Source organism: Nocardia sp. NPDC004711 (genome assembly GCF_053601595.1).
Genome location: NZ_JBSGCB010000030.1, coordinates 57,672 through 114,342 on the forward strand (window position 1 = coordinate 57,672; position 56,671 = coordinate 114,342).

General features: G+C 69.2%; 50 protein-coding genes (1 of these 50 running past the window's edge). 24 read left to right on the plus strand and 26 right to left on the minus strand.

The features are described 5' to 3' along the window. Positions 1-218: the final stretch of an NmrA family NAD(P)-binding protein gene (locus ACWEKS_RS28500; protein ID WP_452342922.1), read on the plus strand. 631 nt of this gene lie to the left of the window's left edge; only the last 218 of its 849 coding nucleotides appear in the window; its start codon lies beyond the left edge, outside the window; its stop codon occupies positions 216-218. On the opposite strand, the gene ACWEKS_RS28505 is transcribed toward ACWEKS_RS28500, so the two are convergent. From ACWEKS_RS28505 to ACWEKS_RS28530, 6 genes are all read right to left on the minus strand, one after another. After that, complete coding sequence (locus ACWEKS_RS28505) at positions 205-1,857, minus strand: sulfatase-like hydrolase/transferase (RefSeq protein WP_452342923.1); 1,653 nt, start codon at positions 1,855-1,857, stop codon at positions 205-207. The two genes, ACWEKS_RS28500 and ACWEKS_RS28505, sit on opposite strands and share 14 nt — an antisense overlap. A gap of 63 nt (positions 1,858-1,920) precedes the next feature. After that, positions 1,921-2,778: a class II fructose-bisphosphate aldolase gene (locus ACWEKS_RS28510; RefSeq protein ID WP_452342924.1), complete on the minus strand. Its 858-nt coding sequence runs from the start codon at positions 2,776-2,778 to the stop codon at positions 1,921-1,923. Beyond that, positions 2,775-3,716 carry a hexose kinase gene (locus ACWEKS_RS28515; protein WP_452342925.1) on the minus strand — a complete coding sequence of 314 codons (942 nt, stop codon included), beginning with the start codon at positions 3,714-3,716 and terminating at the stop codon, positions 2,775-2,777. Before ACWEKS_RS28515 ends, ACWEKS_RS28510 begins: the two co-directional genes overlap by 4 nt. Then, positions 3,713-4,870, minus strand: coding sequence for an N-acetylglucosamine-6-phosphate deacetylase (locus tag ACWEKS_RS28520; RefSeq protein WP_452342926.1), 1,158 nt, complete (start codon positions 4,868-4,870; stop codon positions 3,713-3,715). The genes ACWEKS_RS28515 and ACWEKS_RS28520 overlap by 4 nt, the downstream gene beginning before the upstream one ends. After that, the gene (locus ACWEKS_RS28525; protein ID WP_452342927.1) at positions 4,867-5,805 is read right to left on the minus strand and encodes an ROK family protein; all 939 of its coding nucleotides are present in this window, start codon (positions 5,803-5,805) and stop codon (positions 4,867-4,869) included. The genes ACWEKS_RS28520 and ACWEKS_RS28525 overlap by 4 nt, the downstream gene beginning before the upstream one ends. A gap of 13 nt (positions 5,806-5,818) precedes the next feature. Then, complete coding sequence (locus ACWEKS_RS28530; RefSeq protein WP_452342928.1) at positions 5,819-6,772, minus strand: SIS domain-containing protein; 954 nt, start codon at positions 6,770-6,772, stop codon at positions 5,819-5,821. Between the two features lie 158 nt (positions 6,773-6,930). On the opposite strand from ACWEKS_RS28530, the gene ACWEKS_RS28535 reads away from it, so the two are divergent. The 4 genes from ACWEKS_RS28535 to ACWEKS_RS28550 are packed head-to-tail and all read left to right on the plus strand — an operon-like array spanning position 6,931 to position 10,677. Further along, complete coding sequence (locus ACWEKS_RS28535; protein ID WP_452342929.1) at positions 6,931-8,172, plus strand: extracellular solute-binding protein; 1,242 nt, start codon at positions 6,931-6,933, stop codon at positions 8,170-8,172. Beyond that, the gene (locus tag ACWEKS_RS28540) at positions 8,169-9,068 is read left to right on the plus strand and encodes a carbohydrate ABC transporter permease (RefSeq protein WP_452342930.1); all 900 of its coding nucleotides are present in this window, start codon (positions 8,169-8,171) and stop codon (positions 9,066-9,068) included. Before ACWEKS_RS28535 ends, ACWEKS_RS28540 begins: the two co-directional genes overlap by 4 nt. After that, positions 9,065-9,889, plus strand: a complete 825-nt coding sequence (locus ACWEKS_RS28545) for a carbohydrate ABC transporter permease (RefSeq protein ID WP_452342931.1) — start codon at positions 9,065-9,067, stop codon at positions 9,887-9,889. Before ACWEKS_RS28540 ends, ACWEKS_RS28545 begins: the two co-directional genes overlap by 4 nt. Further along, the gene (locus ACWEKS_RS28550) at positions 9,886-10,677 is read left to right on the plus strand and encodes a DeoR/GlpR family DNA-binding transcription regulator (RefSeq protein ID WP_452342932.1); all 792 of its coding nucleotides are present in this window, start codon (positions 9,886-9,888) and stop codon (positions 10,675-10,677) included. The genes ACWEKS_RS28545 and ACWEKS_RS28550 overlap by 4 nt, the downstream gene beginning before the upstream one ends. 13 nt (positions 10,678-10,690) lie before the next feature. Here the strand turns inward: ACWEKS_RS28550 and ACWEKS_RS28555 are convergent, their stop codons facing one another. Then, a complete protein-coding gene (locus tag ACWEKS_RS28555) occupies positions 10,691-11,431 on the minus strand; it encodes a TetR/AcrR family transcriptional regulator (protein WP_452342933.1) in 741 nt (246 codons plus the stop codon). Here ACWEKS_RS28555 and ACWEKS_RS28560 point away from each other — a divergent pair. Beyond that, entirely contained in the window at positions 11,430-11,828 is a 399-nt protein-coding gene (locus ACWEKS_RS28560; protein WP_452342934.1) for an ester cyclase, read from the plus strand. The genes ACWEKS_RS28555 and ACWEKS_RS28560 overlap by 2 nt on opposite strands. Here the strand turns inward: ACWEKS_RS28560 and ACWEKS_RS28565 are convergent. After that, entirely contained in the window at positions 11,825-12,631 is an 807-nt protein-coding gene (locus tag ACWEKS_RS28565) for a DUF1460 domain-containing protein (protein ID WP_452342935.1), read from the minus strand. The genes ACWEKS_RS28560 and ACWEKS_RS28565 overlap by 4 nt on opposite strands. A gap of 101 nt (positions 12,632-12,732) precedes the next feature. On the opposite strand from ACWEKS_RS28565, the gene ACWEKS_RS28570 reads away from it, so the two are divergent. Next, positions 12,733-13,476, plus strand: a complete 744-nt coding sequence (locus ACWEKS_RS28570; RefSeq protein ID WP_452342936.1) for a class I SAM-dependent methyltransferase — start codon at positions 12,733-12,735, stop codon at positions 13,474-13,476. Positions 13,477-13,492: 16 nt separating this feature from the next. Here the strand turns inward: ACWEKS_RS28570 and ACWEKS_RS28575 are convergent, their stop codons facing one another. Beyond that, positions 13,493-14,965, minus strand: a complete 1,473-nt coding sequence (locus ACWEKS_RS28575; protein WP_452342974.1) for an AIM24 family protein — start codon at positions 14,963-14,965, stop codon at positions 13,493-13,495. 163 nt (positions 14,966-15,128) lie between these two features. Then, positions 15,129-15,725, minus strand: coding sequence for a TetR/AcrR family transcriptional regulator (locus ACWEKS_RS28580; protein ID WP_452342937.1), 597 nt, complete (start codon positions 15,723-15,725; stop codon positions 15,129-15,131). A gap of 154 nt (positions 15,726-15,879) precedes the next feature. Between ACWEKS_RS28580 and ACWEKS_RS28585 the strand changes: the two genes are divergently transcribed. Continuing rightward, entirely contained in the window at positions 15,880-17,154 is a 1,275-nt protein-coding gene (locus ACWEKS_RS28585; protein ID WP_452342938.1) for a cytochrome P450, read from the plus strand. Here ACWEKS_RS28585 and ACWEKS_RS28590 read toward each other — a convergent pair. Together ACWEKS_RS28590 and ACWEKS_RS28595 are read right to left on the minus strand one after the other, a co-directional pair. Further along, positions 17,138-17,779, minus strand: coding sequence for a cysteine hydrolase family protein (locus ACWEKS_RS28590; RefSeq protein ID WP_452342939.1), 642 nt, complete (start codon positions 17,777-17,779; stop codon positions 17,138-17,140). The genes ACWEKS_RS28585 and ACWEKS_RS28590 overlap by 17 nt on opposite strands. Before the next feature lie 7 nt (positions 17,780-17,786). Next, positions 17,787-18,113: a YciI family protein gene (locus ACWEKS_RS28595; protein WP_213557582.1), complete on the minus strand. Its 327-nt coding sequence runs from the start codon at positions 18,111-18,113 to the stop codon at positions 17,787-17,789. A 69-nt stretch (positions 18,114-18,182) separates the two neighbouring features. Here ACWEKS_RS28595 and ACWEKS_RS28600 point away from each other — a divergent pair, with 69 nt between their 5' ends. Then, entirely contained in the window at positions 18,183-18,521 is a 339-nt protein-coding gene (locus ACWEKS_RS28600) for a winged helix-turn-helix transcriptional regulator (RefSeq protein ID WP_354841679.1), read from the plus strand. Between the two features lie 21 nt (positions 18,522-18,542). Here ACWEKS_RS28600 and ACWEKS_RS28605 read toward each other — a convergent pair whose 3' ends face one another. From ACWEKS_RS28605 to ACWEKS_RS28615, 3 genes are all read right to left on the minus strand, one after another. Further along, a complete protein-coding gene (locus ACWEKS_RS28605; protein WP_452342940.1) occupies positions 18,543-18,737 on the minus strand; it encodes a hypothetical protein in 195 nt (64 codons plus the stop codon). 110 nt (positions 18,738-18,847) lie between these two features. After that, positions 18,848-20,095, minus strand: a complete 1,248-nt coding sequence (locus tag ACWEKS_RS28610) for a glycosyltransferase 87 family protein (RefSeq protein ID WP_452342941.1) — start codon at positions 20,093-20,095, stop codon at positions 18,848-18,850. Between the two features lie 168 nt (positions 20,096-20,263). After that, complete coding sequence (locus ACWEKS_RS28615; RefSeq protein WP_452342942.1) at positions 20,264-21,133, minus strand: LysR family transcriptional regulator; 870 nt, start codon at positions 21,131-21,133, stop codon at positions 20,264-20,266. Between the two features lie 83 nt (positions 21,134-21,216). Here ACWEKS_RS28615 and ACWEKS_RS28620 point away from each other — a divergent pair, with 83 nt between their 5' ends. Beyond that, positions 21,217-22,224, plus strand: a complete 1,008-nt coding sequence (locus ACWEKS_RS28620) for a bile acid:sodium symporter family protein (RefSeq protein WP_452342943.1) — start codon at positions 21,217-21,219, stop codon at positions 22,222-22,224. Positions 22,225-22,228: 4 nt separating this feature from the next. On the opposite strand, the gene ACWEKS_RS28625 is transcribed toward ACWEKS_RS28620, so the two are convergent. Beyond that, positions 22,229-23,620, minus strand: a complete 1,392-nt coding sequence (locus tag ACWEKS_RS28625; RefSeq protein WP_452342944.1) for a nucleobase:cation symporter-2 family protein — start codon at positions 23,618-23,620, stop codon at positions 22,229-22,231. 397 nt (positions 23,621-24,017) lie between these two features. Between ACWEKS_RS28625 and ACWEKS_RS28630 the strand changes: the two genes are divergently transcribed. The 3 genes from ACWEKS_RS28630 to xdhC are packed head-to-tail and all read left to right on the plus strand — an operon-like array spanning position 24,018 to position 28,655. Further along, positions 24,018-25,469: a xanthine dehydrogenase small subunit gene (locus tag ACWEKS_RS28630; protein WP_452342945.1), complete on the plus strand. Its 1,452-nt coding sequence runs from the start codon at positions 24,018-24,020 to the stop codon at positions 25,467-25,469. Continuing rightward, positions 25,466-27,835 carry a xanthine dehydrogenase molybdopterin binding subunit gene (gene xdhB, locus ACWEKS_RS28635; RefSeq protein WP_452342946.1) on the plus strand — a complete coding sequence of 790 codons (2,370 nt, stop codon included), beginning with the start codon at positions 25,466-25,468 and terminating at the stop codon, positions 27,833-27,835. Before ACWEKS_RS28630 ends, xdhB begins: the two co-directional genes overlap by 4 nt. A 1-nt stretch (position 27,836) precedes the next feature. Next, the gene (xdhC, locus tag ACWEKS_RS28640) at positions 27,837-28,655 is read left to right on the plus strand and encodes a xanthine dehydrogenase accessory protein XdhC (RefSeq protein ID WP_452342975.1); all 819 of its coding nucleotides are present in this window, start codon (positions 27,837-27,839) and stop codon (positions 28,653-28,655) included. Positions 28,656-28,676: 21 nt separating this feature from the next. Here xdhC and ACWEKS_RS28645 read toward each other — a convergent pair whose 3' ends face one another. Next, a complete protein-coding gene (locus ACWEKS_RS28645) occupies positions 28,677-30,293 on the minus strand; it encodes an FAD-binding protein (RefSeq protein ID WP_452342947.1) in 1,617 nt (538 codons plus the stop codon). Between the two features lie 111 nt (positions 30,294-30,404). Here ACWEKS_RS28645 and ligD point away from each other — a divergent pair, with 111 nt between their 5' ends. Beyond that, the gene (gene ligD, locus ACWEKS_RS28650) at positions 30,405-31,370 is read left to right on the plus strand and encodes a non-homologous end-joining DNA ligase (protein ID WP_452342948.1); all 966 of its coding nucleotides are present in this window, start codon (positions 30,405-30,407) and stop codon (positions 31,368-31,370) included. On the opposite strand, the gene ACWEKS_RS28655 is transcribed toward ligD, so the two are convergent. After that, entirely contained in the window at positions 31,367-32,014 is a 648-nt protein-coding gene (locus ACWEKS_RS28655; RefSeq protein WP_452342949.1) for a response regulator, read from the minus strand. The two genes, ligD and ACWEKS_RS28655, sit on opposite strands and share 4 nt — an antisense overlap. Beyond that, on the minus strand, positions 32,011-34,299 hold the full coding sequence (locus ACWEKS_RS28660) for a hypothetical protein (RefSeq protein ID WP_452342950.1): 2,289 nt from the start codon (positions 34,297-34,299) through the stop codon (positions 32,011-32,013). Before ACWEKS_RS28660 ends, ACWEKS_RS28655 begins: the two co-directional genes overlap by 4 nt. Before the next feature lie 284 nt (positions 34,300-34,583). On the opposite strand from ACWEKS_RS28660, the gene ACWEKS_RS28665 reads away from it, so the two are divergent. Further along, positions 34,584-36,032 carry a lipase maturation factor family protein gene (locus ACWEKS_RS28665; RefSeq protein ID WP_452342951.1) on the plus strand — a complete coding sequence of 483 codons (1,449 nt, stop codon included), beginning with the start codon at positions 34,584-34,586 and terminating at the stop codon, positions 36,030-36,032. Positions 36,033-36,038: 6 nt separating this feature from the next. After that, positions 36,039-36,791 carry a hypothetical protein gene (locus ACWEKS_RS28670; protein WP_452342952.1) on the plus strand — a complete coding sequence of 251 codons (753 nt, stop codon included), beginning with the start codon at positions 36,039-36,041 and terminating at the stop codon, positions 36,789-36,791. 48 nt (positions 36,792-36,839) lie between these two features. Here the strand turns inward: ACWEKS_RS28670 and ACWEKS_RS28675 are convergent, their stop codons facing one another. Beyond that, positions 36,840-39,119, minus strand: coding sequence for a phosphocholine-specific phospholipase C (locus ACWEKS_RS28675; protein WP_452342953.1), 2,280 nt, complete (start codon positions 39,117-39,119; stop codon positions 36,840-36,842). Between the two features lie 210 nt (positions 39,120-39,329). Between ACWEKS_RS28675 and ACWEKS_RS28680 the strand changes: the two genes are divergently transcribed. From ACWEKS_RS28680 to efeB, 3 genes are all read left to right on the plus strand, one after another. Next, the gene (locus ACWEKS_RS28680; RefSeq protein ID WP_452342954.1) at positions 39,330-39,833 is read left to right on the plus strand and encodes a GtrA family protein; all 504 of its coding nucleotides are present in this window, start codon (positions 39,330-39,332) and stop codon (positions 39,831-39,833) included. 107 nt (positions 39,834-39,940) lie between these two features. After that, complete coding sequence (efeU, locus tag ACWEKS_RS28685; protein WP_452342955.1) at positions 39,941-42,031, plus strand: iron uptake transporter permease EfeU; 2,091 nt, start codon at positions 39,941-39,943, stop codon at positions 42,029-42,031. A gap of 28 nt (positions 42,032-42,059) precedes the next feature. Continuing rightward, positions 42,060-43,292: an iron uptake transporter deferrochelatase/peroxidase subunit gene (gene efeB, locus ACWEKS_RS28690; protein ID WP_452342956.1), complete on the plus strand. Its 1,233-nt coding sequence runs from the start codon at positions 42,060-42,062 to the stop codon at positions 43,290-43,292. Positions 43,293-43,313: 21 nt separating this feature from the next. Here the strand turns inward: efeB and ACWEKS_RS28695 are convergent, their stop codons facing one another. The 4 genes from ACWEKS_RS28695 to ACWEKS_RS28710 form a co-directional block, all read right to left on the minus strand. After that, positions 43,314-44,711 (minus strand): FAD-binding oxidoreductase, encoded by a 1,398-nt coding sequence (locus tag ACWEKS_RS28695; protein WP_452342957.1) that lies wholly within the window; start codon positions 44,709-44,711, stop codon positions 43,314-43,316. A gap of 363 nt (positions 44,712-45,074) precedes the next feature. Continuing rightward, on the minus strand, positions 45,075-45,407 hold the full coding sequence (locus ACWEKS_RS28700; protein ID WP_452342958.1) for a transglycosylase family protein: 333 nt from the start codon (positions 45,405-45,407) through the stop codon (positions 45,075-45,077). Positions 45,408-45,474: 67 nt separating this feature from the next. Next, on the minus strand, positions 45,475-46,968 hold the full coding sequence (locus tag ACWEKS_RS28705; RefSeq protein WP_452342959.1) for a flavin-containing monooxygenase: 1,494 nt from the start codon (positions 46,966-46,968) through the stop codon (positions 45,475-45,477). A 179-nt stretch (positions 46,969-47,147) separates the two neighbouring features. Then, on the minus strand, positions 47,148-48,620 hold the full coding sequence (locus ACWEKS_RS28710; RefSeq protein WP_452342960.1) for a glycoside hydrolase family 5 protein: 1,473 nt from the start codon (positions 48,618-48,620) through the stop codon (positions 47,148-47,150). 287 nt (positions 48,621-48,907) lie between these two features. Between ACWEKS_RS28710 and ACWEKS_RS28715 the strand changes: the two genes are divergently transcribed. Continuing rightward, positions 48,908-49,804, plus strand: coding sequence for a tyrosine-protein phosphatase (locus ACWEKS_RS28715; protein WP_452342961.1), 897 nt, complete (start codon positions 48,908-48,910; stop codon positions 49,802-49,804). A gap of 18 nt (positions 49,805-49,822) precedes the next feature. Here ACWEKS_RS28715 and ACWEKS_RS28720 read toward each other — a convergent pair whose 3' ends face one another. Next, positions 49,823-50,644: an MmyB family transcriptional regulator gene (locus ACWEKS_RS28720; RefSeq protein ID WP_452342962.1), complete on the minus strand. Its 822-nt coding sequence runs from the start codon at positions 50,642-50,644 to the stop codon at positions 49,823-49,825. A 107-nt stretch (positions 50,645-50,751) separates the two neighbouring features. Here ACWEKS_RS28720 and ACWEKS_RS28725 point away from each other — a divergent pair, with 107 nt between their 5' ends. Beyond that, on the plus strand, positions 50,752-51,990 hold the full coding sequence (locus ACWEKS_RS28725; protein ID WP_452342963.1) for a cytochrome P450 family protein: 1,239 nt from the start codon (positions 50,752-50,754) through the stop codon (positions 51,988-51,990). Positions 51,991-52,235: 245 nt separating this feature from the next. Here the strand turns inward: ACWEKS_RS28725 and ACWEKS_RS28730 are convergent, their stop codons facing one another. Continuing rightward, positions 52,236-52,442, minus strand: a complete 207-nt coding sequence (locus ACWEKS_RS28730) for a hypothetical protein (protein WP_452342964.1) — start codon at positions 52,440-52,442, stop codon at positions 52,236-52,238. Between the two features lie 770 nt (positions 52,443-53,212). Between ACWEKS_RS28730 and ACWEKS_RS28735 the strand changes: the two genes are divergently transcribed. From ACWEKS_RS28735 to ACWEKS_RS28745, 3 genes are all read left to right on the plus strand, one after another. Then, positions 53,213-54,631, plus strand: a complete 1,419-nt coding sequence (locus tag ACWEKS_RS28735) for a cytochrome P450 (RefSeq protein ID WP_452342965.1) — start codon at positions 53,213-53,215, stop codon at positions 54,629-54,631. A gap of 8 nt (positions 54,632-54,639) precedes the next feature. After that, on the plus strand, positions 54,640-55,632 hold the full coding sequence (locus tag ACWEKS_RS28740; RefSeq protein WP_452342966.1) for a GAF domain-containing protein: 993 nt from the start codon (positions 54,640-54,642) through the stop codon (positions 55,630-55,632). A 503-nt stretch (positions 55,633-56,135) separates the two neighbouring features. Continuing rightward, positions 56,136-56,534 carry a hypothetical protein gene (locus tag ACWEKS_RS28745; RefSeq protein WP_452342967.1) on the plus strand — a complete coding sequence of 133 codons (399 nt, stop codon included), beginning with the start codon at positions 56,136-56,138 and terminating at the stop codon, positions 56,532-56,534. Positions 56,535-56,671 lie beyond the last annotated feature (137 nt).

Below are 56,671 nucleotides of genomic sequence, written 5' to 3' on the forward strand. Positions count from 1 at the left end.
TGTTCGGCGTCCCCTACCGGAACGTCGATCCGGCGGAGTGGTCGGAGTGGGCCATGACCGTCTACCGCGACGCGGTGGCCGTCGAGCACCTGACCCACCTGTGGACCATGTTCGCCGCCATCGGATCCGGTCACGAGCTCTTCCGCGTGACCGAATCCATCGAGCGGTTCACCGGCCACCCGCCGATCACCCTGCGCGAGTTCGTCACTTCGGCGTGAGGAAGTCCTCCAGGAAGTTGCCCAGGCGCTCGGCGCGCGCGGCGATGCTGCGGTTGGACTGCACATAGTCGTCGATGCCCTGCTCCTGGGCGTCCTTCAGATACCCGGGCAGCGGCTGCTGGATCTCGGTGTCGAGGGCCTGCGCCAGCAGCTGTGCCATGGTGTCCCGCAGCGGATTTCCGCTCGCCGCCTGATTGTCGAGCTCCAGGCGGCCGTTCTCGGTGGAGTAGTCGTAGAGCTCGAATTCCTGCTCGGCCGACGCGTCGATCTGGATGCGGCCGTCCAGCCATTTCGAGTAGGAGGCGAACTTGGCGTCGGCCGTGCGCACCACGGCCACGTGGCCGGGCGCGTTGTGGTCGAACAGGATCGCCGCCTCCTCGATGGTGGACTCGTCGGTGGTGTGCGCGATCCACGGGCGTCCGGCGGCGGCGGCATTGCGGCACAGGGCAGCCAGGTCCAGGCGGCCGCGCAGATGCTCGTAACGGTCCACGGCCCGCCAGTCCGCGCCGCCGGTGGCGATGGTCAGCAGCAGGGGCGCGAGGTCCACGCTGGAGGTGAGTTGCGTGCGGGCGCTGGTGGAATCGGTGGGGCTGAGGTATCCGCGTGGGTCATGGACGTACAGCGGCACCCGGATCGCCTCGTCGTAGGCGCCGCCGCCCTTGCCGTGCAACCCGTGCGATCCGGCGTAATCGCCGTGATCGGAGGTGAACACGATGACCGTATTGGCGGCGACGTCCGGTCGCGAGTACAGCGTGTCGAGCACCCGGCCGATCTGCCCGTCGACCTGCTGCTGCAGCCATAGGTACAGGTTGCGCATATCGATCCAGGCCTGGGTGGCCTCGGGCGTGCCGTAGGGCGCGAGCCCGAACGCCACCACCGACGCCTGCACCAGTGCCATCTGCAGCCGTGGCTTGGCCGAAAGCTGTTCCAGCGATTCGAAATTCCCGGGCAGCTGGTCCATCCAGCGCGGCAGGTCGAGGTTGGCCTGGTCCCGGCGGGTCCAGCGCGGCCAGTACTGGATGTCGTGCGGATTCACCAGTGACACCGTGGTGCACCACGGCGACCCGCCGGAATCGTGCTCGAACCAGTCCACGAAGTCGTCGACGATCTTCGGATCGGCCTGCAACCCCTGCCCCGGCGCGCCGTTCGGCGACGGGTAGGTGCCGCCGCCGAACCCGTAAGCGTCCAGCGCGCCCGGCGTGCGGTCCGGGTAGTGGCCCAGATGCCACTTGCCCCACCAGGTCGTCTCGTAGCCCTGCTCGCGCAGCATGGAGCCCCAGGTCGGGAAGCGCGGGGAGAGTGTGGATTCCGAGACCACCATGCAGCCGGTCTGGTGGCTGTAGAGCCCGGTCACCAGCGCGCCGCGGGAGGCGGTGCAGTCGTTGGCGGCGGTGTAGTGCTGCTCGAACGAGACGCTGCCGTGCCGGATGCGGGCCAGGTTGGGCAGCAGCTGATCCAGGGTCTGCTGATCGGGGAACCAGGCGGGTGCGCGCATCTCGTCGACGATGACGACGAGGATGTTCGGTTTGCCCGGGTCCACATCGGCCCGGGCCTGAGCCGCCGGACCGGTCGCCGTGGCGGCCACTGCCGCGGTCACCGATGCCGCTGCTCCCGTCAGGAATCCGCGTCTGCCGAACAAGGGGCCTCCTACTGCCGAAGTGGCGATTCCCGGGCAGCGTAGGACAGTTCCGCGAGCCGATCGTCACGCCTGCGCGGGACCCGCCATCCCCCGTCCGGGGGACAGGACGCGCAGGTAGTGCTCGACCTCGTGCTGAATCGCGGTCCGGCCGGGGCCCAGATATCGGCGCGGGTCGGAGAGGTCCGGGTGTGTCGCGAGGGTCGACCGGACCGATTCGGCCAGTGCGATATTCAGGCGGGTCGCGATATTGATCTTCGCCATGCCGTGCCGGACGGCCGCGCCCAGGCCGGCGTCGGAGACCCCCGACGATCCGTGCAGGACCAGGGGGATCGGCAGTTTCGCGGCCAGGGCGGCGATCAGCTCGGTGTCCAGCACGGCATCGCGGGTGCACATGGCGTGGGCGGAGCCGACCGCCACGGCCAGGGCGTCCACCCCGGTCGACGAGACGAAGGCGACGGCCTCGTCGGGATCGGTGCGCACGCCGGGGGTGTGGGCACCGTCCTTGCCGCCGATCGCGCCCAGCTCGGCCTCCACGTGCACGCCCCGGTCGTGGCACCAGCCGGTGATGGCGGCGGTGGCCTCGACATTGGCGGTGTAGTCGAGGACGGAGCCGTCGTACATGACCGAGGTGATGCCGAGTTCCACCGCCTGCGTGATCAATTCGCGGGAGGTGGCGTGGTCCAGATGGACCGCGAGGGCGGCGGCGCTGTCGGCGGCCAGGTGCAGGCAGGCGTGGGCGAGCGGCTTCAGGCCCCGGTGGTAGTGGACGGTGTTCTCCGAAATCTGGAGCACCGCAGGACGATTCGCGGACTCGGCTGCGGCGGCGATGGCCTGCGCGTGCTCCAGGGTGATGACATTGAACGCGCCCAGCCCGCCGGGACGGGCGGCGGCGAGCAGTTCGGGGAGCGGCACCAGCGTCACGGGTGGGACTCCGGGATCAGAGCGGTGACCTGGACGGCCGGGGTGAGGCGGTCGCGGAGCGTCAGGTCGATCTCGCCCGCCACCGGAATCACCACGGCCGCCGCGGAGGTCGCGACGGCATCGGTGAGCAGGGCGGGCCAGTCCGGCTCGCCCGCGACGGCCAGCGCGCGGATCACCGCGGCCGCGGCGGCATCGCCCGCGCCGGTCGGATTGCCCGCCAACGGTTCCGGCAGCGTCGCGGACCAGGCCCCGGACGGCGTCACCGCGACCACGCCGGCCGGGCCGCGGGTGGCGACCACGGCTCGGACACCGGCCGCCAGCAGTGGACCGGCGGCGGCCGCCACGGCCCGCGGGGTCTCGGCGACCACGCCGGTGAGACGTTCCAGCTCATCCTGATTGGGGGTGAGCACGACGCCCGGGACGGTGGCCGCGAGCTTCAGCGCCGGACCGTCGACATCGCACACGGCCGGCACGCCCGCCGCGACGGCCGTGCGCACCAGCTCGGCGGGCACCGCGTCGTCCACCCCGCCGGGCAGCGATCCGGAGATCACCAGCCCGCGCAGCTCGGGCAGCAGGAAAGCGACGCGATCCAGCAGCCGGTCCACGGCGTGCGGCTCGTGCACGTACGCGCCCGGCTCCCACAGGCCGGTGGCGGTGCCGTCGCGGGATTCGCTGACCACCAGGGTGCGCCGGACCCACGGCAGGGCAGGCACGAAGTCGGCGGGGAATTCGGCGGCTGCCGCCGCGGCGAAGGTGTGGTCGGCGAATCCCGTTGCCCGCACACAGCTGCCGAGCTGGCACAGGATCCGGGTGACGTTGATGCCCTTGCCGCCCAGGCGCTGCTCGACCGACAGCACCCGCTGGGCGCGCCCGCGTTCCAGGCGTTCGAGCCGGTAGGTCAGGTCGTAGGCGGGATTCATGGTGACGGTGAGGATCACGCCAGCCACCGTCCCCGCCGCAGCACCCGCCGCAGGTTCAGGTCGTCGTCGAGCACCACGGCGTCGGCGTACAGGCCCGGCCGCAGGTCGCCGACCTGATCCAGCCCGGCGGCGTCGGCGGGGGTGGAGGTGACGGCGGCGACGGCGTCGTACAGCGGGACGCCGCACTCGCGCACCGCCCAGCGCAGGCAGTGCAGCAGCGTCGCGGTGCCGCCCGCCAGCGAGCCGCCCGGCACCCGGGCCACACCGTCGGTGACAGTGACGGGCCGCGGTCCCAGCCGGTACTGTCCGTCCGGCATGCCCGCGGCCTGCATGGCGTCGGTGACCAGCACCACGCGGTCGGGGGCGGCAGCGAAAACCAGTGCGCCGAAACCGGAATCGACGTGCACGCCGTCTCCGATGACCTCCACGAAGGCCTGCCGCTGGGCCGCCGCGACCAGGCCCGCCGCCACCGGCCCGGCCGCCCGATGATGCAGCGGCGGCATGCCATTGGCGAGATGGGTGACCAGGGTGGCGGACCCCTCCGGGCCCAGCGCCGCCCGGAAGCGGGCGAAGGTCGAATCGCTGTGGCCGACGGCGACCACCACGCCGCTGTCGGCCAATTGTTTGGCGGCGGTGTCGAATCCGGCACGTTCCGGGGCCAGGGTCATGACCCGCAGGCTGCCCTCGGCGGCCCGCAGCAGACGGTCGATCAGCGCGGGATCGGGATCGATGAGACAGCCGAGATCGTGTGCCCCGCAGCGGGTCCGGGACAGGAACGGGCCCTCGATATGGATGCCGGCGATGGCCCCGTCGGCGGCCAGCATCCGCAGCACGGCGGCCTGGGCCACCATGGTGTCGGGCGCCGCGGTCACCAGGCTGGCCAGCACGCTGGTCGAGCCGTGCCGGTGATGGAAGGCCGCGGCCGCGCGCGCCTCCGCCGGATCCTCGGTGTCGAAACGATGGCCGAAACCGCCGTGGGTGTGGATGTCCACCAGGCCGGGGACGATCGTGCCCGCGTATTCGGGCGGTAGTTCGCGGTGGGTCGTGGCCCATTCGGTGGCCGGTCGCACCGTGGCCACCCGCTCGCCCCGGATCGAGACGACACCGTCCTCCAGCACCCCCGCCCGGGTCACCACCCGGCCGCGTAATTCGAGTCCGCGCCGGCCGCTCATCGCAGTTCACCCGTCCGCGCCAGGTGGGCCGCACCGATCAGGCCGGCCCGAATACCGAACTCGCCCAGTGTGACCCGGGGGACGGGTGCCACCCGCAGCAGGGCGGTGAGCCGGGCGTGCAGGCCGTCGGTGAGGACCGCGCCCGCGCGGGCCAGGCCGCCGCCGAGCACGATCAGCTCGGGGCAGCTCGCGTGCACGACACCCAGCAGGCCCGCGGCCAGCGCGTCGATGGCATCGTCTATTACCGCCCGGGCCGCCGGATCGGTATCGACCGCGCCGAAAACTGTTTCCGCGCCGGTGATTTCGCGGCCGGTGCTCGCGGCGTACGCGCGGGCGATGGCCGGTCCCGACGCGACGGTCTCGACGCAGCCGGTATTGCCGCACGGGCAGGGCAGCCCGTCGCGGTAGCGCACGGGGATGTGCCCGTATTCCCCTGCCTGCGCGAGGCCGAGCTGCCCGGCGGGGGCGCGCACCAGACGGCCGCCCACCGACAGCGTGCCGCTGATGCCGGTGCCCAGGATCAGTACGCAGACATCGTCGAGGCCGCGGCCCGCGCCGAAGCGCCATTCGGCCCAGCCCGCCACGGTCACGTCGTGGTCGATGAGCACCGGCAGGCCCCAGCCGTCGGCGAAACGATGGCCCACCTTCACATTCCGCCAGCCGAGATTGCTGCTGAACACCGCGATGCCGCGATCGGAGTCGACCAGACCGGGCAGGACCACCGCCGCCCGCGCCACCCGTTGCCGGTCGCCCGGCGGCAGGACCGCCAGCAGCTCGCGGCCGAGCCGTTCGATGGCGTCGAAGGCGGCCTCGCCGTGCGGTGTCGCGATGGTTGCCGCACATCGGACGGCGCCGCCCGCATCGGTGATCTCGGCCTTGGTAGTGCCGCCCCCGACGTCCACGGCGAGCACCAGATGCGTTGCTGCGTCAGCCATCACGGCACACCCATCAGCTCAGGATGACCGATCGCGTCAGGTTGCGCGGCTGATCGGGGTCCAAACCCAGGTCGGCGGCCCGCAGCAGGCACAGCCGGTGCACCCGTACCAGCTCGGCCATGGGGTCGATGTCGCGCTGTTCGACATGCGCTCCGGTGGCGCGGATGTCGTCCGTGAGCCCGGGCGGCTGCGGGCCCAGCGCCCACACCGCGCGGCCGGGCCCGGCAATGCTGATGGGCCCGTGCCGGTACTCGGTGGACAGGTAGGACTCGGTCCAGGAGCGGCAGGATTCGCGCAGCTTCAGCGCGGCCTCGTCGGCGAGCGCGGCAGCGAAATCCATGCCCACGAAAGTGATCTGCTCGGCATGACGGATAACATTCAGCGCATCAGGGTCGGGGTCGGCCAGTACGGCGCGGGCCTGCGCGATCACCGGGTGCAGATCCTCACCGAGGTGCCAGCGCAGCAGCGCCAGCGTCGTTGTGGCGAACCGAGTTTGGACCACCGACCGCTCGTCCACCTCGTCGATGAGGATGGGGTCGGCCAGCTCCAGCACCGGCGTGGCGGGGCTGGAGCTGATGACCGTGCGCGGAATCTCCTCGGGCAGTGCGGAGATGGCGTCGAGCACCTCGGTGGTGGTGCCGGAGCGGCAGATCACCAGATAGCGGTCGTAGCCGCGGCCGATCCCCGCGAGATCGCGCAGTCGCGGATCACCCGCCGGCCAGGCGTCGGTGAGCCCCTGCCCGGCGGATTCGCGCAGTGCGGCGAAGGCGCGGGCCATGAACAGCGAGGTGCCGCAGCCGAGTACGGCCACTCGTTCGCCCGAGACGGGCAGCAGGTGGCGGTGCGCGGTGGCGGTGGCTGCGGCGCGGACCCAGTCGTCGGGCTGGGTGGCCACCTCGCGGGCGAGATGGGATCCGGCGGCCAGATGGCTTGCGGGGACGGAGATTCGATTCGCCTCGGGCAGCACGTACCCAGGATCAACCCAGTGATCGTTCCTGTCAATTTTCCCGGTCAAACGATCACATTCGAGCAGACTTCGCGTTAGATTCGGACATACCGAATCGTTCGCTTCATTCATCATCCGCGATTCGCGTCGCAGGGTGTGCAGATTGAGGAGCCCTTGTCGTGAAACGTCCACTGCGCGGCGCACTTTCCTCGGTGGCGCTGCTGACCGGCCTGGTGCTGACGGTGTCCTCCTGCGGTTTCGGCGGGAGCAAATCCGACGACTCGGACCCCAATACGCTCACTTTCCTCGCGCCGACCTACAGCGACGCGACCAAGGCCGAGTGGGACGCCATCATCGCGGATTTCCAGCAGGCCAATCCGGACGTCAAGGTCAAACTCTCGATGGAGTCCTGGGATTCGATCAATGACGTGGTTCGCACCAAACTGCAGTCCAAGGGCACCACGCCCGACATCCTGAACATCGACGCCTATTCGACCTACGCCACCGACGGCCAGCTGTACCCGGCCACCGATATCGCCGACCCGGCGGTGATCGCCGACATCCAGCCCGGCTTCGCGAAGAACGCGTCCATCGACGGAACCCAGTGGGCGCTACCGCTTTTCGCCTCCACCCGCACGCTGTTCTACAACACCGAGCTGTTCGCCAAGGCGGGCATCGGCGCACCGCCCCGGACGTGGACGGAGCTCACCGACGACGCCAAGAAGATCCAGGCGCTCGGCGGCGTCTCGGGGTACGGGCTGCCGCTGGGCAGCGAGGAAGCCCAGGGCGAGACCTCCATCTGGACCTTCGGCGCGGGCGGCACCTGGTCCGACGGCGGCAAGGTCACCGTCGACACCCCGCAGAACCTCGAGGGCGTGCGGGCCATGAAGGCCATCGCGGACGCCGGTGCGACCGAACCGAATCCGGGCGCCACCAACCGGCTCGACGTCATCAACGCGTTCATCCAGGGCAAGATCGGCATGATCGAGGGGCTGCCGCCGACCATCAGCCAGATCGCCGCCAAGAATCCGAGCCTGAAGTACGCCACCGCGCCCTCGCCGACCAAGACCGGCGACCCGTCCACCCTCGGTGTGGCCGATCACCTGATGGCCTTCAAGAAGGACGGCACCAAGGCCGCGGCCATCAAGAAGTTCCTCAGCTACTTCTACTCCGCGGCCGTCTACGCCAAGTTCGTCAGCGGCGAGCACTTCATCCCCATCACGACCAGCGGTGCGGCCGCGCTCACCGACGATCCCGTCACCAAGGCGTTCGCCGCCACCCTGCCGGTCGCCAAGTTCTATCCGAGCAACAACCCGAAATGGGGTGCCGCACAGGGCGCCATCCGGCAGCAGATGGGCACGATCGCGCAGGGCAGCGACCCGGCCTCGGTGCTGCAGAAGATTCAGCAGGCGGCGAGTTGAGGGGCGTCGCCTCCCATCGATCCACGGCCACGCTGCGCGCGTTGCCGTGGATCGGCCCTGTGCTGGTCCTGATCGCGGCGGTGGTGGCGTACCCGGCCGGGTACATGATCTGGACTTCGACCCGCGACCTGAGCGCCTACGGGACCGACCGCGGCCCGGCCGGATTCGCCAATTTCCGCAGGCTGTTCGCCATCGACGAGCTGCCCGCGATCCTGGCGCACACCGTGGTGTGGGTGGTGGCGGTCGTGGTGATCACGCTGGTGCTCTCGGCGGGGCTGGCGCAGTTCCTGAACAAGGACTTCCCGGGGCGGACGGCGGTGCGGCTGGCCATCCTGGTGCCGTGGGCGGCGTCGGTGGTCATGACGACCACCATCTTCGATTACATGCTGGATCCGGATGTGGGGATCGCCAACCGGTTCCTGGTCGATATCGGGGTGCTGGACCGGGGTTTCGGATTCACCAAGGAGCCGGGGCCGGCGTTCGTGGTGGCCATCGGGGTGGCGGTGTTCGTGTCCGTGCCGTTCACGACCTACACGATTCTGGCCGGGCTGCAATCGATTCCGTCCGATATCGACGAGGCGGGCCGCGTGGACGGGGCGAGTTCCTGGCAGCGGTACCGGTATCTGACACTGCCGCAACTGCGTCCGGCCATGGCGGTGGCGACGGTCATCAACATCATCAACTCGTTCAATTCGCTGCCGATCCTGCAGGTGCTGACCGGCAGCATCGCGGGCTTCTCGGCGGACACCACGACCACGTTGACTTTCAAGCTGATTCGGCAGAATCAGCAGGTCGCGACGGCGGCCGCCATGAGCGTGCTGAACTTCGTGCTGATCCTGGTGATCATCGCGATCTATGTGAAGCTGATCCGGCCCGCCGGTGAGGAGGCGCGATGACCCGGCGGCGGTGGGGGCTCACGGCTGTCGGCGCGGTGCTGGCGGCGGTGTTCCTGCTGCCGTATCTGGTGATGGTGCTCGGGTCGCTCGAGCCGCGTTCGGAGATCCTGCGGATCCCGCCGACCTACCTGCCGCGGCAGTGGCGGCCGGACAACTACGCCACCATGTGGCACACGCCGGAGACGCCGCTGCCGTTCAATCTGGTGAGCACCCTGGTGATCTCGGTGTTCGGGACGCTGCTGGTGCTGGTGGTGGCCATTCCGGCCGCGTATTACACCGCGCGGCGGCGGTTTCCGGGCAAGACGCTGTTCCTGGGTCTGGTACTGGTCACCCAGATGCTGCAACCGACCGTGCTGGTGACCGGCCTGCTGCGCGAGTTCTTCACCCTCGGCATCAACGACACCTGGCTGGCCATGATCCTGGTGAACGGCGCGTTCAATCTGTCGTTCGCGGTGTGGATCCTGCACAGCTTCTTCGCCGGGGTGCCGGTCGAGGTGGAGGAGGCCGCCCAGCTGGACGGGCTGAACCGCTGGCAGATCCTGACCCGGGTGAGCCTCCCGCTGGTGTGGCCCGGCATCGTCACCGCCACCGTGTTCGCCTTCGTCTCGTGCTGGAACGAATTCGCCGCCAGCCTGGTCATTCTCACCACGCCCGAGAATCAGCCGCTGTCGGTGGCGCTCACCAAGTTCGTCGGGCAGTACGACGTGGCTTGGCAATATGTGTTCGCCATCTCTACCGTCGGCATCGTGCCCGTCGTGATTCTGTTCGCGCTCATCGAGAAGCGCCTGGTCGCCGGCCTCACCGCCGGCAGCGTCAAATGACCGCTCCCGCGGACCGTTCCCGGCGCTGGAATCGCCTGCTGGAACTGGTCGCCGATGCCGGCCGCCTCTCGGTGGAGGAGGCCGCCGCCCGCCTCGGCGCATCCCCCGCCACCATCCGGCGCGACTTCACCGCCCTCGCCGACCAGGGCCTCGCCACCCGCACCCACGGCGGCATCGTCGCCACCGCCGTCGCCTACGACCTCCCCGCTCGCTACCGCGGCAGCGCCGACGAGCCCAAACAGCGCGTCGCCGAACACGCTGCGGCCCTGATCGATCCGGCCGAAGTGGTGGCCCTCAACGGCGGTACCACCACCACGGCCGTGGCCCGCGCCCTGGCCGCCCGCCCCGACCTCCCCACCTCCACCGACCACGAACTCACCATCGTCACCAACGCCCTCAATATCGCCGCCGAACTGGTCCTGCGCCCCCACCTGCGCACCATCTGCCTCGGCGGCCTGGCCCGCCGCGAATCCTACGAACTCCACGGCCCCCTGGCCGCCCTGGCCCTGGCCGAATTACGCCTGGACACCGTGATTCTCGGCGTCGGCGCGATCTCCGCCGAGGGCGGCGCCCAATGCCGCCACCTCGACGAGGCGGGCATCAATGCCGAAATGGTCCGCCGCGCCCACCGCGTCATCGCGGTCGCCACCGCCGACAAACTGAACCGCACCGCCCTCGCCCGCATCTGCCCCATCGACGCCATCCACATCCTGGTCATAGACCGCGAAGCCGCCCCCGCCGCCCTCACCCCCATCCGCGACGCGGGCATCGAGGTCCACCTGGTCTGAGCGGCGAAGGCGCTCAGCGGGATCGGGGTCGTAGCCCGTCGAGGATGATCCCGGCGATTCGCGCCGAGCTGGACTGCGCGCCGGCATGCTGGATCGCGGCGAAGGCGCCCGCGACCAATGCCATCACCTCGTCGACCGTGACGTCCTGCCGCACCGCACCCGCCGTCTGCGCCCGCTCGAGCAGATCGCCGACATGGCGGGTGAGATCCGCCGCCACCTGCGGTGCGGCCATCCGCAGGTCGAATTCGGCGGCGGCGAGTGCGCTCTTGACCGTCGCATTCTCGACGCCGTTGGCCATCATCAGCGACAATAGCGTGAATAGCGCTGCGGGGTCCTCCGATGTCGCCAGCACCGCCGCCTCGGCCACCAGTTGTTCGATCTGATCGATCGAGACAGCCAGATACAGCGCCTCTTTGGTGGGAAAGTGCCGATGGACCGTACCGGGACCCACCCCCGCTTGCCGCGCGATTTCATCGAGCGAGATGCCGAGCCCTTCCTGCGCGAACAGCTGCTGCGCAGTCCGCAGCACGCGTTCCCGATTGCGGCGGGCATCGGCGCGTAGCTCGCGATCGCTACCTCGAGTGGCCGATGCATCGGACGGAATGCGTTGGGGCGGTTGGCGTGACATATCGGCCCTAGCATAACCGGGTCGCCGCCCCGTATGCTGAGCGAACAAGCGGGGCGGCGCACCGTTTATTCGAATGTGTTGCCGCTCATCGTGTTCCGATCTACTGCCTGGGGAGGGTGGAATCATGACCACACAGGACGCCGGTGCCGTCGTGCGGCAGATGCAGGAGTGCTTCAACACCAGGCAGTTCGACCGGGCAGCTGACCTGCACACGCCGGACTGCTTCAGTCATCCGCTCGGTACCACGGGATTCGAGGCGGGAAAGAGTGCCTGGCGCAGTCTTGTTGCCCAATTCCCCGACATCCGTGTCGTTGCCGAGGATGTACTGGTCGACGGCGACCGCGTGGCCGTCCGCTCGTCCATCGAAGGAATCCCAGTCCCGGGCGATGGCCCGGAACCGATGATGATCGAGATCTTTCGCCTCGACAACGGACGGATCGCGGAGAACTGGGCGCTCGGACAGGGAATGCCGTACAGCGCGGAAACCCTGGCCGAGGTAGCGGTCGAGACCGACCGGGACTAGTTCGGGCGCAGTACGACCAGGCCCGGGACTGTGGTGAGGTATTGGGTCAGGGGGGTGTCGACGACCTGGTTGTTGGCGGTCAGGGAGGAGGCGTTGCGGAACATTGGGCCGTTCGGGGTGGTGATGAAGATGCCCACGTGGGAGACGTCGAGGCCGGCGTCGGGGGTGTAGGCGCCGAGGTAGTCGCCGGTGTGGAGGGCGGTGATGACGGCGTTGTCGAAGAAGCGGCTCGGGATGTAGGTGATGTTGCGGGCCACCACGGGGATGCCCGGAAGGTAGTTGCCGCCTTCGGCTTTCGCGTTGAGGTGTTTGGTGACGGTGACCGCGGCGGGGGTGAGGGTGGGGGTGATGTCGGTGGCGGCGATGCGGTTGACGGCGGCCCAGTCGGTGAAGAAGTGCTTGCGGCGGGTGAATTCGACCCGGCCGTCGGCGTAGCGGGTGGCCACCAGGTTCTGGATGAAGTCGGCGCGGGTGGTGGAGCGGCTCAGGGCCTCCACGTAGTCGAGGTAGGTGAAGCAGTCGACGCGGCGGAAGTCGATGACCAGCTGCTCGGGCTGGGTGGCGGAGCCGATGAGCATGTTCGCGCGGTAGGGGGTGCCGAGGAAGCGGCTGGAGAGCTGGGCGATGGCGTCGGTCCGGGTGCCCGTGATCGAGTTGCGCACGGCGAGCAGCTCGTCCAGCTGTTGCGAGGTGGCCTCGTCGAGCGCCGGGTCGGCAGGGACGGCCATGGCCTGGGAGGGCAGCAGAGTCAGCGCGGAGACCAGCGTGACCAGCATCAGCAGGATTCGGGTGACTGTGCGCAAAACCCCTCCATCGGAACGAGACGTGCAGATCGAACCTAACAGCCGATTCCTGTCCCAGACAATCCTTTCGCCGCGCCGAATACCTGCGTAAGCTGCGCGGCATGATCGCGACCCAGTCGCCGCAGCAGCGCATCGTGGAACTGCTCCTCCCCGAATCTACCGTCGTCCACGGCTATCTCGATGTGCTCGGGGCGGAGACGCCTCCGGTCAAGGGCATCGGGCAGGCCGCCATGCGGGTGCCGCTCATCTCCCGCATCTACGAACCCATCTGGCGCGAGTTCTTCCGGCTCGCCATGGGACGCAATGCGGTCGGCGTGCGCCGGGAGAAGCAGCGGGCGGTGGACTCGCTCGGGCTCGACGAGGGCGCGCTGGTACTCGATGTCGGTTGCGGACCGGGGCTGTTCACCAGGGCTTTCGGCCGGGCGGCGGGGGATTCGGGCCTGGCCGTCGGGCTCGATGCCTCGGAGTCGATGCTGGCGGAGGCGGCGCGCACCAATGCGGTTGGACCGGTTGGTTTCGTGCGCGGCGATGCGGGCCGCCTGCCCTTCGCCGACGGCGCCTTCGACGCCGTGGCCTGCTTCTTCGCGCTGCACTTCTTTCCCGACGCGGAGGGCGCGCTGGCGGAGATAGCCAGGGTGGCCAGGCCGGGCGGGCGGATCGCGGTGACCGCGCTGGCCCACCCGCCGGTGCTCGACTTCCCGCTCTTCCGCGGCGTGGCCGGCATCGGGGGCGCGCGCAGCCTCGGCTACCACGTCGTGCCGGATATCCTCACCGCCGCGGGCTGCGAGGTGACCGGCCGGAATTCCTCCGGCGCAGTGCAATTCGTGACGGCCCTCAAGCGCTGAGCCACGAACGGCGAGGTCAGCCGAGCAGCCCGCCGAACATGCCGCCCGACTGCCCGGCCTCCTGACCGCCGCCGGTGCCACCGATGAAACCGCCGGGCGGCAGTTCGGAGGGCTGCACGATGACGAAGCCGCGGCCCGAGAACGACAGGGTCAGGCCCTCGCCGGTGCTGCGGCCGATCAGGCGGCTGAAACCGAAGGAGTCATTGCGCTTGATGCCGGTCTGCAGGCTGGACGACCAGGCCACCGCGGCCTGCGGATCGGCGTAGGTCGGCTGGTCGATATTCAGGACCACCGGGGAGCCGTGGGTGGTGATGGCGATCCGGCCGCGACCGGTGAAGACGCAGTTGAAGAAGCCCGCATTGCTGGCGTAACCGGCCGCGCCCTGGACCCTTTGGATGTTGTAGGACAGCGTGGAGTCGAAGGCCAGTACGTTCGCGCCATTGATGGTCAGGCCGTCGGTGCCGTCCAGGTCCACGATGTGCACATCGGAGGCGGCATTGGCCAGGAACAGATCTCCGCGCCCGGACACCTGCATGAGCGGCACGCCCTCACCGGTGAGCCGCTGCTGGATCGCCCGCCCGATCCCGCCCGACCCGAGCGCCTTGAAGTGCAGCTCGCCCTGATAGGCCACCATCGATCCGGCCCGCGCCAGGGTCTCCCCGTCGACGGCCACCCGGATCATCTTGCTGCCCTGCTTCTGAATGCCGTAACCGTTGACCTCGGCATGATTCGGATGGAACAGCTCGCTCTGCACGGACGGAACTCCTTGTGGCGCGGAATGATTCGGGACGGGGGCCGCGGGCGGATAGGGCGGCGGCGCGAAAGACTGCGGGGCCATGGGCATCTGCTGCGGCGCGGCCGGCGGCTGGAATTGCTGGGCCGGCAGGGTGGGTGGCAACGGCATCGGCTGCGCGGCGGGATTGGGTTGTGTCGGCAGGTATTGCGCGGGTTGCGGCTGCTGGGGTGGCGCGGCAGGTTGCGGCGGGAGGGCCTGCGCCGGAAGCGTAGGGGCAGGCGGGGCCTGCACCGGCGGCTCGGGATCGTCATCGATGGTCACGCCGAAGGCTTCGGCCAGTCCGGCCAGGCCGTTGTCGTAGCCCTGGCCGACCGCGCGCACCTTCCAGGCGTCGCCGCGTCGGTATATCTCCACACAGACGACGGCTGCCTCGCTGGTCAGACCGTTCATCGGGAAAGTCAGTGTGCCCGCGGGGGATCCGATGGCGGCGGTGAGCGTCCCGGCGGCGGCGAAGGTGGCGGGCCCGCTGCCGTCGAGGCTGGCGGTGATGGCGACCCGATCCACGTCGGCGGGCAGGGCGGAGGTCTGGACGTCCACCATGTCCCCGGCGCCGCGGCCGTGCCGGTAGACCACGCCGGGACCGACCGGTTGGTTGAAGAAGATGAAGTCCCCGTCCGACCGCACCCGCCCGTTCGCGCCCAGGAGCAGCGCGGACACATCGACTGCGGCGGAGCAGGTTACGGTGACCGTCATCCGGTCGGCGGGCGCGGGCCGGTTCTCCCCGCGGGCGAGCGCCGTCACCGCGGCCCCTCACCGGCGGCGCGGACCTGTTCGGGCAATAGGCGATTCACAGCCTCCAGTGTCCTGAATGTCCGAATCAATGGCCATCCGGGTATTCCCCCAGGTATTGCCGCGCTCAGTCGCCCGGCCGCTGGAAGGCGGGGAGCGCCGGGATCAGATTCGCCGCGAAATCGCGGATACGCTGCGGCGGAAAGGCTTCGGGTGCGGCCAGCACCAGTCGCCCCGCCTCCCAGAACAGCGCGAACAGGGTGCGCGCGGTGAGCTCCACATCCACCGCCGCCCGCCGCTCGGCCGGAACCGCCTCGCGCACGAAGGTTTCCAGCGCCGCGATGAACGCCTGCCGCGCGCGCTCCAGCCGGCGCCGGAAGGTCGGAGTGCTCGAATCGACGAGCTGGAAGACCGCCCGCCACCGATCCGGCGCGGCCTGCACCGCGGTGAGGAAGCGTTCCAGGCTCTCGGTGGCGGCACGGCCCGGATCCCCGGCGGAGGCCAGCGGCACCGCGGTCGCCAGCTCCGCGAGCGCCGCGGTCTCCTCGCGGTCCAGTGAGGCGCGCAGCAGTGCGTCCGAATCCTCGAACAGGCCGTAGACGACCGGCCGGCTGACCCCGGCCGCCCGGGCCACGGAGTCGATGGACACCCGGTGAATGCCCTCCCCGACAATGACCCGGAGCACCGCGTCGAGGAGTTGCTCCCGTCGCTGCTCGGGTGCCATCCGAGGTGCGTAGGCGCGGTTTCGGCGCTCGGCCACGATTCACCTCTCTGCTTCGGAGCTGCCTTGACATCTGGATCTGTCGAGCAAATACTACAGTCAGTGTAGCTACAGTTACTGTAGCTTTGTTGGCACGGCGGACCTCTAGGCGGTATCCATGACCACTGCGCACTCCCCGTCCGCTCCCGGGTTCTTCGCCGGGCTGCTGGATCCGGCGAATCGGGCCGATCCCTATCCGCTGTACGACCGCATGCGCGAGCACGGGCCGGTGCGGCTCGGGGGCGGGCCGGTGGTGGTGCTGACGTCGTATCGGGATTGCGCGGCGGTGCTGCGGCATCCGGGGGCGGTGGTGGAACGGCGGCATGCGTCGCTGCCGCTGGGGCCGACGCCGACCTACGATCTCGCGGGGGAGCAGGCCGGGCAATTGGCGGGGACGATGTCGTTCCTGTTCCGGGACGCGCCCGATCACACGCGGTTGCGGCGGCTGGTGGCCAAGGCGTTCACGCCGGCGGTGGTGCGGGGGATGGCGCCGCGGATCACCGCGATCGCGGACGCCGCCCTCGATCGGGCCGCCGAGCGCGGGCGGCTGGATATGGTGGCGGATCTCGCGTATCCGCTGCCGATCACGGTGATCTGCGAACTGCTCGGGGTGCCGATCGAGGACGAACCACGTCTGCGGGAGTGGTCGTCCATGCTGGCCCGCACCCTCGACCCGGTGTCGGGGACCGCCACTTCCGGCCGCCCCGACCCGGTCGAGCTGGTGCGGGCCAACAACGAATTGCACTCCTACTTCGAACAATTGGCGCGTGAGCGACGCCGGCGGCCCGGGGGCGACCTGCTGTCCGCGCTCATCGCCGCCGAGGAGTCCGGGGACGCGCTGTCCCACGAGGAGCTCATCGCGACCTGCGGGCTGCTGCTGATCGCCGGGCACGAGACCACGGTGAACCTCATCGCCAATGCCACTCTGGCACTGCTCGATCACCGTCGTCACCTGGCGAATCTGCGCACTGCCGGATCGTTCGCGGGTCCGGTGATCGAGGAGACCCTGCGCTACGATCCGCCGGTACAACTGGTTCCGCGCATCGCCCGCGAACCGATTACCTTGCCGGGCATCGAGATCGCGGCAGGCGACATGATCATCATGCTGCTCGCCGCCGCCAACCGCGATCCGGAGGTCTTCGCGGAGCCCGGCCGTTTCGATCCGGCCCGCGAGAACCGGCACCTGGCCTTCGGTCTCGGCCAGCACTTCTGCCTGGGCGCACCGCTGGCCCGGCTGGAGGCCGATATCGCCCTCACTCGATTCGCGCGGCGCGTGCGCGAACCCCGGCTCGACTGCGAGCGTCCGCCGTACCGGGAACACGTCACGCTGCGCGGACCGGCCGCGATCCCGTTGTCCTGCACCGAGATTCTGCCCGCTAGCGGCGATTCATGAGAGCGCTCAGGGCATCGGTGCCGGTGGTGCGGGAACCGCCCGCGAAGGCCAGCCCGGCCAGCGAGCGTTCGGCCGCCTCGGCATGGCCCGCACCGCAGGCGTCGGTCACCACGATGGGCAGGTAGCCGAGGTCGGTGGCGTGCCGCACCGTGGGTTCGATGCCGACCTCCATGGCGATGCCCGCCACCGCGAACGCGCCGATTCCCAAGTCCCGCAGGGCGATATCGAGCGGCGTCCCGGCGAAGGCGGACATGGTGATCTTGTCGAAGACGACCTCGTCGGGACTCGGGGACAGCTCGGGCGCCAGTTGGTACTGCGGCGAGCCCTGCGCGAATGCGGCCCGCACGTCGGCCGGATCGTCCACGTGCTGCCATTCCATGGCGGTGCGCAGTTGCGAAATCCCCGCCGCCGCCGGCGGAATCGACATGTGGCGGGTGTAGAAGACGCGGAAACCGTTCGCCCGCGCCGCATCCCGCAACCGCACGCAGGACTTCACGATGCTCTCGCCGTCGGGCAGCTGCCCCACGATGCCGACCTGCATGTCGTAGATCAGCAGCGCCATGCGTTCCGGGTGGCAGACGTCCTCGACGGTCTGCGGGATGGTCAGGCCGTAGGCTTGTCGCATGACGGCCTCACCGGGTGCGGTCGTAGGGTTCCGCGACATCCACCGAGGCGTCCATCAGCGCCTCGATCGGCAGCGGCGCCGTGACCGGCACATACGTCCACTCCAGGAACCCCTTCTTGGTGAGCGGGAAGTCGTTCACGTACCGCTGGGCCTCCTCGACACTGTCGACCTCGAACACGATGACCACCCCCGGCTCGTCGGCGCGGGCATAGTTCTCCCGCACGATGCCCGCCTTCCACAGCCGCCACACATTGGCGACCTCCTCGGGCAGATACGGGGTGATGGTCTCCAGCGTGACGCCGGGCTTGAATCGATCGAATGTAATGACCTTCATGGGAATTCATGAAAGTCCCGTGATTACAGTGTTACAAGAACGCACTTTTCGGTAAGTACCGGAGGCGAGATGCCGGCGAAGCGCTATCACTGCCCGGTCGAGGTGACCGTCGATCTGATCGGGGGCAAATGGAAGGCGGTCATTCTGGCGCACCTCAAGGAGGGAGTGCGGCGGTACGGGGAGTTGCGGCGGCTCATGCCGGACACCAGCGAGAAGATGCTGGTTCAGCAGTTGCGGGAGCTGGAGTCCGACGGGCTGGTGCGGCGCACGGTGTTTCCCGCCGTCCCGCCGCAGGTGGAGTACGACCTCACGGACGAGGGGTGGAGTCTGGTCCCGGTGTTGACCGCGCTCTACGAGTGGGGTGAGAAGCGGAGCGCGCGAACGGGTCTCGTCATCGAGACGCCGTGACGCGCCCCGCGTCCGGGTTCGTCAGGCGGCGCGGTCGGTGCGCTCGGTGTGGTCCGGTCCGATGCCCTCCGCCTCGCACTGCGCCCGGTGCATGGCGCACCGGTACTTCGGCCCCGGCTTGATGAAGGCGGGGTCCAGCCGCTGGGCGAAGGTGAGGTTGTCACGCCGCCAGCAATCGATGCACACCGGCTCCTTCATGGCGTCCTCCTCGGTCATCGCTCGCGAAAGGTATGCGCGAGAGGGATTCCCATCCCCGGCCTGATTCGGATATACCCTCGGCAACTCTTCCATAACGGATGCGGCCAAATAGCCGACCGGTCGGTTGCCTATTCGTGGTCGGGGGAGCGTCGGAGGTAGGCGATCAGGCCGCCCAGGATGACCACGTAGACGATGACATAGCAGTTCAGCAGGATCTGCGCGATCGGCCAGGACGGCGGGAACAGGAACCAGCCGACCACCACCCAGCGATCGGTCCAGTGGTAGGCCCAGGCGCCGGTGGTCAGGTAGAGGAAACCGGCCGCCGACCACCAACGCGGTTCCGACGCGGCACGGTTGATCAGGTAGACGAACAGCGGCAGGAACCAGACCCAGTGGTGGTTCCAGGAGAACGGGGAGACCGCGCACGAGGTCAGGCCCGCGGTGGTGACGGTGAGCAGTTTCTCGCCGCGGCTGTAGAGCGCCGCCGCGAGCAGCAGGCCGCCGACCGCGACCGGCACGGCGATCAGCAGCCACAGCCACTGCGGCACCTGATGACCCGAGAGGTGGGCGATCGCGCCCCGCAGCGACTGATTGGCCGGCTGGGTGTCGGGGGCGATGCGGTCCGACTGGAAGAACGTCCTGGTCCAATACTGCTTCGAATCGGACGGGAGGACGGCGCCGGCGACCAGGATCGTCAGGACGAAGGTGGTCGCGGCCACCACGGCCGCCCGCCACTGCTGCAGCACCAGGAACTGCGCCACGAAATACAGCGGCACCAGTTTGATGCCCGCGGCCAGCCCGGTGCCCAGGCCGCGTAACCGGCTGCCCTCCGGGCGCGAGAAGTCCCAGAGGATCAGCGCCATCAGGACCAGGTTGATCTGGCCGTAGTACAGCGTGGTGCGCACCGGCTCCAGGAACATGGCCGTCGCCGCCAGCAGGGCGCTGATCCCGGCGAGCCGCCAGGTGAGGCGGTGGCCGAGTACCCGCCAGCACAACAGGACACAGCCGTAGAGCACGCAAATGTTCAGTGCCAGCCAGGAATTCGTGACGTAGCCCCACGGCACCATCAGGATCGGCAGGAACATCAGCGTGGAGAACGGCGTGTAGGTGTAGGACAGGCCGCGATGCGTCGTCTCGGTGTAGAGCGGATGGTCGTGGTAGATCTTCCACGCGCCGTCCCGGTAGACGTGGACGTCGAAGCCGCCTGCCAGAAAACCCACCTGGTCCAGCCACGGATCCACGGTCGCGAAGATCAGCACCAGCGACAGTGCCGCACCGAAGGCCAGCACGATCAGCGTCGACCTGCGCCACGGCGGCGGTGGCCCACCGGAATCCGCAATGACAGCACCGTCGTTCGTCCTTGCACCGATCAACACCAAACCCACCTCGGATGTGCGATACACACTGCCGGGCTCGAGAAATGCTGAACACGAACGCTTCAGCCCGCCCGCCTTGACGCTCCCGGCCAGCGGCCGGCCGATCCGCGCTCTGCGTAGCGCGAATTCGGATTCTCAGCACCCTACCGTCCAGAGCGGACGGTGCGGTCACATGCCCGACCGCGTGGTCTGGAGTGATAGGCGGCGCGCATTGGCGATGATGGCGTCGGCCAGCGCCTGCTCCGGGTCCGCCAGCCGGGTGCGGCGGTGCATGAGAACGAAATCCAGCTCCCCCAATTCGGGGAGCCGGGGGTCGGTGAGCGGGACCAGCCCATCGGGCAGCACACCCGCCGCGTGCGCGATCACCCCGAGCCCGGCCAGGGCCGCCGCCCGCAGTCCGAGCAGGCTGTCGCTGACACATACGACCCGGCAGGTGCGGCCCGCGTGCTCGAGCGCGCGCAGCGCCTGCTGCCGGGTCAGGCTCGGCTCCGGATAGGTGACCAAGGGCACAGGATCCTCGAATTCCGTTGCGGCCGAACGCCCCGCCCACACCAGCCGGTCCCGCCACAGCAGTGTGCCGTGCCGCTCGCCCGGCAGTCGCTTGCCGAAGACCAGGTCGAGTTCGCCTGCGGCCATGCGGGATTTGAGGGTCTCGCTCAGGCCGACGGTGAGCTCGAGATCCACACCGGGATGGGTGCGCTGGAACTCCACCAGGATGTCGGGAAGCGCATGGGCCATCACATCGTCGGACGCGCCCAGCCGCACCAGGCCGGTGAGGGCGGAACCGGAGAAGTAGGCCTGGGCCTGAGCCTGCGCGTCGAGGATGGCGCGGGCGAAGCCGATCATGGCCGCGCCGTCGGCGGTGAGCGCCAGATTCCGGGTGTCGCGGCGGAACAGCTCCCGCCCGGCGGCCTGTTCCAACCGGGCGATATGGCCGCTCACGGTGGACTGGCGCAGGCCCAGCTGACGGCCCGCGGCGGTGAAGCCGCCGGCCCGCTCCACGGCCAGGAAGGTGCGTAGCAGCTCGGGTTCGAACATGCGGTTAATTATCACGTATCGCGATGAGAGATATCGGATCGAACGACTATCGCGATCGGCATCCGCGCTCCTACCGTCGAAACGTGCAGCTCCTCGCCAAACTCCGCATCGACTCCTTCATGCTGGGCATCCTCGCCACCGTGGCGCTGGCCGCCCTGCTGCCCGCGCGCGGGGACGCGGCCGAGGTGCTGGACTGGGCCACCAAGATCGCCATCGCGGTGCTGTTCCTGCTCTACGGCGCCCGCCTGGAACCCCGTGAGGCCCTGGCCGGACTACGGCACTGGCGACTCCACTCCGGAGTGCTGGCAGCCACTTTCGTGATCTTCCCGTTGCTGGGCCTGGCCCTGCGGGTGCTGGTGCCGAGCGTGCTCACCCCGGACCTGTACACCGGTGTGCTGTTCCTGTGCCTGGTGCCCTCGACAGTGCAGTCCTCCATCGCCTTCACCTCGATGGCCCGCGGCAATGTGGCCGGTGCGGTGGTGAGCGCCTCACTGTCGAATCTGATCGGCGTCTTCGCGACCCCGCTGCTCGTGATGGCCTGCATGAATACCACTGCGGGCGTGCATGTTTCACCGTCGGCGGTGCTCGCCATCGTGGTCCAGCTGCTGCTGCCGTTCCTGGCCGGGCAGCTGCTGCGCCCCCGCCTGGGCTGGGTGCTCGGCCATCCGGCCGCCACCAAGACGGTGGATCGCGGCTCGGTCTACCTGGTCGTCTACGCGGCGTTCAGTGCCGGTGTGACAGCGGGCATCTGGCACGATCTGTCGGCCCGGGTGCTGGTGTCCACGGTGCTGGTCTGCGCGGCCCTGCTGGCCACCGTGCTGGCCCTCACCACGCTGGGCGGCCGCCTGCTCGGCTTCTCCCGCGCGGACCGCATCGTGCTGACCTTCTGCGGCTCCAAGAAGAGCCTCGCCACCGGCCTGCCGATGGCCTCGGTGCTGTTCGCCGGGCATCCGGTCGGCCTGATCGTGTTGCCGCTCATGATCTTCCACCAGATCCAGCTCTTCACCTGCGCGGCTCTGGCCCAGCGCTATGCCCGCCGGGCGGACCCGGTGGAAGCCGAGTTGCCCAGCGGTGCAGTGGAACCGGTGTGATCGGTCAGTGCGCCTCGTTCACCGGTGTGCCGGTTTTGCTCGCACCCCAGTGATTGAAGACCAGATTGAGCACGAAGACCACGATCACGGCCGAGGTGATCGGGCTGCCCGCGATCATCTGGAAGTCGGCCGGGAACTTGGTGTAGATGTTCGGGGCCACCGCCGGCAGCAGCGCCACCGACAGCGTGACCGCGATGATCAGCATATTGCTGGTGCCCTCGAACTGGACCTTGTGCAGCACCCGCAGCCCGACCGCGGTGACCATGGCGAACATGACCGTGGCCGCGCCGCCGATCACCGGACCCGGCAGTGCCGCGACCACACTGCCGACCTTGGGTACCAGCCCCAGCGCCACCAGCATGCCGCCGCAGGCCGCGACCACCCAGCGGCTGCGCACGCCGGTCAGCCCTACCAGGCCGACATTCTCGGCGAAGGCGGTGTCGGGGAAGGAGTTCATGAATCCGGCCAGCACCGCGGAGAGTCCGTCGGCGGCCAGACCGCGTCCCAGGTCCGCGGGCTCGAGCTGCTTGTCGACCATTTCGGCGACGGCGACCATATCGGCGGTGGACTCGGTGAAGGTCACCAGCATGACCACGCACATGGAGATGATCGCGCCGAGATGGAACTCGGGGGCGCCGAAGATGAACGGCCGCGAGATCGCGAACCAGCCCGAGGACCCGACCGCCGACATGTCGACCAGATGCATGGGCACCGCCACCAGCGTGCCGATCACGACGCTGATCAGCACGGCCAGCTGAGCGATCAGCCCGCGGGCGAACCGGTGGATCACCACGATCAGCGCGATCACCAGCCCGGCCAGCGCGATATGCGAAATCTGGCCGTAGTCGGCCGCTTTCGGGTCGTCGCCGGCGATCAGCCCGGCGTCGGCACCGATCAGCGACAGCCCGATCACACAGATCACGCAGCCCGACACCAGCGGCGGGAAGAACCGCACCACCTTGGCGAAGAAGCGGGCGATGATCAGACCGAACACGCCCGACACCAGGATCGCGCCGTAGACGGTGGGCAGCCCGGCCTCGCCGCCGCCGAACTGCTGCGCGATCAGGATCATGGGCGAGACCACGGTGAAGGTCGCGCCCGCGACCACCGGCAGCCGGACACCGAGAATCCGGCCGATGCCGACCGACTGGATGATGGTGACGATGCCCGAGACCAGCAGATCGGCATTCACCAGCAGGCCGATGGTGTGGGCCGGCAGTTTCAGCGCCCCGCCGACGAGCAGCGGCACCGCGACCGCGCCCGCGTACATGATCGCCAGGTGCTGCAGGCCCAGCAGTGCCAATCGTGGGGGCGGCGGGATTTCGTCGACCGGATGCCGGGGCCGGACGACGCCGATATCGGATTTACGGGAGGGGCGCGAAAAGCGCATTTGCATGATGCCTCCTGGAACGCGTGAACAACGGCCCGAACAGGCCGCGACCACGACCCGAATGATGGCGCAGGAAATACCTGTCCCGCAGCAGATTGTTCGATTGTCCAGCCGGTTCGGCGCGCCTCCCGGCCGCCTTCGTATTTTCCTACAGAATCCCGCGGCGCGCGGCCCCTCGTGTTGACCGAATATCATGCCGCGACGTAGGTTCGGGGCCTCGTAACCCGTGGTCACAGGCAGGAGGCGACCGGATGTCCACCAATTCCGACCTGCGTCGCCTCGCCCACCGGACGGTGTGGGTGCCCGGCCGCGTGGCGCACGGCTGCTGAGGCACGGCTTTCTCGACGAGCGGAATTAATCCGCGAACACTGGATAGTGCACTCGACGTAGAAGGCAGCCTGCAATGGCAATTTTCATGACGGTGAACGGGAAGACCACGACGATTTCTCCCGCCGCGCCGCATACCTCTCTGCTGGACTTTCTCCGGGAGATCGGGCTCACGGGGTGCAAGGAGGGTTGCGCGGAAGGCGAATGCGGCGCGTGTTCGGTGCTGGTGGCCCGGCCGGGAGTGGCCGAGCCGACCGAATGGGTGGCGATCAATGCCTGCCTGGTGCCCGCCGTCGCGCTGGACGGGCAGGAGATCGTCACCGCCGAGGGCCTGGGCGGGCCCGCGCGGCTGCATCCGGTGCAGCGCGAGATGGCGGTGCGCGGCGGATCGCAATGCGGTTACTGCACACCGGGATTCGTGTGCAGCATGGCCGCGGAGTACTACCGGCCGGATCGGCGGGCGCTCGACGACATCGCACCCGACTGCGCGCATGCCGAGACCGGGCCCAATGGCTTCGATCTGCACGCGCTCAGCGGCAATCTGTGCCGGTGCACCGGCTACCGGCCCATCCGCGATGCGGCCTTCGCGGTCGGTGAGCCCGAGGCCGATGACGAACTGGCCCGGCGGCTCGTCTCCGACCCGCCGGAACCGGTGGCGACCGACTTCAGTTCCGGTGGGCAGCGTTTCGTCCGGCCCGCGACCCTCGCCGACGCGCTCCGGCTGCTGCGCGAGCACCCGGACGCCACGGTGGTGGCGGGCAGCACCGACCTGGGCGTCGAGGTGAACCTCCGTGGCCGGCGGGCGGAGTACACGCTGGCCGTCGATCAGCTGCCCGAACTGCGTGAGCTGACCATCGGCGCGGATCGGATCGAGCTGGGCGCCGCGCTCACCCTCACCGAGATCGAACGCCGCCTCGCCGGGCGGGTGCCACTGCTGTCGGAGTTGTTCCCGCAGTTCGCCTCCCGGCTCATCCGCAATGCGGCCACCCTGGGCGGCAACCTCGGCACCGGCTCGCCCATCGGCGACGCGCCGCCGGTGCTGCTGGCGCTGGCGGCATCGGTCGTGCTGGCCGATGCCGACGGCGAGCGCCAGGTCGCGCTGGCCGACTACTTCACCGGCTACCGGCGCTCGGTGCGGCGGCCGGACGAGCTCATCAAGTCCGTCCGGATTCCACTGCCGCTGGCGCCGGTGACCGCCTTCCACAAGATCGCCAAGCGCCGCTTCGACGACATCTCCAGCATCGCAGTGGCTTTCGCGCTCGACATCGAGGATGGTCTGGTCCGCACCGCGCGTATCGGGCTGGGTGGTGTGGCCGCCACCCCGGTGCGCGCCTACGACACCGAGGCGGCCCTCGTGGGCCGGCCCTGGACCGAATCGACCGTGATGGCGGCCGCGCAGGTCCTGCGGGACGAGGGCACTCCACTCGACGATCACCGCGCCAGCGCGCGGTATCGCAGCGCCATGCTCGGGGAGAGCCTGCGCAAACTGTTCGCCGAGACCACCGAACCCGCGGGGGTGCTGTCATGAGCCACCTGTCGCAACGACCCGAGAATCCCGCGGTGGGTGTGGCGCTGCCGCACGAGAGCGCCGCCCTGCACGTCACCGGGGCCGCGCTCTACACCGACGACCTGGTGTACCGCACCAAGGATGTGCTGCACGCGTATCCGGTGCAGGTGCCGCACGCGCACGCGCGCATCACCGCCCTGCACACCGCGCCCGCGCTGCGGGTGCCGGGCGTGGTGCGGGTGCTCACCGCGGCGGACGTGCACGGCATCAACGATGCCGGCGTCAAGCACGACGAGCCGCTGTTCCCCGACGAGGTCTGCTTCCACGGCCACGCCGTCTGCTGGGTGCTGGCCGAGACGCTGGAGGCCGCGCGGCTGGGCGCGGCGGCGGTCGAGGTGGAGCTGGAGCCGCTGCCCTCGCTGATCACGATCGAGGAAGCCGTGGCGGCCGGCAGCTTCCAGGGCGCGCATCCCCAGGTGCGGCGCGGCGACCTGGAATCCGGGTTCGCGGCCTCGGCGCACGTGTTCACCGGTGAAATCCACTTCTCCGATCAAGAACACTTCTACCTCGAAACCCATGCCGCCCTGGCGCATGTCGACGAGGGCGGGCAGGTGTTCGTGCAGTCCAGCACCCAGCATCCGTCGGAGACCCAGGAGATCGTGGCCCACGTACTCGGGCTGCACAGTCACGAGGTGACCGTGCAGTGCCTGCGCATGGGCGGCGGATTCGGCGGCAAGGAGATGCAGCCGCACGGCTTCGCGGCCATCGCGGCGCTCGGCGCGACCCTCACCGGGCGTCCGGTCCGGTTGCGGCTCAACCGAACCCAGGACCTGACCATGTCCGGCAAGCGGCACGGATTCCACGCGCAGTGGCGGGTCGGATTCGACGCCCACGGGCACATTCAGGCCCTGGACACCACCCTGACCTCGGACGGCGGCTGGAGCCTGGACCTCTCGGAACCGGTGCTGGCCCGCGCGCTCTGCCATGTCGACAACCTGTACTGGATTCCCAACGCGCGCTTCACCGGTCGCATCGCCAAGACCAACAAGCCCTCCAATACCGCCTTCCGGGGCTTCGGCGGTCCGCAGGGCATGCTCGTCATGGAGGACCTGCTGGGCCGGTGCGCGCCGCTGCTCGGCCTGGATCCGATGGAACTGCGCCGCCGCAACTTCTACCGTGCCGGGCAGACCACGCCCTACGGGCAGCAGGTGCGCCACCCCGAACGCATCACCGCCACCTGGGACCAGGTGCTCGAACGCGGTGAGATCGCGACGCGCACACGGGAGATCGCGGCCTTCAACGCGACGCATCCGCACGTGAAGCGCGGGCTGGCCGTCACCGGCGTCAAGTTCGGCATCTCGTTCAATATGACGGCCTTCAACCAGGCCGGGGCGCTGGTGCTGATCTACAAGGACGGGTCGGTGCTGATCAATCACGGCGGCACCGAGATGGGGCAGGGCCTGCACACCAAGATGCTGCAGGTGGCGGCCACCACACTGGGCATCCCGCTGGACAAGGTGCGGCTCGCGCCGACGCGAACGGACAAGGTGCCCAACACCTCCGCGACCGCGGCGAGTTCGGGGGCCGACCTGAACGGCGCGGCCATCAAGAACGCCTGCGAGCAACTGCGCGAACGCCTGTTGCAGGTGGCGGCGGCCCGGCTGGGAGTCCATGCCTCCGACGTCCGCATCGCCGACGGCGTCGCCCGCGCCCTGGGGCCCGGTGACGCGGTCGTCGAATGGAACGACCTGTGCCGGACGGCCTATCTGCAGCGAGTCCAGTTGTCCGCGGCCGGTTTCTACCGCACCGAGGGCCTGCACTGGGACGCGAAGACCATGCACGGCTCGCCGTTCAAGTACTTCGCCTACGGCACCGCCGCCGCCGAGGTGGAGGTGGACGGTTTCACCGGCGCGTACCACATCCGCCGCGTCGACATCGTGCACGATGTCGGCGACAGCCTGTCCCCGCTCATCGACATCGGCCAGATCGAGGGCGGTTTCGTGCAGGGCGCGGGCTGGCTGACGCTCGAGGACATCCGCTGGGACACCGGTGACGGACCCGGCCGCGGGCGGCTGCTCACCCAGGCGGCGAGCACCTACAAGCTGCCGAGTTTCTCGGAGATGCCCGAGGTCTTCAATGTCACCCTGCTGCAGCACGCGCACGAGGAGGGCGTGGTGTACGGGTCCAAGGCGGTGGGGGAGCCGCCGCTCATGCTGGCGTTCTCGGTGCGCGAGGCGCTGCGCCAGGCCGCCGCGGCCTTCGGACCGGACGGGGTGAGCGTCGAGCTGGGCGCGCCCGCCACGCCGGAGGCGGTGTACTGGGCCCTCGACGCGGCCCGGCGGGCCCGCGAATTCGCCACCGGGGAAAGCGTTTCCGCCCGTGCGTGACATGACCTGGGTGACCGCGGTCGCGCGCCTGCGCGACCGGCGGGAACCCGGCGTCCTGGTGACGGTGGCGTCCGTGCGCGGCCACGCGCCGCGCCGGGCGGGCGCGAAAATGGTGGTGGGACAGTCCGATATCTGGGGTTCGATCGGCGGCGGCAATGTCGAGGCCGTCGCCGTCGAGCGCGCCCGCGAGCTGATCGCGAAACCGCACGCCGAACCCGAGCTGATGGAATTCGCCCTCAACGACAAGGTCGTCGGCCAGCACGGCGTCCAATGTTGCGGCGGCACGGTGACCGTGCTGCTCGAGCCGCTGCCGGTACGCCCGGCGGTGGCCATCTTCGGGGTCGGTCATGTCGGGCTGGAACTGGCCCGCATCCTGGCCCGTCAGGATGTCGACCTGCACCTGATCGACTCCCGGCCCGAGGTGCTCACCGGGGAACGGCTCGCGCCACTGGACGACGCCATCGCGCGGGTTCATACCCATCACACGCCGCTGCTGCCGGAGCAGGTCCTCGACCGGCTGCCGCCCGGCACCCACATCCTGATCATGACCCACGATCACGCCGAGGACGCCGCCCTCTGCGATGCGGCCCTGCGCGCCGACGACCTCGGCACCATAGGCCTGATCGGATCCCCGGCCAAGTGGGCGCGGTTCCGGAAGCGGCTCACCACCGAGGGCGGTCATTCGCCGGAAGTCCTGGGCCGCATCAAGACTCCCATCGGGCTGGCCGATATCACCGGGAAGGAACCAGCCGTCATCGCGGTGAGCGTCGCGGCGGATCTGTTGCACACCTTCGAACTCGGCGCACGCACCACCGACTGACGCCGCCGCCGGCCGCCGGGGTCAGTGCGTGGCCGCGAGCTCCACGCTGTGGGTGCCGGCGCGGCGGCCCGAGAAGACGCAGTCGGCCAGGGACAGGCCACTCACGTACGAATTCGAGCACACCCCGACCGCGGCCCGGCCCGCCGCGAACAGACCCGGGATGGCCGCACCGGATTCGGTGCGGACCGCGCCCGTCTCCTCGTCCACCAGCAGCCCGCCCAGGGTGAGCATGGGCATCGGGTAGGTCAGCCGGGACTTGAACGAGATATCCAGCAGCGCAAAGGGTCCCGCGTGCAACGGGCGGCAGATGTCGTCGGGCTTGCCCATGGGGTCGGGCAGCTGCTGCTCGATGGCGCGATTGTGCGCGTCCACGGTCTTGCGCAGGGCCGCCGGGTCGATGCCGGCCCGGGCCGCGACCTCCTCGACGGTCCGGCCGGTCACGCTGCCGAACCGCAGCAGTCGCTCGGCCTGCATGCGCTGGAACCACACCGACTGCTTCCCGATCTGGCGGCGCGCCTCGGCGGCCAGCCGCGCATCGACCAGCAGCCAGGCCCGATGCCCCGGACTGGCGGCGATGGCCGCGCCCAGCGCCGCACCGTAGCGGGACTCGTCGATCATGCGCTGCCCGTTGGCATCCACGGCGATCGCGCCGAAGTAGGCACTCGGCGGGGCGATGAAACGCCAGGTGGACAGCGCGTCCATGCGACCGGTGGCCGCGCCGGCCGCCTGGGCCATGGCGATACCGCTGCCGTCGTCACCGGCGGTGCCCAGCGGCAGGCCCTCGGCCCACGGATAGCCGGGCGCGTGCTCGGCGACCATCGCGCCATTGGCGATGAAGCCACCGGTGGTGAGGATGACCCCCGACCGCGCCTGGATGCGCACCGATGCCCCGTAGCGACGCTCGATGCGGGCCAGCAGCGACTGCACCGCCTTACGCAAACCCTGGTGGTACACACCGGGTTTCGCCGAGATTCGGGCCAGCGCGGCGAACCTGCGCTGCACCGCCGCGGGCGCGCCGCTGATCGTGGTCGCCTCGATGCCGACCACCCGGCCGTCCTCGACCACGAGTCGCGTTGCCCGGGTACCGGTTCGAACGCGCACGCCGTGTTTCGCCGCCGACTCGGCGAGCGGGCCGAACAGCTTCTTGCCGGACACGCCGCGTCCGTGCGCGCGATGCCCGCGCTGCCGCGGTCGCGCCAATTCGCGGAAGCCGCCGGAGTTTTCGCTGCCCGAGTAGTACAGGTAGTAGTCGTCGGTGGGGTACGAGGTCTTGAAGGGGCACAGCGACGGCTGGAACGGCACCCCGTGCCCGGTCAGCCAATCGATCAGTGCGGGCGACTCCTCGCAGAACCTGCGCAGCGTACGCTCGCTCACGGTGTCGCCGACCTCGGCGCGCAGATACGCGAGCATGTTCTCCACGTCGTCCTCGACCCCGGCCGCGCGCTGCACCCAGGTGCCGCCGCCCGCGTACACGATTCCGCCGGACAGCGCGGTCGCCCCGCCGCCCAGGTAGCGGTCCAGGGCGAGCACGTCGGCGCCCGACTCCCGGGCGGCCAGCGCCGCCGCGACACCCGCGCCGCCGTATCCGACCACCACCACATCGGCCGAAGAGTCCCAGGTCCGCACCGTTGCGTCCACCTTCCCGAGTGAAGAAATCCCAGCGAGGAGAACTATAACGTGTTCTAGTTCAGTGCGCGGTTCGCGGCGAGCCGGTCGCGGATGACCGGAAGGCCGGTTACCGTCGGACGGGTGGCCAGCAAGTCAGCCGCACCGGCGATCGAGGTGCCGGTGGGCGAACACACGGTGCGCGTGTCCAATCCGGATCGGGTGTACTTCCCGGAGACCGGGGCGACCAAGCTCGACCTGGTGCAGTACTACCTGAGCGTCGGGGACGGGATCGTCAACGCGCTGCGGGACCGGCCGTGCATGCTGCACCGCTTCCCGAAGGGCCTGCCCGGCGGCAAGGTCCACCAGAAACGCCTGCCCGGCGGTGCGCCGGACTGGATTCCGACTGTCCAGCTGTACTTCCCGCGCTACGGCCGCACCGCCGACGAGCTCTGTGTCGAGAAGCTCGCCGACGTGATCTGGGCGGTGCAGATGTCGACGGTCGAGTTCCACCCCTGGAACTCGCGCCGCTTCGATACCGAACTCCCCGACGAATGGCGTATCGACCTCGACCCCATGCCGGACTGCCCGTGGTCGCGGGTACAGCGGGTGGCCGGGGTCGTGCACGAGGTGCTCGACGAGCTGGGTGCGGTCGGCTGGCCGAAAACGTCCGGCGGCAAGGGATTACACGTCTACGTCCGCATCGCGCCCCGCTTCGGATTCCAGGAGGTGCGCCGGGCCGCGCTGGCCTTCGCCCGCGAGGTGGAGCGGCGCGCGCCCGCGGACGTCACCACCGCCTGGTGGCGCAAGGATCGCGATCCGGCGCAGCTGTTCGTGGACTACAACCAGAACGCGCGCGACCACACCATCGCCGCGGCGTACTCGGTGCGCGGCGTGCCCGAGGCGACGGTGTCGACTCCGGTGCGCTGGACCGAGATTCCCGAGGTGCGCCCCGGCGACTTCACCATGAAGACCGTGCCGGCGCGCTATGCCGAACTCGGCGACCTGCACGCCGGCATCGACGAGGCGGTGTTCGACATCGAACCGCTGCTGGAGTGGGCCGACCGCGACCGGATCGCCGTCGACCTCGACGAGGACAGCGGCGACTAGAGCTCGTCGGTGGTGATCAGGCCGTCGCGGATGGCGCGGGCCACCAGCGCCGCCTTGGTCGGGGCCGTGCGCCCGACCGCCGCGTACTTGGCGCGGATGCGTTCCAGGTACGTGTTGACCGTGCCGACCGTGATGTAGAGCTGCTGGGCGACCAGGGCTTTGGACTCGGTCTGGAACCAGGCCAGCAGCACTTCGCGCTCCCGGCCGGACAGCCGCGGCCGGTCGTCGCCGTCGGCGCTCATGGCCCGGGCCATGGTCGGGCTCAGATACGGCCGCACCTCGGCGGCGGCGTGCAGGGCGGTGATGAGGTGTTCGCGCCCTTCGGTTTTCGACAGATAGGTGACCGCGCCCAGGTCCAGGCAGTCCCGGACCAGGTGGGGCTCGGTGTACTGGGAATAGACCACCACCCGGTGACCGCGGGCGCAGATCGTGCCCAGCGCGCTCAGATCCGGTGCGCGCTGGTCGAATTGGAGATCCAGCACGATGGCGTCCAGGTCGCCGCGATCCGGACCGCCCGCCGCCAGGAAGGCCGCCGGATCCGGATGGTCGGCCGCCACCTCGATGCGCGGCTCGGCCGCGGCGCACCAGCCGCGCACGCCGTCACGGATCAGCGGGTGGTCGTCGACTATGGCGATACGGATCATCGGGCCCCCTCGACCTGGAAACGGTGATGCAGTCGCGCCCACAGCAATTCGCCTGCGGTGACCACCTCGGTGTGCACCGCCCCGGCGGCGTCGAGGGCGGTGCCGGACAGCGTGGACAGGCGGTCCAGCGTGTCGGCCGGGCAGTCGCCCAGCGCGCTTACGGTACAGCCCGCGGCGTCCGCGGTCACCACCACCCGGGCGCGGGAACGGCTGGCGTCCAGCATGATCCGGGCCGCGGCCACCAGATGGCCGCGGACCACGTCGGGCAGGTCGCGCCCGGCGGGCCCGATGCCGCGACCGACGTCGACGTCCGCCTCGACGGTCACCGCCACCCCGCGCCGTTCGGCGGCGTCGATACCGGTGCGCAGGTCGGACAGCAGCGGATGGCCGAGACCGTCCTGCTGAGTGAACAGGCGGCGCAGGCGGGCGTACTCGGTGCGGGCGGCGGCCTGGACGGCCGGGTCTCCGGGATCCCGGCTGCCGTCGGCGAGACCCGCGAGCAGCGGGGTGAATTCGGTCAGCAGTTCGCGATAGCGGCGCAGGCACTCCTGCTCGGTCATGCGCCCGACCGCGTCGGCGGTGCGGTGCCGCAGGCGTTCCCGATGCAGGGCGGCGGCCTGCCGCGTGGCCCGATCGAGGGTGGCGGCGAACCAGGCCGTCAGCATCTGCAGGAAGAAGATGGCCGCCGTGTGATACCCCAGCACCGTGAGGGTTTCGACGCCCGGCGCGCGGGCCAGGACCAGCGCGCACACCAGGACCCACCAGACGCTCAGCGCCGACAGCGACAGCCGCGGCGGCAGCCGGAAGCCCAGCGCGACCACGGTCCAGCCGGACGCGCCGATCGACCAGTTCGCGCCCGCCAGTCCGGCCTCCGGCGGCAGCAGGACGATGAGCAGCAGCGAGGCGGCGATCGCCACGCCCATGAGCGCCAGCGTCACCGATTCGCGGCGGCGCGGCGCCAGCGCCGCCAGGGCACAGGCCACGTTCACCGCGACCAGCAGCGCGTTCACCGCCGCCGGGGGCGTCGCCGCGGCGGCGGTGAGGGTCGACTGCAGCAGGGTGTCGGCGACCGCGATGCCCACCATGCCGTACCCGAAACTGCGCCCGAGCCGGTCGATTCCGGAGGCGGCCGCCGGTGCGCCGAACGAATGATCCTCGGCGGCAACCGGTGCGGCGACCGGCCAGCGCAGCCGGACCTCGGTGCCGCGCCCCGGGGTGCCGGTGACCTCGGCGTCGCCGCCCACGGCCCGCAGGCGCTCGATGATCGAATGCCGGACGCCGTAGCGGTCCTCGCCGGGCGCGCCGGCGAATCCGATGCCGTCGTCGGTGATCAGCAGCGTCCCGGGCCCGGCGCTGATCACCACGTTCGAGGCCTGGGCGTGCCGGTCGATATTGGTGAGCGCCTCCCGCGCGGCCGCGGTCACCGTCCACGCCAGCGTCCGGCGGATCGGCAGCGGACCCGGTGTGCTCAGGGTGACCGGGACCGGGCATTCGATGCTCAACTCGCGCAACAATTCCGACAGGTCGGCCGGCGAATCATCGCCCGGCAGCGGGATTCCCGACTCCAGCACCGTGAGATCGCGCGCGGCCTGGCGGGCGATGCGCTCGCGATCGGCGGCTGCGCCCTGACCCACCATCAGCAGGGTGGCCGCGGCGGTGTCGTGCATGACCGCCCACTGCTCGTGCTCGTAGCGCCGCCGGGCCGCGGCGACCTCACCGGCGATGCGAGAGTCGGCGGCCGCGGTCACGGTCTGGTCGTGCACGGTGGCCGCGCGCAGCACCACCCGGCGCACCCCCACCGCCAGCAGCCACTCCACCAGCAGGTAGGCGACGGCCAGATCGGACAGGAACCCCCAGGGCGTGAGACCGGGCGTACCGCGATTGGCCCAGTAGAGCGCGGCGAGGACCAGCACGGTCACCGCCGCCGATATCCGCACCCGCTCAGCGATACCCACCGAGATCACCGTTGCCGCCACGACCTTCACATCGATGAGGTCTCCGGTGCCGACGCCGGACGCGGCCACACTGACCGTGCCCAGCAGGTAGATCGCCACCACCGCGACATCGGCCGCGGTCCACCACGGCCCCAGGCGCCGCCCCCACAGCCGGCCCGCCGACCACATCGCCAGCAGCACGGTGACCGTGCGCCCCGCGCCCGGATCGACGGCCCCGCCGGCCAGATGCACCACGGTGAGCAGCAGGCAAGCGGCGTGCCGGAATCGGATGGCCAGCCATGTCGCCTCCTGCGCGACCGCGGCGTGGGTCGGGTCGGCTTCGCGCAGCACCCGGTCACGGTACCGAACCGGATTCGAGCCAGCATGGCATCCCGGCGGACGCCGCGGTGTCCGTCGAACATCCGACAGACAGACCCGTCCGGCTACGGAAAAGTGAACCGTGCAGCGGGGTGTGCGGGTCCGGCCCGCGCACCGGCTGCGCCCGCGGCCGTTGGCGGGCGGGGAGTCAACGGCCGCCCGGGTCAGCGACCCGGGCCGGTGCGCGCGGGGTGAGTACGCTTCCAAGTGGACGGACTTAGTGCCCGAGGTGACACGGCCGGCGCAGGAGGCGCGGGATGGAGTGGTTCATCGCACCGGAATACTGGTTCGCGCGGCAGGTGATCGAGCGCGGGATCGCGGCCATCTATCTGATCGCGTTCGTGGCGGCGGCCCGGCAGTTCCGGGCGCTGACCGGGGAGCACGGCATGTTGCCGGTACCGCGGTTCGTGGCGCGGCGGCCGTTCCGGGTGGCGCCGAGCGTCTTTCAACTGCACTACACCGACCGGTTCTACGCGACCGTGGCCTGGAGCGGGGCGGCGGTGTCGGCGGCCCTGGTGGCCGGGGCCGCGGATCTGCTGCCGTTGTGGGCGGCCGTGGTGGTGTGGCTACTGGTGTGGGTGCTGTACCTGTCGATCGTCAACGTGGGGCAGGTCTGGTATTCGTTCGGGTGGGAGTCGCTGCTGCTGGAGGCCGGTTTCCTGGTCGCGTTCCTCGGCAACGACCGGGTGGCCCCGCCGGTGCTGGTGGTGTGGCTGGCCCGGTGGCTGGTGTTCCGGGTGGAGTTCGGGGCGGGACTGATCAAGCTGCGCGGTGACAGTTGCTGGCGGGATCTGACCTGCCTCTACTACCACCACGAGACCCAGCCCATGCCCGGCCCGCTGAGCTGGTTCTTCCACCAGCTGCCGCGGCCGCTGCACCGGATCGAGGCGGGGGCCAATCACGTTGCGCAATTGGTGGTGCCGTTCGGGCTCTTCGCGCCACAGCCGATTGCGAGCGTGGCCGCCGGCATCATCATCGTCACGCAGCTGTGGCTGGTGCTGTCGGGCAACTTCGCCTTCCTCAACTGGCTGGTCATCGTGCTCGCCTGGTCCGCCGTCTCCGATTCCGCGGCGGCAACGGTGTTTCCGATACCCGCGGCGCCGGCACTGCCGGACTCGCCGCTCTGGTTCACGGTGCCGGTGTTCGTCTTCGCGGCCTGCACCGTGGTGCTCAGCTACCTGCCGGTCCGCAATATGCTGTCGAGCCATCAGCGAATGAACCAGTCCTACAATCCTTTCCATCTGATCAATACGTTCGGCGCGTTCGGGGTCGTCGATCGCATCCGCTACGAGGTGGTCGTCGAGGGCACCGACGAAGTCGCGCTCACCGCCCACACCCACTGGCGCGAATACGAATTCAAGGGCAAGCCCGGCGACCCCCGCCGGCTGCCCCGCCAGTGGGCCCCGTACCACCTGCGCCTGGACTGGCTCATGTGGTTCGCGGCCCACTCGTCCAGCTATGCCCGGCCGTGGTTCGACGGCCTCCTCCAGCGCCTGCTGCGCAACGACCCCGCCACCCTGCGCCTGCTGCGCCGCAATCCCTTCCCGGACGTCCCGCCCCGTTACATCCGCGCCCGGCTCTACGAGTACCGCTTCACCAGTCCCCGTGAACTGCTGGAGACCCACGCCTGGTGGGTTCGAACCCTGGTCGGCGAATACGCGCCGCCGATGTTCTCGCCGCGCGTCTCGCGCGTGACCCGGACATAATGCGGCATGGGTTTCTTCAGGCCGCGCTGCCCGGTGGGGGAGGTGGAACGGCTCTGGGTCGAGGAGATGCTGTCCTGGTGCGCCACCCAATTCGGGACCAGGACGTTGCGCACCCCCGTCATCCTCCCGACCTCCGACTACTTCCCGGACACCTACTCGGGCGCCGAATCGCAGGCGCTCGCGGTCGTGGAGCGGGTGGTCCGGTACATGGGGGTGGGGCGGGATCGCATTGTCGTGGAACTCGATTCGGCCGGTGCGGCGCCGCCCGACCAGCTCATGCAGCTGGAGGGCGCGGCCCGCGGCGAGGCCGGGCACTACCGGCTCGAGCACGGGCGGGCGGTGGTGACGCTCGAACTGGCGCGCCTGCGCTCACCGGTCACCCTGGTGGCGACCGTCGCCCATGAACTCGCCCACGAGCGGCTGCTCGGTGAGCAGCGCATCGCACCGGACCGGCACGACGGCGAACAACTCACCGATCTGGCCACGGTCTACCTCGGCCTCGGCGTCTTCAATGCCAATGCGGCCTTCCAGTTCTCGCAGAACAGCCGCGGCTGGCGCTCCCAGCGCCTGGGCTACCTCTCCCAGCCCATGTACGGCTACGCCCTCGCCTGCTGGACGGTCATGCGCGGCGACCCTCGCCCCGCCTGGTCGTCCCACCTCGATACCAACCCCCGTGTCTACATGAAGCAGTCCCTCAAATACCTGCGCGCCAACCCCGACGCCCTCCCGGGCTGGCGCGCCGCGGCATTCGAATCCTGAAGCCGGCCTCGGATCCGGAAGTCCGGATCCGAGGCCGTGCGGCCGCGACTACGCGGTGCTGCTCGCGCTGCCGTTCTCCAGGTGACCCGCGAAGTGCCTGCGCCAGTTGGAGTTTCCGGAGAGGCTGAGCGTCAGGTCGTACCAGCCCTGGTCGAGCGGGGCGGTGATATCGCGTTTGGATCCGGCGTCGATCGTGGCCGGGGAACCGCCGCTCACCTGGACCGTCAGTGCCGAACCGCCGGAATTGCTCACGGTGACAATGAAAGTGGGCTGATCGGCGGTGCCACCGACAGCGGCGGTGGCGGTGAGCGCCGCGGTATCGGCGGTGCCCGCGGCCTCGACGAGGAACCCGTTGGGCGCGTGGATCGCGAAGTCGTAGGAGCCGCCGAGCTGGAATCGCTCCTGAGCGGTGCCGCCCGGGGCGACCACGGTCTGGCGGATCGAATTGTCGTGGTAGGCAAAGGTTTGGAACGGCATGGCCACCGTGCCCTGGTTGCCGTACCGGGCTGTCGCGGCGTTCCCGGCGACCTCCACCCAGGCGACCGGCTGATAGGGCAGCGGCCGGGCCTTGGCGCGGCCCGCGTCCTGGACCGGCATCTGCTGCCCGGCGGGGGCGGGCGGGGCCGGCTTGGGCAGGTTCTTCTGACCGGCCGCGCGGGCGCGCTCGGCATTGGCGTCGGGCAGGGTGGGAATGCTGGTGTCGCGTCTGCCGAAATCGAAGCAGCTGGTGAGGTCGCCGCACACCGCGCGCCGCCAGGCCGAGATATTGGGTTCGGCGACGCCGGTCCACTGCTCCAGGAAGCGCAGCACCGAAGTGTGGTCGAACACTTGGGAATTCACGTAGCCGCCGCGGCTCCACGGTGAGATGACCAGCATCGGTACCCGCGGTCCCAGGCCGATGGGCGAATTCCCGCCCAGCAGCGCTCCGGCCCGGCTGATCAGGGTGTCCATGGTCGCCGAGCCCGAGGCGAGCCCGAGCGTCGCCGAGCCGGAATTCAGGTCGGTGCCGGTGATCTCCAGCGACGGCAGGATCTCGTCGGGGGTGCCGGGCGGTGCGGTCGGCGGCACCACGTGGTCGAAGAAGCCGTCGTTCTCGTCGTAATTGACGAGCAGGACCGTCGACTCCCACAGTTTCGGGTTGTCCCACAGGGCCTGCAGGACGCGCTGGATGTAGGCGGCGCCGTCGGCGGGACGGTAGGCGGGGTGCTCGGAGTAGCCGGCGGGCGCGACCACCCAGGACACCTGCGGCAGGGTGCCGGCGGCGCAATCGGAAATGAACTGCTGCAGCACGTAGTCGACATTGGTGCCGTCGGTGCCGGCCGGTGCGGGCGTCATACCGGTGGTGGTCACCTTGGCGCGATCGGCCAGCTGGCGGACCGCGGGATCGGACGAGGCCGCCGCGTCGTGATATGCGCGGAACAGCCACAGCGGATTGTCGCCGAAGTCGGCGAGGAAGTCGCCGCCGCTGTGCGAGTCGGCGTACACCTGCCACGAGATCCCGGCCTGCTGCAGGCGTTCCGGATAGGTGGTCCAGGTGTAGACGGGCCGATAGTCCGGGGGATTGGACACGGCGGGCCCGCCCGCCCGGCCGGCGGCGTCGATGGTGCCGGTCCAGTGGAACAGCCGATTCGGCGTGGTGGGTCCCTGGATCGAACAGAAGTAGTGATCGCAGATGGTGAATGCGGAGGCCAGTGCGCGATGGAAGGGAATGTCGGCCTCGGTGAAGTAGCCCATGGTCATCTTGGACTTGGCCGCGATCCAGGAGTGGTAGGCGCCATCGGCCCACGCCATGTGCGTGGTGTTCCAGTCGTGCGCCAGATCGCCGAGATCCTGCCCGTCCACCCGGCTGGTGTCGACGTGCCAAGGCAGCAGGAACCCGGTGCTGCTGAACGCATCCGGCTGATGGAACGCGTCCCGGTTGTCGCCGCCCGCCGACCCGCTGCTGCTCCCGCTGCCCGAACCGCTCGCCGACCCGCTGGCGCTCCCGGTGCCCGCCGACCCGCTGCCCAGATCGGTCCCGGGCCCGCCGGCGAGGGCGGTGTCCATGGCCGCCTGCAGGATCGGGTCGTAGCCGCCGGCGGGCAGCCGCAGGGCGCGCTTGTCACCGAAACCCCGTACGCCGCTCATGGTTCCGAAGTAGTGATCGAAGGATCGGTTCTCCTGCATGAGGATCACCACGTGCTGGACCTGATCCAGGGAGCCCGAGCGCCCCGGTTCCGCCAGTGCCTCCGCCATGCCCTCCGGCAGCCCGGTCACGCCCGCCGCGCCCGCGGCCAGCATCGACCCGAGCACCGTTCGCCGATTCGTCCTGGCGAATCCACGCCCCATCAGAAATCTCCGATCCGTCGTCTGTCCCCAGCCATCGCGGCGCCGCAGACGCTACCGGCACGCCCGCCGGTCCGCAGCGTCCGAAACGTGTCCTGGCCAGCGCTTTTCGCTATAAGCGCGGATGGTGAGGGTGCCGTCGCGGAAAAATCGGTCCCATGAAGTTGGTCGGATGATCACCCCGGGGTCATGTAGAGGTGCCACGGTGGTCGCGTGTGGACGGAGACACAGGCGCGGCCGGTGCGCGCGATGCGCTGGTTCCACCTGGTGTGCGATGGGGTGGTGGCGCGGCTGCCGTTCGGGCTGGGCCGGTTCGTGGCCCCGACCTTCGTCGGCTATCTACTGGTGAGCGGGTTCACCTTCACGCTGGATCTGGTGGTGCTGACCGCCCTGCACGGGGTCGCGGGCCTGGCGCTGCCGGTCGCGGTGACCGTGGCCTATTGCACGGCATTCGGCGCGAGCTATCTGCTGAATCGGACCCTCAACTTCGAGTCGCACGCCGCGGTCGGTCCGCAGGTCGCCATCTATGTCGTGGTGGTCGCGGTGAACTACCTGGTGTTCATCCTCGGCGTGACCAGCGGTGTGGCCGCCCTCGGCATCGACTACCGAATCGCCCGCGTCCTGGGCGGTCTCGGCGAGGGTTTGTTCATGTACGCGTCGATGCGGCTGCTCGTCTTCCGGACCTGGTCATTGTCCAGCCGCCGCTCGCGTCGTTAGCGCGCGTGTTCGATTCCCGGCCACCAGCGCTACCAGCGACGACGAGTCAGCGGGGCTGGACGGGGGTGGGCTGGACGGGCATATAGGTATGGCTTACCTTGGCACCCGTGAGTGTTGCCGAGGCTGTGCCGAATCTGCTGATCTGCCTGCGGGAGGGCCTGGAGGCGGGGCTCGTGGTGACCATCCTGCTGGCCGCCGTGCGCCGGCTGTCCACACCTCGACGCCCGGTCTCGACCACGCCGGTCTGGCTGGGCGTGCTCGGCGCGATCTCGGTGGCCGGGAGTTTCGCCGCCGTGCTGACGTATTCGACTGCCGCACTGACCAGTTCGGCCCGGGCCGCCGTCGCAGGCGTGCTGAGCGTGCTGGCCGTGGCCCTGGTCACCGCGATGATCTTCTGGATGCGGCGCACCGGGGCCTCGCTGTCGGGACAGCTGCGCGGCGAGGTCGCGCGGGCCGCGGGACTGGGCGCGGGTGTGCTCGCGGTGACGGCGTTCCTGGCCGTCGGGCGCGAGGGCCTGGAGACCACGCTGTTCGTGTGGACAGCCATCAAGGCGGCCGGATCGACAGCCGCCCCGCTGGTCGGCGCGGCCCTCGGACTGGGTATCGCGATCGCGCTGTGCTGGTTGCTGTTCCGGCGTGCGGTGCGGCTGAACCTCGGTGTCTTCTTCAACCGGACCGCCGTGCTGCTCATCATCATCGCCGCGGGCGTGCTCGCCTACGGCCTCGGTGACCTGCAGGAGGCGGGCTGGCTGCCGGGTGCGCGCTGGATCGCGTTCGACCTGACCGCGCACGTCGACCCGAACTCGTGGTGGGTCTCGATCATCACCGGCATCACCAACCTGTCGCCGAAGATGACGGTGCTGCAGGTGGTGGCGTGGATCGCGTACCTGGCCACTGTGATTCCGCTGTTCGTCCGGGCGGGCCGCACCCCTGCGACCGAGGCCGAGCCGGTGACGAAGCCGGAAACCGAGCCCACCGACAAGAAGCCGGAAACCGAACCCGCGCACGCGGATTGGTGGGAGCGGATCGCCGGTCCGCGTCCGGTGCCGGTCGGCGCGACCCTGGTGCTGGTCCCGGTGCTGGCGGCCGGCACCGCCATCGCCCTGCTGCCCTCGGGCGGCTCCAACACCGCGCGCACGGTCACCGTGACCGCGGATGCGTGTGCGCCGGAATGGACCTCGGCGCACACCGGCACCCAGACCATCGCGGTGCACAACACGTCCGGCAAGTCCGGCGAGATCGATCTGGTCGACGCGGACGGCGCGGTGGCCGGTGAGATCGAGAACATCGGTCCCGGCACCACCGCCGAGCTGACCGCGACCCTGAATCCGGGCAGCTACACCATCGTCTGCCTGATGTCGGGCCGCCCGTCGCTGTCCTCGCCGCGCGTACAGGCCACCGGTCCGCAGACGGACGCGCCGCCGGCCTTCAAACCCGCGCGCGCCAGCGAACTGCACGGGCCGAACGAGGCCTACCAGACGTACGTGCGGGGCGTGCTGACCCGTCTGACCGGTGCCGTCGGCACGGTCGGCCGGGATCTGCGGGCGCGCAATATCCCCGCCGCGCAGGCCGATTGGCTGCTCGCGCTGCAGGAGTGGGAGCGGGTCGGCGCGTCGTACAACAGCTTCGGCGACGCGGGGACCGCGGTCGACGGACTGCCCGGCGGCCTGCCGGACGGCGTCAACGATCCGGGATTCACCGGCCTGCACCGCCTCGAATACGGCCTCTGGCACGGCCAGGGCCCGGATCAGCTGCTGCCCGTGGTCGACAAGCTCACCGCGGATATCGCCGCGATCGGGGACAAGCTGACCAGCACCGATATCGCCGGTGATCCGGCCACCCTGCCGGTGCGCGCCCACGAGATCCTGGAAGACGCACTGCGCGATCATCTTTCGGGCCTGGACGATCAGGGCGCGGGCGCGGCCTATCCGGCGACGCTGGCCGATGTCGAGGTCACCCGCACCGTCCTGGATCAGCTCGCCGTCCCGCTGGACGAGCGTGACCCGCAGCTGCGCCCCGGCCTCGGGTCCAAGCTGGACCAGTTGCGCGCAGCTCTGCTGGCCACCCAGGACAACGGCCGCTGGCGCACGCCGGCGCAGACACCGCAGGCCGCCCGGCAGGCGGTGCTCGCCGCGATCGGTGCCGCCCTGGAAGCGCTGGACCGGGTGCCGCGGCTGCTGGAAACCAAAGCGAACTGACTCTCCACGAAGGACCGAGGCCATCACCATGACTGTCAGCCGCCGCCGCTTCCTCTCCGGCGCCGCCGCGGGCGCCGCCGGAACCGCCCTGACCGCAGGCGTTCTCGTCGAGGGCGCCCGCGTGGACGCCGCCGCCGCGGGCGGGCAGCCCACGATCACACCGGCCTACCCGTTCCACGGCGCGCATCAGGCGGGCATCCTCACCCCGGCTCCGGCCGATCGCCAGAATGCCTCCTGCTTCGCCGCGTTCGACGTGACCGCCGCCAACCGCGCCGAACTAGCCGACCTGATGAAGACGCTCACCGAACGCGCCCGCGCCCTCACCGCCGGTGGCCCGCCGCCGGATCTGGGTCCGAGCCACCCGCCCGCCGACAGCGCCGTCCTGGGACCTGACATCCCGGCCGACGGCTTGACCGTCACCACCGGTGTCGGTGCGAGTCTGTTCGATCAGCGGTACGGGCTGGCTTCCCGGAAGCCCGCGCACCTGACGCCGATGCGGATCTTCCCCGACGACTCCCCGGAAGCGGCCTGGATGCACGGTGATCTGCTGCTGCAGCTGTGCGCCCACAACCCCGACACCATCCACCACGCCATCCGCGATCTCACCCGCCACACCCGCGGCGGGATCCAATTGCGCTGGAAGATCCAGGGCTACAACTCCCCGCCGCGCCCGTCCGGCACCGGCCGCAATCTGCTCGGCTTCAAGGACGGCACCGCCAACCCGACCGGCTCCGACGCCGCCGCCCTGATCTGGGCCGACAGCCCCGACGAGCCCGCGTGGACCCGGGGCGGCACCTACCAGGTGGTCCGTCTCATCCGCATGCTGGTGGAGTTCTGGGACCGCGTCTCGATCGCGGAGCAGGAGAACATGTTCGGCCGCCGCCGCGAATCGGGTGCACCCCTGGACGGCACCAAGGAATTCGACGTCCCCAACTATGCCGCCGATCCCGACGCCACCGTCACCCCCGCCACCGCCCACATCCGCCTGGCCAATCCCCGCACCCCCGACACCGCCGGCCAGCAGCTGCTGCGTCGCTCCTACAACTACGACCTCGGCGTCGACCCGAACGGCAATCTCGCCACCGGGCACATCTTCACCTGCTTCCAGCAGGACATCCAGCGCCAGTTCGAAACCATCCAGACCCGTTTGGCCGGAGAGCCTTTGACCGACTACGTCCAGCCCTTCGGCGGCGGCTACTTCTTCGTCCTGCCGGGCGTCACCGACACCAAGGACTGGTACGCCCGCACGCTGCTGAGCTGATCCGGCACCGCCCGAGCCGGGTCAGACGGTCAGCACGGTGTGGATTCGGTTGCCGGGGTCGATGGTTCGGCGCAGTGCGGCCAGGCGCGGGTAGTTCTGTCCGTAGTAGCGGCCGAGGGGATCGCCGGGTTCGAGGTAGTTGGCATAGGCACCCACCGAGACCGGTGCGAAGAGCTGGTGGGCGGCGGTGACCCAGGCCTGGGCGGTGTCGTGCGGGATCGGTTGGTAGGCGCCCCATTCGACGAGGGCGGCGTGGTTGCGCCAGGGGAAGGCGGTGGCGGTGGGTGCCGTGTCGCGGATCGCGCCGTCGAGGGTGTTGATCTGCACCCAGCCGGTGCCGCCGGCGCGCGAGAAGATCGTCAGGGCTTCGATGATGCGGGCGATGGCATCGGGGGTGAGCTCGGAGACGACGTCGGAACCATTGGTGAAACTCGCCCGCGGTGAGGTGGGGCTGCCGCCCGCCAGATACATGATGGTGTCCATGTGATCGAGGGTCTGCGTGTCGATGGTCGACGGTTGCAGACCGATCGCATCCGTCAGCGCGGCCGCGGCCTGGTCGCCGGACCCGGCCGGGCAGACCATCTGCATCCAGCAGTCCAGGCTGCCGTTGCCGTCGGCGTCGACGCTCACGTCGGCCCACTGGGAGCGGTCCGCGGACTGCAGCCAGGCGGACCAGCCGGCGATCACCTGTGCGGCGCTGTCGCCGGGAAAGGTCAGGCGCACCAGGTCTTTCGACGTCGCGGGACAGGTGTCGAAGGTCAGCGAGGTGACCACGCCGAACAGTGGGCCGCCGCCGCGCAGCGCCCAGAGCAGGTCCGGGCGGGAGGTCTCGGAGACCTCGGCGACGGTGCCGTCGGGCAGCACGAGCGTCGCCCCGGCGAGCCGGTCGCAGGTGAGGCCGTAGGCGCGGGATCCGAAGCCGAGGCCGCCGCCGAGGGCGAGTCCGCTGATGCCGACATCCGGGCACATGCCGGTCGGGATGGTCAGATCCGACCGGTCGAGCTCGCGGTAGACGTCGTACAGGGTGTGGCCCGGTCCCACCACCGCCTGTCCCGCATCGACACTCACGCCGGTGAGCTGCCGGACGTCGATGATCATCGCGCCCGTCGTCGTCGACACCCCCGCATAGGAGTGCCCGCCGGACCTAGCGGCCACGGGCAGGCGGTACTCGGCCGCGAAACTCATGGCGGAGACGACATCGGCGGTCGAGGCGACCTGCACCACGGCAGTGGGTGTTTCGCTGTCGAACCGGGTGTTGAAGACCTGCTTGGCCATCTCGTAGCCGGTGTCGCCGACCCGGACGACCCGGCCGCGGATGAGCCGCTCCAGCCTGCTCCAATTCGGTTTGGCCGCACCGGGTCCGGCCGCGACCGAGACGGGATCGGCATCGGAGAGGCCGGTGAATCCCCACCCGGCCAAGGCGATTCCCAGTGCGCCACACAGAAAAGTGCCTCGCGAGAAGCCGGCATCCGTCGCCCGTACGGATCTCACTCTGCGCATGTGCCCTCCAGGCTCGGTGCTAGCCGGAAAACCATGGCGGGCAACGGATGCACGCCTGCCCGGGACGTCAACTATGTGTGGTTTGCCGCAATTTCCTGCGGATGATCAACAGCCGCCAGGTAATTGTGCCGACCACCCGGGTGGCGAGGCATGAGTTCGACCTAGGCCTAAGACAACTCACAGGCAACCGTGACCGAATTTGCCCGCGTGTCGCTCTAGGTCGTGAAGTTGCGCTCTAGGTAGTGAAGTTGGAGGAGTAGTGGCCTCGGAGGAGTTGTGGCCTCAGAGATAGGACCCGCAGTAGGGCCACGCACCGGGGCCCTCGTGCGCGAGGATCCGTTCCGCGATGCGGATCTGCTCCTCGCGACTGGCGTCGGCGGGATTCCCCCTGCCGCCGTACGCCTTCCAGGTGCCCTGGCTGAATTGCAGGCCACCGTAGTAGCCGTTGCCGGTGTCCGCCCCCCAATCCCCGCCCGCCTCGCACTGGACGACGGCATCCCAATCGTGCCAGCCGGCGGCGAGTGCGGTTGGGGCCGGCCCACAGGTCAAGGCCGTGATCCCAACCGCGAGAGCAAGAAAGTGAACAGGTCTTCGAAACGAGTGCTGTCCGATCATGGCGTATCTCCGCCCTGGTAGCCGAACTCGCGGGAAAGACAACCAGCTGATCGTAGCTGAAAATTTGCTATGATTCGATAATTTTATGCTGACCTGGTAATTGTTTGGTTTGCAGGCGGAAGTCGGCTGGGTCGGGCTCGGACAGCATGGACTCCATGGTGGCGCGGTCGAAGGGGAGCAGATCGATGCTGCCGCCCTCGGTGAAGTACCAGGAGTTGCAGCCGGTGTTCCAGACCGTGGGGCCCATGGCCTCGGCGACCTCGGTCTCGAACCGGTCGGTGGCGTCCTCGGTGACCTCGACGGTGTCGAATTCGCCTGCGCTCCAGCGCTGGATCCACCGGGCGATGTAGCGGGCGGTCACCTCGGCGGCGTGGTGCAGCGGAATGGAACCGGTGGGGGAGTGGGGGCCCAGGACCGTGAAGAAATTGGGGAAGCCGGGGATCGCGGTCATCCGGTAGGCACGCGGGCCCTTCGCCCAGGCGTCGTCGATCGAGATGTCGTCGCGGCCGGTCAGATTCATCGGCCGCATGTAGTCGTGGGCGCGGAAGCCGGTGGCGAGGACGATCAGATCGAGCTCGTGGTGGCGGCCGTCGGCGGTGCGGATACCGGTCGGGGTCACCTCCTCGATGGCCGTGGTGATCAGCTCGGCATTGCGGGCGCGCAGCGCGCGATAATAGGTGCCGGACAGCACCTGCCGCTTGCACAGCGGCTCGTAGTCGGGGGTGAGCTGTTCGCGCAGCTCCGGCTGGAGGATTTGCGTGCGCAGGCTCAGCCGGGCGTACTCCTGGACCGCCCGCCGCCGCCAGCTCGGCCGGGTCACCACGTCGGTGAACAGCCTGGCTCCCGTCATACCTGCCCGGTAGAGCGCGCGATTCACCTGTGGCAGCCGGTTCAGCACCGCGCCGACGATCGCGGGCTGCGGGATCTGCATCGGAGCCCAGATCACCCACTGCGGGCTGCGCACGAAGTGCGTAACGTGTTCGGCCTCCGGCTGCAGCGCCGAAACCACCTGCACGCCGGTCGAACCCGTGCCGATGACCGCTATCCGCCGCCCGGCGGTCGCCACGCTGTCGTCCCAGCGCGCGGTGTGCAGCACCTCGCCGGTGAACTCGGACAGGCCGGGCAGATCGGGTACGGCCGGATGATGCAGCACGCCGGTGGCCGCGATGACGAAGTCGGCCTCGTAGCGGCTCCCGTCGCCGGTCTCGACGAGCCACCCGGACCCGGTGAACGCCGCCGCCACCACCTCGGAATTCAGCCGCAGATGCGGCCGCAGCCCGTACTGCTCGGCCACGTCGGCGAGGTACCGCTGGATCTCCGGGCCGGGCGCGAAGATGTGCGACCAGTCCGGCTTCGGCGCGAACCCGAACTGGTACAGCTGGGAGGGCACGTCACAGGTCAGTCCGGGGTAGTGGTTCCAATGCCACACCCCGCCGACATCGGCCCCCTTCTCCAGGATCACGAAGTCGTCGAAACCGTTGCGCTGCAACGTGATCGCACTCGCGATGCCGGACACTCCGGCTCCGATGATCACGATGCGAGGCTGCCGCGCCGCACCCATCCCAACCTCCTTGTTGGATACCCTAGGAACTCAAATACTGACGGTATTTGGAACCATTGGGTATGTCAATCGGCTGGTACGGGGCTATTGCGCGGTGACTCCCGGCGGGCTGACTGCGGTAGCGCGCGGGCCGGCCGTCGATGGCAGGCCATCGCCGATCGCGCCGGGGCGTCCGATCCTCAGGACTGCTTGATCGAATAGGAGCCAGCGGCGTTCCCGGTCAGCTGCCAGCCGCCCGCCACCTGGGTGAGGGTGAGGTCGGAAACATTGGTGGACCGCACATTCGGGCGCGCGGCGCCGGGGTACCAGGCCTCCACCCGGCCCGTGCCGGAACCGGTGAAACCGGTGGCGCCGACCGTGCTCAGGGTGCCGGGGACCGCGCGCGGGTAGGCGCGGGCCAGCGGCCGGGCGTACCCGGCGGCCTGGCCGAGCGACGCGCCCGACGGGCAGGAGATGCGGTTGAGATTGCCCTGCGGCTGGTTCGTATTGCCGTCGCGCACCGTGTGCGGGTCACCGCACGCCTGCTTCCACGACCACCACGACCCGCCCATGCGATTGGCATCGAGCTGGTCCACGAACCGATCCACCTTGGCCGCATCGGAATTCGGATCCCCGAACCAGCCCCACTCGCCGCTCCACACCGGCGCCCGGTACTTGGCGGCGGCGTCGAGGGCGATCGTGAAGCCCACCTCGATGGTCGGGAAGGCGTTCACGATATTGATGGACTCGCTGTACAGATGCGGCGAGAACACCGCCAGCGGATCGGTGATGTAGTGCGCCGGCGGTGTGGCGTCGATGCCGATGGCTGACCAGATCGCGCTGGGCTCGAAGATGGCCAGGTGCGGCCGGCTGCCGCGCTCGGCCTGCCGGATTGCGGCAATCACCCGCTGGTAGTACCTGCCGAGCTGGTCGGCGGCCGAGAACGGGTCGCGCAGACCGGGATTGGGCTCGTTGAGCAGGTCGTAGCCGGCGATCGCGGGCTCGTCCTTGAACTCGGCGGCCAGCTTCGCCCAGGTGCCGACCAGGTGGCCCTGAATGCCCTGGGTGTCGTCGTAGAAGTTCTGGAATGCGCGGGCCACGGCGGGCGCGGTCTCGCGGACGCCGCCGAAGTTGCAGGTGGTCCAGCCGTCGGTGAGGGTCGCCCACGCGGGCGCGCCGTCCCAGCCGATGCCGGGCTTCATGAACGGCGGGCAGCTCTGCCCCTTGGGTGAGCCGACGGCCTTGCCCCAGGCATCCTGGTGCATGTCCAGCACGGTGTAGAGGCCGTTGGCCTTGGCGTCGTCGACGGCGGTGTGGATGCGGGCCAGGTAGGCCGGGTCGAACGCACCGGGGGTGGGTTCGAGCGCCGACCAGGCCAGGTTCAGCCGCACCACATTGAAGCCGAGCTCCGCCATCTGCGCGAAGTCGGTCCGGTCGAGCGGCGCGACGGCCGGCAGCGCCGGATCGTTCTGCGCGTAGTCGTTGAGCTGATTGACATTCACGCCGCGCAGCAGCACCGTGCGCCCGGTGACATCGGTGATGGTGCCATTGGCGACCGTGAGCTGAGGCAGGGTCCAGCCGCCCGGCTCCGCCGTCGCTTCCTGAGCCGTGAGGCCGGTGAACAACAGCGCCGCCGCGACGGCGGACGCCAGAACTCGGCCTCGTATCAGCATGTCCTACCTCTCCCTGGCGTGAAACCGCGAGGATTTCTCCGGGCGATACCCGGTGCGTGCACGGAAAACCTAGTGGCACAAGGGCTCCGAGGGAAACATCGGGTCCGAACGGATTGACAAGACCGGGTTGTCAATGATGTCCCCCACTGAATGAGACCCGTTGGACTGTTTTCTGATTGGTTTCCGCCGGTTCATCCGGTCCGCGTAGATCTGTCTGCGATCAATTGCGTGTCACGCGTTGTCGCAGATCAGGGCACGGGTGGCAGGCACGAACAGGAGTCTGAGAGTTGTCTGTTTCGTGGCGTCGTAGCGCCGTCGTTGTCGCGCTGAGTGCCGGGCTGCTGGCAAGCCCGTTGCTCGGGAACGTGGTGGATGCCCAGCTGTCGGCGCTGCCGGCGGCGACCGCCAAGCCGAAAACCGATCAGGCGGCGGATGCGCCCCGTCTCGCCAGCGTCGACAATTTCCGCGATGTCGCGGGCACCGGCGCCGGTTACGACGCGCAGGGCAGCCACCAAGTCAACAAGGGGGTGTTCTACCGCTCGAACGCGCTGACCCCCAACGATTCCGACCTGGCCACGCTGAACGGGCTGCACCTGAGCGGCGTCTTCGACCTGCGCAGCAGCAGCGAGATCGCCGCCAAGCAGGACCGTGTTCCGGCCGGTGCGACGTACGTGAACATCCCGATTCTCGGCGGGGATCTGTCCAGCGCCGTGGCGCAGCTGAAGTCGCCCGATGACGCCGCCAACTTCATGCGGGACATCAACCGGCTCTTCGTCACCGGCGCGGACGAGCGGGCGGGATTCGCGAATCTGCTCACCCAGCTCGCCGGTCAGGACGGTCCCGCGGTCTTCCACTGCACCGCGGGCAAGGACCGCACCGGCTGGGCCGCCTACCTGCTGCTGAGCCTTGCCGGCGTCGACTCCGGCACCATCATGAACGACTACCTGCTCACCAACCAGTACTCGGCCGCCTCCATCGCCGCCACCCTCGCCCAGATCAAGGCTGCCAAGGGCGACGCGGCCGCCGCCCTCTACCAGCCGCTGCTCGGCGTGGACCGCAGCTATCTGCAGGCCGGAATCGACCAGCTCACCGCGACTTACGGTTCGGTCGACAAGTATCTGAAGGACGGTCTGGGCCTCGAGGGCCAGACCATCGAACAGCTCAAGCACAAGCTGATCCAGTAGCCGCCCGGCGGCGGGCTGTCAGGAGTCGCCGGCGTCCAGGGGATGGAGCCGGCCCCGGGAACGGACGATCGGCAGCTGGTGCTGCATCTGCCAGTTCTCCATGGTCAGCGAGTACAGCCCGCCTCGAACCCGCAGGCGCGATTGCATATCCAGTGGCAGCGTGTACGTCACGGCCCCGGCTTCCCACATGGTCCGGAAGTCGGGGAATCGCTCCAGCCGTTCGTGGTATTCCTGCGCCCACGAGGTGTGGCCGTAGCGCCCCATGAATCCTCGATGGGTGGCGACTCCGATCCCCACCTGGTCATTCCAGTTGATCATGATTTCCCGAGCCTCGTCGGTGAACGACCACTCGAGCATGTACATCCCCGGCCGATGGGTCGGAAAGGTGTCGTAGTAGGCCTGATTCGCCGTGATCAGCCGGCGCTGCGGCGCGTAGAAGGACACGAGATCGGCTGCCGTCTCGGTCATTTCGGTGTCCATGATCGGTGTCACCGCGGTCTCGAACACCTCGAACTCCGGGATCTCCAGGGCCGGGCCGATTCCGGTGATGGACGGATAGGGCGAGGCGTAGCCGGCCAGATCGCAGATATAGCGCCACTCGTCGTCGCTGGCCTGATAGGTCGTCGCCAGCACCCGCAGGATCCCGACGTCGACCTGTCCGACCTCGTCGCGCTCGACCTTGGTCAGGTAGCTGGCGGTGATATGCGCTTCGGCCGCAGCCTTTTCCCGGCTGAACTTGCGTGCCGCGGGAAGCTCGCCGGTCTCGTGCCTGTGCACCTCTTCGCGCTTGCGCAGAAACGTAAGATGCTGCCCCAACGACTGTTTCGTGGGCTCGTTCACCACTCTCGGCGGATCCTCTCTGGGTACTACATGCAACGCGATTGTATATACGGGCCGGGGATGTTCGGTTCGGGTCGCGCCGGACCCGCCCTGATACATTCCGAAACATGGGGTACGAGATCGGCTCTCCGGCAGACAATTTGGCGACCGAGGTCATTGAACTGACCGATAACTTCTTCGATGACCCGCACACGGTGTACGACCAGCTGCGGGGCAGGGGAGCGGTGCATCGGGTCCGCCTGCCGGATTCCGGACTCGGATGGCTGATCACCGATTACGAGGTCGCCAAGTCCGCGTTCACCGATCCCGCCATCAGCAAGGTCCTCAAGTCCCCCGGCGCCAAGGCCACGGTCGCGGCGGAGGGCGGCGACCGGCATCTCGGCGGCAGCATGTTCGCGGACATGATGGTCTTCTACGACCCGCCGGAGCACACCCGCCTGCGCGGCCTGGTCAACCGGGCCTTCAGCGGACGAGCCATGGCCGAGCTGTCGCCGCGGATCAGTGAACTCGCCGACGAGTTGCTCGCCGACTTGGCTTCCGACCGTGGCGAAGTCGTGGATCTGCTGGAACGCTTCGCCGTCCCGCTCGGCATGTCGGTGATCTGCGAACTACTCGGTGTTCCCAGCACGGACCGCGACGCCTTCCAGCGCTGGTCCACCGCGCTGTTGTCCAGCGAGGAAAGCAACGAGGCCCGCGCCACCGCGGTCATGGATTTCGTCCGCTACATCGACCAGCTGATCCGCACCAAGGACGCGACCCCCGGCCGGGACCTGCTCTCCGAACTCATCGCCGCCCGCCAGGACGACGACCGCCTCAGCCACCGCGAACTGATCAGCATGGTCTTCCTGCTCCTGGTCGCCGGCTTCGAAACCACGGTCAACCTCATCGGCAACGGCGTCGCAATCTTCCTGGCCGACAAGAACCTTCATCAGGCCCTCCTCGCCGACCCGGACCGCATCCCCGCCTTCATCGAGGAGGTCCTCCGCTTCGAGGCCCCCGCCACCGAAGCGACCTTCCGCTACACAACCGCCCCCACCACCCTCGGCGGCATCGAAATCCCCCAGGACCAACTCATCCTCATCTCCATGGCTGCCGCCGACCGCGACCCCGCCCAATTCCCCGACCCCCACCGCTTCGACCTCGACCGCTCCCCCAACCACATAGCCTTCGGCCACGGCATCCACCGCTGCGTAGGCGCCCCCTTGGCCCGCACCGAAAGCGCCATAGCCCTCACCCGCCTCCTATCCACCTACCCCAACCTCGACCTCGCCCCCGACGCCGGCCTCCACTGGCGCAAAAGCCTCATCGTCCGAGGCCTCACCGCCCTCCCGGTCCAGCTGCGCTGACGCCCGAGCGCAAACAGCGTTGGACCACCATGGGCACCGAGATCACCGAGGTCGGCGCCGCTGGTTAGAGCAATAATCATTGCGATAGCAATGATTAGATTGCGTGACACAGCCCATGCCGACGCCGTCTCCGAAGGCAGAGGCTCGCGTCCCCTGGCAGTCCTGCAACTGCTCGAAATCGCCGCGTTCAGTTACCTCATCGGCAATGGGGACCTCCACGGCAAGAACCTGTCGATCCGCCGCAATCACGACGGCATCTGGGAGCCCACACCCGCAAGCGAGCCATCGATCGCAGCCTCACCCGCATCACCACCGCCGCCGAACCATGGGCAGACCGAGTCGCCACCATCGGATTCGGCGACAAAACCACCCACCGGCTGGCCGCCTTGATCACCACCCGCAGCAACGAACTCCGCCCTGACTGAACCGGAAAGCTTCTGCTCGATCGCCAAAGCGGGGCGCCCGGTCTTCCAACGAGCAGCCAAGATGGTTCCGCCAGAGCCTGCTGATGTGGTCGTGAAAGGTCCTCCAGGGCCATCTGTTTCGCTAGCGAATTTCCTCACGGTTGTTGGTTCGCTGTTGGGGGACACAGCTGACCTGCTTGGCGCCGCACGCCGGGTCTCGGGAGTAGTTGGGGGCCGGAGTTCCCCTCCGAGCCCGGCCCCCAACGTCAGGCCGCGGTCAATCCGCGGTGATCATCGAGGCCCCCGGCCTGCGGAGACGGCCTGCATGCGCCGGGCAGATGATTCCTGGCAGACCCACGACAACCGGGTTGCTGCAGGCACCTCGCCGTTGCGTGATCGGCTGCGCCGGCGACTCGGTCTGCACAGCAGAGAGCAGAGCGGGCGCGGGCAGCTGGCGATGCACGGTGGAGATTTCGACGAATTCGATCCGGCGAACCCGATGAGCGATGACCGGCGAATCACGGAGGCGTGGCAATGTCAGCCGTGAACCGTGTTGTGCGCTGGTGCGGTCTTGGATGCTCATTCGTCGTCTCACCTGCTGGTCGTATTGCGCAGCTCAGCAGGACAAACGGGTACATGGATACGCCGTGCCGTGCGCGAGCTTCTTACGTCCAGCTAGGGGAATGAGCCGCCCAGCTTGGCAACAAGCAAATCATGAGGGTAAGGGCTCACGCAACCGACGTGCGGAGGAACTCGGCGCGTGAGCCCGATCGCACTCGGGATGGCAAACAGGGGGCTGGCGTGTTTGAGTGGCACGCATGGAATCGTCAAGTGCCGCGCTGCCTTTGGATGCGCTGCCGCATCCGCCGGGTCGGCTTCCGATCCTCGGCGATGTGGCCAGTGTGGACCGCCACCGCCCGACGCAGCACGAGCTGAAGCTTGCGCAGGGCGGGCTGGGCCCGATCTTCCAGCGCAAGCTGCTCGGCACGCAGTTGATCATCGTGACCGGGGGCCGGCTGGCGGCCCAGTGCAACGACGAAACATCCTGGGGTCGTGTGCTTCTCGGGCCGCTGGCGAAGATCCGGCCGGTCGCCCCGCACGGCATGTTCACGGCCAGCTCGAAAGATCCACTCTGGGGGCAGGCCCGTCGCATCCTCACGCCGGGGTTCACTCAAGCCGCCATGCGCACCTACCATGATGCGATGGCCTCGGTGGCCGATGACCTGGTGACCGAATGGGCCTCGGCCGGCGGGGCCGGTGTGGCTGTTCATTCGGCGATGACCCGCGCCACCCTCGAAGTGATCGCGCGAGCCGGGTTCGGCCGCGACCTGGGGCTTTTCGGCCCCGCAGGGCAGGGTAGCGATTCGCACCGGTTCGTGCAGGAGCTGGGCCGCACGCTGCAGTGGGCCTCGGAATCCACCAACGACCTGCCCATTATCGGCGACGTGCGGGCCGCGCTGCGAGCCCCCGGCGTGCGGCGTGACATTGCCTCCCTGCAGCGCTACGTCGACGAACTGATCGCCGACCGGCAGCGCGAAAACACAAGCGACGCATCCGATCTGCTCGGGCTGATGCTGACAGCCACGGACCCGGAGACCGGGGTGCGGCTGCCCGCGGACAACATCAGGGACCAGACACTCACGTTCTTGATCGCCGGGCACGAAACAACCGCCGCCCTGTTGGAAGTCGCGCTGTACTACCTGGCGCGGAACCTGGACTACCAAGACCGCGTGCGCGCCGAGATGCCCGCGCAGACAACCGATCTGGGCTACGACGACGTGGTGAAGATGCGATTCACGCGTCAGTTCCTCAACGAATGTCTCCGACTATGGCCGCCCGCGCCGGGCTACTTCCGGATCGCGCGCACCGACCAGAACCTCGGCGGCTATCGGATCCCGGCGGGGCGGGCAGTGTTCGTGCTTGCGCTGGCCGCACAGCGCGACTCCGATGTGTGGGGTCCAGGCGCCGCGGACTTCGACCCGGACCGCTTCGATTCCGCCGCGTTGCGCACCTTCCCTGACCGGTTCTTCCAGCCGTGGGGCACGGGCCCGCGCTCGTGTATCGGCCGGGCGTTCGCGCTGCACGAGGCAACGCTGATGCTGGGCCGGCTGGTACACGCCTTCGACCTGGCCACGACCTCCGCCGCGCCCCTGACTCTGCGCGAGCGCGGAACCTTGCGCCCTGACCCGTTCGAATTGACCGCCCGCGGCCGCTCAGTGGCCGCCACCAAGAGGTAGCGCTCTCGATGTCGTGGTTTCTCATCGAGGCCCTGGGGCCTCTGGACACCCCCGCAACCATCGTCGCCAAGGACGGCGAACGCCGCGATTGGGTGTCGCTGCGGTCGCTGCAGCGCAACGAAGGTGTCGATGTCACCGACACCATCGACTGGGTGCGCCGGTCCGGATCGGTCTTCGATCAGGTGGTCTCCGGCCGCGGTGGTCACAGCCGCGTCCAAGCCCTGCCCATCCTCGGCCCCGACGACGAGGTGTATGCCGTCCACCTGTGGGTCGGGGCGCCGGACGAACCCATTCCCGCTCATCGCCCTGCCGCCGGAATCGCATGGTACGCCGGGGATCTGCAAGTTCAGCAGCGCCTCGAGTCATGGATGATGTCCACAGATGATGCCGATGGATTCAAACGGGTTCGCTCGCCCGGTGAATTCTTCCGCAAGGTCGTGAAATTCGATGACGCCACCGCCTTGATAGCACTGGGTACCAACCCCCAACCCGGTGCGCAATTCAGCCAGCACATCGTGGTTCTGCACGACAATGGACGCCTGATGAACTGGCAGACGTTCGCGGTCGGCCGAACCGATTTGGAGCGGCACGGCCTGCGTGGGCTGACACACGATGTCTCCGACGTGGATCCGGTTTCTCTGAGCCCGCACGAAGCGCTCGGCCTGACCGATGAACCCGGGCCGGATGCACCCGCCGCCGCCCTGATCGCGTTCCCGCCCACCGGTGCCCCGCTCATCGCGCAATGGATCGGGCACGTACCCACCTGGATCGACTGGCAACGCGAGGGCGACGCCGAATTGATTCACCGTGACGACTGGGACGCGATCGCGAAAACCGCGGTCATGCTGCAGCCCGGACTGCTCGACTCCAAAACTGTCACCCCCGCGCGGATCCGCGCCCACACCCCCGGCGGCTGGCAACCGGTGACGATCACCTCCCGCCGCTTCCCCGGGGAAGTCGGCAGCCGCCTGCACATCGTCAGGATCGCCCGCGCCGACTAGCGTACGAGCCGGCCGGTATCAGCGATCCGGGCACCCGGACAAGCCCAGGCGCAGGTAGCGTGCGTACGCCGCGCCAGCTTGCATATTGGTTCACCAACGTCTCCGAGTGGCAACTTTGTATCAAGCTTGGTTGCCTCGATGCATTCGCGAAAGATCCTCCGGGGCGGTCGGTTTCGCTGGTGAGCTTCCTCACGGTTACCGGTTCGTTGTTGGGGGACACAGATTTACAGCCGGTCATCCGGATGCCATCCGGGTGTCACCGTGGTGGCACGGTTGATGGTCGAGACTGTTCTTGCACTCGGTGCCGGTCGACGAGCCTCCAATCGCCCGGTGTCCGCACTCGACGCGAATCCTCCGTTCATGCCTCGCGTCGGCCACGGGAACCCGCGGACACCCTGGCACCGAGTGCACCCCTCGTCGTGCGCCCGGAGGTTTGGATGTTCGAATCGTGCTGTTCCCCTTACGAATCGGCCCATGTGCTGAGAGCGCGCTATGGACTTCCGGTGGAGATGTACGCCGACCGCCCGCTGCTCACCGTCGGCGCCGCGGTCGAGGCACTGGCGCTGCCCGAATCACTGGGCGACCGGGTCCGCCTGCGGTTGTGCTGGCTGCCGTCCACACCGGTGGTCGCCGACCCGCGCGACCGCTTCTGGACCTTCCTGGTCGCCCCGCCCCTCCCGTATCACCCCGTACCCCAGCGACTTCGAAGCTTCTTGCAGGAGAACGGCGTAACCATGCCGGACCGCGGCAGCCACATCATGCTGCCGACCTCCGACCACGAGCCGGGCTGGCACTGGGCGAACGAGCCGGAGCCGGGCCGGCTCGGATTGCCGCACCGCGCAGTGGTGCTGGCCGCCATCCGGCTGTCGATCCTCCAGGGCCCGGATCGCGTCCCGGCCTGAACGCCGGGCACAGCGGGCGGGGGGAGTCGTCCGAGTTGTCAATCGGGTTCGGTGGTTTCACGGCCGGAAGGAAAGCCGTTGGCCCGCACCGGATCATCGGCGCGGACCAACGGGTCGTCTGCCTGCCGCAGCGGGCG

Excerpts from the sequence above, each read along its gene's own strand:
- ACWEKS_RS28520 (WP_452342926.1), bottom strand. The coding sequence starts at position 4,870 with ATGAGCGGCCGGCGCGGACTCGAATTACGCGGCCGGGTGGTGACCCGG.
- ACWEKS_RS28525 (WP_452342927.1), bottom strand. The coding sequence starts at position 5,805 with ATGGCTGACGCAGCAACGCATCTGGTGCTCGCCGTGGACGTCGGGGGC.
- ACWEKS_RS28545 (WP_452342931.1), top strand. The coding sequence starts at position 9,065 with ATGACCCGGCGGCGGTGGGGGCTCACGGCTGTCGGCGCGGTGCTGGCG.
- ACWEKS_RS28550 (WP_452342932.1), top strand. The coding sequence starts at position 9,886 with ATGACCGCTCCCGCGGACCGTTCCCGGCGCTGGAATCGCCTGCTGGAA.
- ACWEKS_RS28560 (WP_452342934.1), top strand. The coding sequence starts at position 11,430 with ATGACCACACAGGACGCCGGTGCCGTCGTGCGGCAGATGCAGGAGTGC.
- ACWEKS_RS28555 (WP_452342933.1), bottom strand. The coding sequence starts at position 11,431 with ATGATTCCACCCTCCCCAGGCAGTAGATCGGAACACGATGAGCGGCAA.
- ACWEKS_RS28570 (WP_452342936.1), top strand. The coding sequence starts at position 12,733 with ATGATCGCGACCCAGTCGCCGCAGCAGCGCATCGTGGAACTGCTCCTC.
- ACWEKS_RS28575 (WP_452342974.1), bottom strand. The coding sequence starts at position 14,965 with ATGACGGTCACCGTAACCTGCTCCGCCGCAGTCGATGTGTCCGCGCTG.
- ACWEKS_RS28580 (WP_452342937.1), bottom strand. The coding sequence starts at position 15,725 with ATGGCACCCGAGCAGCGACGGGAGCAACTCCTCGACGCGGTGCTCCGG.
- ACWEKS_RS28585 (WP_452342938.1), top strand. The coding sequence starts at position 15,880 with ATGACCACTGCGCACTCCCCGTCCGCTCCCGGGTTCTTCGCCGGGCTG.
- ACWEKS_RS28590 (WP_452342939.1), bottom strand. The coding sequence starts at position 17,779 with ATGCGACAAGCCTACGGCCTGACCATCCCGCAGACCGTCGAGGACGTC.
- ACWEKS_RS28595 (WP_213557582.1), bottom strand. The coding sequence starts at position 18,113 with ATGAAGGTCATTACATTCGATCGATTCAAGCCCGGCGTCACGCTGGAG.
- ACWEKS_RS28600 (WP_354841679.1), top strand. The coding sequence starts at position 18,183 with ATGCCGGCGAAGCGCTATCACTGCCCGGTCGAGGTGACCGTCGATCTG.
- ACWEKS_RS28605 (WP_452342940.1), bottom strand. The coding sequence starts at position 18,737 with ATGACCGAGGAGGACGCCATGAAGGAGCCGGTGTGCATCGATTGCTGG.
- ACWEKS_RS28615 (WP_452342942.1), bottom strand. The coding sequence starts at position 21,133 with ATGTTCGAACCCGAGCTGCTACGCACCTTCCTGGCCGTGGAGCGGGCC.
- ACWEKS_RS28625 (WP_452342944.1), bottom strand. The coding sequence starts at position 23,620 with ATGCAAATGCGCTTTTCGCGCCCCTCCCGTAAATCCGATATCGGCGTC.
- ACWEKS_RS28630 (WP_452342945.1), top strand. The coding sequence starts at position 24,018 with ATGGCAATTTTCATGACGGTGAACGGGAAGACCACGACGATTTCTCCC.
- xdhB (WP_452342946.1), top strand. The coding sequence starts at position 25,466 with ATGAGCCACCTGTCGCAACGACCCGAGAATCCCGCGGTGGGTGTGGCG.
- xdhC (WP_452342975.1), top strand. The coding sequence starts at position 27,837 with ATGACCTGGGTGACCGCGGTCGCGCGCCTGCGCGACCGGCGGGAACCC.
- ACWEKS_RS28655 (WP_452342949.1), bottom strand. The coding sequence starts at position 32,014 with ATGATCCGTATCGCCATAGTCGACGACCACCCGCTGATCCGTGACGGC.
- ACWEKS_RS28665 (WP_452342951.1), top strand. The coding sequence starts at position 34,584 with ATGGAGTGGTTCATCGCACCGGAATACTGGTTCGCGCGGCAGGTGATC.
- ACWEKS_RS28670 (WP_452342952.1), top strand. The coding sequence starts at position 36,039 with ATGGGTTTCTTCAGGCCGCGCTGCCCGGTGGGGGAGGTGGAACGGCTC.
- ACWEKS_RS28675 (WP_452342953.1), bottom strand. The coding sequence starts at position 39,119 with ATGGGGCGTGGATTCGCCAGGACGAATCGGCGAACGGTGCTCGGGTCG.
- efeB (WP_452342956.1), top strand. The coding sequence starts at position 42,060 with ATGACTGTCAGCCGCCGCCGCTTCCTCTCCGGCGCCGCCGCGGGCGCC.
- ACWEKS_RS28700 (WP_452342958.1), bottom strand. The coding sequence starts at position 45,407 with ATGATCGGACAGCACTCGTTTCGAAGACCTGTTCACTTTCTTGCTCTC.
- ACWEKS_RS28705 (WP_452342959.1), bottom strand. The coding sequence starts at position 46,968 with ATGGGTGCGGCGCGGCAGCCTCGCATCGTGATCATCGGAGCCGGAGTG.
- ACWEKS_RS28710 (WP_452342960.1), bottom strand. The coding sequence starts at position 48,620 with ATGCTGATACGAGGCCGAGTTCTGGCGTCCGCCGTCGCGGCGGCGCTG.
- ACWEKS_RS28725 (WP_452342963.1), top strand. The coding sequence starts at position 50,752 with ATGGGGTACGAGATCGGCTCTCCGGCAGACAATTTGGCGACCGAGGTC.
- ACWEKS_RS28735 (WP_452342965.1), top strand. The coding sequence starts at position 53,213 with ATGGAATCGTCAAGTGCCGCGCTGCCTTTGGATGCGCTGCCGCATCCG.
- ACWEKS_RS28740 (WP_452342966.1), top strand. The coding sequence starts at position 54,640 with ATGTCGTGGTTTCTCATCGAGGCCCTGGGGCCTCTGGACACCCCCGCA.